54 protein-coding genes (2 of these 54 only partly in view) are annotated in these 56038 nt (G+C 74.4%); 33 read left to right on the forward strand and 21 right to left on the reverse strand.

Annotated elements, in window-relative coordinates; all coding sequences use genetic code 11:
- From IEY96_RS09515 to IEY96_RS09525, 3 genes are all read left to right on the forward strand, one after another.
- Positions 1-1190 carry the 3' portion of a thiamine pyrophosphate-binding protein gene (locus IEY96_RS09515; RefSeq protein ID WP_189194441.1) on the forward strand. Its footprint begins 571 nt before the window's first position, so the window shows 1190 of its 1761 coding nt (coding positions 572-1761); its start codon lies off the left edge, out of view; the stop codon is at positions 1188-1190.
- A gap of 313 nt (positions 1191-1503) precedes the next feature.
- Complete coding sequence (locus IEY96_RS09520; protein ID WP_229791490.1) at positions 1504-2913, forward strand: hypothetical protein; 1410 nt, start codon at positions 1504-1506, stop codon at positions 2911-2913.
- A 242-nt stretch (positions 2914-3155) separates the two neighbouring features.
- Entirely contained in the window at positions 3156-4289 is a 1134-nt protein-coding gene (locus IEY96_RS09525) for a SigB/SigF/SigG family RNA polymerase sigma factor (protein ID WP_091308995.1), read from the forward strand.
- A 192-nt stretch (positions 4290-4481) separates the two neighbouring features.
- Here the strand turns inward: IEY96_RS09525 and ctaD are convergent, their stop codons facing one another.
- From ctaD to IEY96_RS09550, 5 genes are all read right to left on the reverse strand, one after another.
- The gene (ctaD, locus tag IEY96_RS09530) at positions 4482-6476 is read right to left on the reverse strand and encodes an aa3-type cytochrome oxidase subunit I (protein WP_189194442.1); all 1995 of its coding nucleotides are present in this window, start codon (positions 6474-6476) and stop codon (positions 4482-4484) included.
- Positions 6477-6563: 87 nt separating this feature from the next.
- The gene (locus tag IEY96_RS09535) at positions 6564-7295 is read right to left on the reverse strand and encodes an ATP-binding protein (protein ID WP_189194443.1); all 732 of its coding nucleotides are present in this window, start codon (positions 7293-7295) and stop codon (positions 6564-6566) included.
- Positions 7296-7387: 92 nt separating this feature from the next.
- Positions 7388-7852, reverse strand: coding sequence for a DUF4383 domain-containing protein (locus tag IEY96_RS09540; RefSeq protein WP_189194444.1), 465 nt, complete (start codon positions 7850-7852; stop codon positions 7388-7390).
- Between the two features lie 109 nt (positions 7853-7961).
- Positions 7962-9116 (reverse strand): glycosyltransferase, encoded by a 1155-nt coding sequence (locus tag IEY96_RS09545; protein ID WP_189194445.1) that lies wholly within the window; start codon positions 9114-9116, stop codon positions 7962-7964.
- Positions 9117-9179: 63 nt separating this feature from the next.
- Positions 9180-10160, reverse strand: a complete 981-nt coding sequence (locus IEY96_RS09550; RefSeq protein ID WP_229791531.1) for a glucosyl-3-phosphoglycerate synthase — start codon at positions 10158-10160, stop codon at positions 9180-9182.
- Positions 10161-10409: 249 nt separating this feature from the next.
- Between IEY96_RS09550 and IEY96_RS09555 the strand changes: the two genes are divergently transcribed.
- The 7 genes from IEY96_RS09555 to IEY96_RS09585 all read left to right on the forward strand — a co-directional run bounded on the left by IEY96_RS09555 (position 10410) and on the right by IEY96_RS09585 (position 19024).
- Positions 10410-11450 carry a Gfo/Idh/MocA family protein gene (locus IEY96_RS09555; RefSeq protein ID WP_189194447.1) on the forward strand — a complete coding sequence of 347 codons (1041 nt, stop codon included), beginning with the start codon at positions 10410-10412 and terminating at the stop codon, positions 11448-11450.
- Positions 11443-12531 (forward strand): zinc-binding dehydrogenase, encoded by a 1089-nt coding sequence (locus tag IEY96_RS09560; protein ID WP_189194448.1) that lies wholly within the window; start codon positions 11443-11445, stop codon positions 12529-12531. The genes IEY96_RS09555 and IEY96_RS09560 overlap by 8 nt, the downstream gene beginning before the upstream one ends.
- A 29-nt stretch (positions 12532-12560) precedes the next feature.
- A complete protein-coding gene (locus tag IEY96_RS09565; RefSeq protein WP_189194449.1) occupies positions 12561-14309 on the forward strand; it encodes an ABC transporter ATP-binding protein in 1749 nt (582 codons plus the stop codon).
- Positions 14310-14417: 108 nt separating this feature from the next.
- Positions 14418-16712 (forward strand): accessory Sec system translocase SecA2, encoded by a 2295-nt coding sequence (gene secA2, locus IEY96_RS09570; protein WP_189194450.1) that lies wholly within the window; start codon positions 14418-14420, stop codon positions 16710-16712.
- A gap of 213 nt (positions 16713-16925) precedes the next feature.
- Positions 16926-17642, forward strand: coding sequence for a GAF and ANTAR domain-containing protein (locus IEY96_RS09575; protein WP_189194451.1), 717 nt, complete (start codon positions 16926-16928; stop codon positions 17640-17642).
- A 76-nt stretch (positions 17643-17718) separates the two neighbouring features.
- Positions 17719-18222, forward strand: coding sequence for a DUF2231 domain-containing protein (locus tag IEY96_RS09580; protein ID WP_189194452.1), 504 nt, complete (start codon positions 17719-17721; stop codon positions 18220-18222).
- A 52-nt stretch (positions 18223-18274) separates the two neighbouring features.
- Entirely contained in the window at positions 18275-19024 is a 750-nt protein-coding gene (locus IEY96_RS09585) for a class I SAM-dependent methyltransferase (protein WP_229791532.1), read from the forward strand.
- An 11-nt stretch (positions 19025-19035) separates the two neighbouring features.
- Here the strand turns inward: IEY96_RS09585 and IEY96_RS09590 are convergent, their stop codons facing one another.
- Entirely contained in the window at positions 19036-19983 is a 948-nt protein-coding gene (locus IEY96_RS09590) for a DUF3500 domain-containing protein (RefSeq protein ID WP_189194454.1), read from the reverse strand.
- A gap of 122 nt (positions 19984-20105) precedes the next feature.
- On the opposite strand from IEY96_RS09590, the gene IEY96_RS09595 reads away from it, so the two are divergent.
- From IEY96_RS09595 to IEY96_RS09635, 9 genes are all read left to right on the forward strand, one after another.
- Positions 20106-20483 carry a cupin domain-containing protein gene (locus tag IEY96_RS09595; RefSeq protein ID WP_189194455.1) on the forward strand — a complete coding sequence of 126 codons (378 nt, stop codon included), beginning with the start codon at positions 20106-20108 and terminating at the stop codon, positions 20481-20483.
- Positions 20484-20597: 114 nt separating this feature from the next.
- Entirely contained in the window at positions 20598-21050 is a 453-nt protein-coding gene (locus tag IEY96_RS09600; protein WP_189194456.1) for a cysteine dioxygenase, read from the forward strand.
- 50 nt (positions 21051-21100) lie between these two features.
- On the forward strand, positions 21101-21592 hold the full coding sequence (locus tag IEY96_RS09605) for a rhodanese-like domain-containing protein (RefSeq protein ID WP_189194457.1): 492 nt from the start codon (positions 21101-21103) through the stop codon (positions 21590-21592).
- 52 nt (positions 21593-21644) lie between these two features.
- A complete protein-coding gene (locus IEY96_RS09610) occupies positions 21645-22235 on the forward strand; it encodes a winged helix-turn-helix domain-containing protein (protein WP_189194458.1) in 591 nt (196 codons plus the stop codon).
- Positions 22236-22536: 301 nt separating this feature from the next.
- A complete protein-coding gene (locus IEY96_RS09615) occupies positions 22537-23145 on the forward strand; it encodes a winged helix-turn-helix domain-containing protein (protein ID WP_189194459.1) in 609 nt (202 codons plus the stop codon).
- Positions 23146-23306: 161 nt separating this feature from the next.
- Positions 23307-23936 carry a nucleoside/nucleotide kinase family protein gene (locus tag IEY96_RS09620; protein WP_189194460.1) on the forward strand — a complete coding sequence of 210 codons (630 nt, stop codon included), beginning with the start codon at positions 23307-23309 and terminating at the stop codon, positions 23934-23936.
- A gap of 244 nt (positions 23937-24180) precedes the next feature.
- The gene (locus IEY96_RS09625; RefSeq protein ID WP_189194461.1) at positions 24181-24579 is read left to right on the forward strand and encodes a TraR/DksA family transcriptional regulator; all 399 of its coding nucleotides are present in this window, start codon (positions 24181-24183) and stop codon (positions 24577-24579) included.
- A 44-nt stretch (positions 24580-24623) separates the two neighbouring features.
- Positions 24624-25496, forward strand: a complete 873-nt coding sequence (locus IEY96_RS09630; protein ID WP_189194462.1) for a DUF72 domain-containing protein — start codon at positions 24624-24626, stop codon at positions 25494-25496.
- A gap of 295 nt (positions 25497-25791) precedes the next feature.
- Positions 25792-26220, forward strand: a complete 429-nt coding sequence (locus IEY96_RS09635) for a DUF2267 domain-containing protein (RefSeq protein WP_189194463.1) — start codon at positions 25792-25794, stop codon at positions 26218-26220.
- Here IEY96_RS09635 and IEY96_RS09640 read toward each other — a convergent pair.
- Both IEY96_RS09640 and IEY96_RS09645 read right to left on the reverse strand, forming a co-directional pair.
- Complete coding sequence (locus IEY96_RS09640; protein ID WP_189194464.1) at positions 26177-27013, reverse strand: DUF72 domain-containing protein; 837 nt, start codon at positions 27011-27013, stop codon at positions 26177-26179. The two genes, IEY96_RS09635 and IEY96_RS09640, sit on opposite strands and share 44 nt — an antisense overlap.
- Positions 27014-27022: 9 nt before the next feature.
- Complete coding sequence (locus tag IEY96_RS09645) at positions 27023-27766, reverse strand: PIG-L deacetylase family protein (protein ID WP_189194465.1); 744 nt, start codon at positions 27764-27766, stop codon at positions 27023-27025.
- Positions 27767-28050: 284 nt separating this feature from the next.
- On the opposite strand from IEY96_RS09645, the gene IEY96_RS09650 reads away from it, so the two are divergent.
- Together IEY96_RS09650 and IEY96_RS09655 are read left to right on the forward strand one after the other, a co-directional pair.
- Positions 28051-28341, forward strand: a complete 291-nt coding sequence (locus IEY96_RS09650; protein ID WP_091308928.1) for a hypothetical protein — start codon at positions 28051-28053, stop codon at positions 28339-28341.
- Positions 28342-28349: 8 nt separating this feature from the next.
- Positions 28350-29621 carry a cupin domain-containing protein gene (locus IEY96_RS09655; protein WP_189194466.1) on the forward strand — a complete coding sequence of 424 codons (1272 nt, stop codon included), beginning with the start codon at positions 28350-28352 and terminating at the stop codon, positions 29619-29621.
- 169 nt (positions 29622-29790) lie between these two features.
- Here the strand turns inward: IEY96_RS09655 and IEY96_RS09660 are convergent, their stop codons facing one another.
- The 5 genes from IEY96_RS09660 to IEY96_RS09680 all read right to left on the reverse strand — a co-directional run bounded on the left by IEY96_RS09660 (position 29791) and on the right by IEY96_RS09680 (position 34848).
- Positions 29791-30462, reverse strand: a complete 672-nt coding sequence (locus IEY96_RS09660; protein ID WP_189194467.1) for a hypothetical protein — start codon at positions 30460-30462, stop codon at positions 29791-29793.
- Positions 30459-33131, reverse strand: a complete 2673-nt coding sequence (locus IEY96_RS09665) for an FtsK/SpoIIIE domain-containing protein (RefSeq protein WP_189194468.1) — start codon at positions 33129-33131, stop codon at positions 30459-30461. Before IEY96_RS09665 ends, IEY96_RS09660 begins: the two co-directional genes overlap by 4 nt.
- Positions 33124-34005, reverse strand: coding sequence for a hypothetical protein (locus tag IEY96_RS09670; protein WP_189194469.1), 882 nt, complete (start codon positions 34003-34005; stop codon positions 33124-33126). Before IEY96_RS09670 ends, IEY96_RS09665 begins: the two co-directional genes overlap by 8 nt.
- A 9-nt stretch (positions 34006-34014) precedes the next feature.
- Entirely contained in the window at positions 34015-34275 is a 261-nt protein-coding gene (locus IEY96_RS09675; protein ID WP_030504016.1) for a hypothetical protein, read from the reverse strand.
- 195 nt (positions 34276-34470) lie between these two features.
- Positions 34471-34848, reverse strand: coding sequence for a hypothetical protein (locus IEY96_RS09680; protein WP_189194470.1), 378 nt, complete (start codon positions 34846-34848; stop codon positions 34471-34473).
- A gap of 117 nt (positions 34849-34965) precedes the next feature.
- Between IEY96_RS09680 and IEY96_RS09685 the strand changes: the two genes are divergently transcribed.
- From IEY96_RS09685 to IEY96_RS09695, 3 genes are read left to right on the forward strand one after another with little or no spacing between them, the layout of a single operon-like run.
- The gene (locus IEY96_RS09685) at positions 34966-37515 is read left to right on the forward strand and encodes an ATP-dependent Clp protease ATP-binding subunit (protein ID WP_189194471.1); all 2550 of its coding nucleotides are present in this window, start codon (positions 34966-34968) and stop codon (positions 37513-37515) included.
- A gap of 38 nt (positions 37516-37553) precedes the next feature.
- Positions 37554-37727, forward strand: a complete 174-nt coding sequence (locus IEY96_RS09690; RefSeq protein WP_189194472.1) for a hypothetical protein — start codon at positions 37554-37556, stop codon at positions 37725-37727.
- Entirely contained in the window at positions 37727-38077 is a 351-nt protein-coding gene (locus tag IEY96_RS09695) for a DUF3140 domain-containing protein (RefSeq protein ID WP_107074537.1), read from the forward strand. Before IEY96_RS09690 ends, IEY96_RS09695 begins: the two co-directional genes overlap by 1 nt.
- A gap of 51 nt (positions 38078-38128) precedes the next feature.
- Here the strand turns inward: IEY96_RS09695 and IEY96_RS09700 are convergent, their stop codons facing one another.
- The 3 genes from IEY96_RS09700 to IEY96_RS09710 all read right to left on the reverse strand — a co-directional run bounded on the left by IEY96_RS09700 (position 38129) and on the right by IEY96_RS09710 (position 40063).
- On the reverse strand, positions 38129-38365 hold the full coding sequence (locus IEY96_RS09700) for a hypothetical protein (RefSeq protein ID WP_189194473.1): 237 nt from the start codon (positions 38363-38365) through the stop codon (positions 38129-38131).
- A 19-nt stretch (positions 38366-38384) separates the two neighbouring features.
- Positions 38385-39371: a LysR family transcriptional regulator gene (locus IEY96_RS09705; protein WP_189194474.1), complete on the reverse strand. Its 987-nt coding sequence runs from the start codon at positions 39369-39371 to the stop codon at positions 38385-38387.
- A gap of 74 nt (positions 39372-39445) precedes the next feature.
- The gene (locus tag IEY96_RS09710; protein ID WP_189194475.1) at positions 39446-40063 is read right to left on the reverse strand and encodes a hemerythrin domain-containing protein; all 618 of its coding nucleotides are present in this window, start codon (positions 40061-40063) and stop codon (positions 39446-39448) included.
- Positions 40064-40179: 116 nt separating this feature from the next.
- Between IEY96_RS09710 and IEY96_RS09715 the strand changes: the two genes are divergently transcribed.
- Complete coding sequence (locus tag IEY96_RS09715) at positions 40180-41508, forward strand: M20/M25/M40 family metallo-hydrolase (protein ID WP_189194476.1); 1329 nt, start codon at positions 40180-40182, stop codon at positions 41506-41508.
- A gap of 61 nt (positions 41509-41569) precedes the next feature.
- A complete protein-coding gene (locus IEY96_RS09720; RefSeq protein ID WP_189194477.1) occupies positions 41570-42229 on the forward strand; it encodes a hypothetical protein in 660 nt (219 codons plus the stop codon).
- A 66-nt stretch (positions 42230-42295) separates the two neighbouring features.
- On the opposite strand, the gene IEY96_RS09725 is transcribed toward IEY96_RS09720, so the two are convergent.
- Positions 42296-42487 (reverse strand): DUF5703 family protein, encoded by a 192-nt coding sequence (locus IEY96_RS09725; RefSeq protein WP_091265978.1) that lies wholly within the window; start codon positions 42485-42487, stop codon positions 42296-42298.
- A gap of 94 nt (positions 42488-42581) precedes the next feature.
- Positions 42582-43553 carry an aldo/keto reductase gene (locus IEY96_RS09730; RefSeq protein WP_189194478.1) on the reverse strand — a complete coding sequence of 324 codons (972 nt, stop codon included), beginning with the start codon at positions 43551-43553 and terminating at the stop codon, positions 42582-42584.
- Between the two features lie 165 nt (positions 43554-43718).
- Here IEY96_RS09730 and IEY96_RS09735 point away from each other — a divergent pair, with 165 nt between their 5' ends.
- Together IEY96_RS09735 and IEY96_RS09740 are read left to right on the forward strand one after the other, a co-directional pair.
- Positions 43719-44771: an LLM class F420-dependent oxidoreductase gene (locus IEY96_RS09735; protein ID WP_091265972.1), complete on the forward strand. Its 1053-nt coding sequence runs from the start codon at positions 43719-43721 to the stop codon at positions 44769-44771.
- A complete protein-coding gene (locus IEY96_RS09740; RefSeq protein WP_189194479.1) occupies positions 44768-45604 on the forward strand; it encodes an undecaprenyl-diphosphate phosphatase in 837 nt (278 codons plus the stop codon). The genes IEY96_RS09735 and IEY96_RS09740 overlap by 4 nt, the downstream gene beginning before the upstream one ends.
- Positions 45605-45672: 68 nt before the next feature.
- On the opposite strand, the gene IEY96_RS09745 is transcribed toward IEY96_RS09740, so the two are convergent.
- Positions 45673-46248, reverse strand: coding sequence for a hypothetical protein (locus tag IEY96_RS09745; RefSeq protein ID WP_189194480.1), 576 nt, complete (start codon positions 46246-46248; stop codon positions 45673-45675).
- 1154 nt (positions 46249-47402) lie between these two features.
- Between IEY96_RS09745 and IEY96_RS09750 the strand changes: the two genes are divergently transcribed.
- From IEY96_RS09750 to mshC, 4 genes are all read left to right on the forward strand, one after another.
- Positions 47403-48116 (forward strand): histidine phosphatase family protein, encoded by a 714-nt coding sequence (locus IEY96_RS09750; protein ID WP_189194481.1) that lies wholly within the window; start codon positions 47403-47405, stop codon positions 48114-48116.
- Between the two features lie 148 nt (positions 48117-48264).
- Positions 48265-48843, forward strand: a complete 579-nt coding sequence (locus IEY96_RS09755) for a DUF3090 domain-containing protein (protein ID WP_189194482.1) — start codon at positions 48265-48267, stop codon at positions 48841-48843.
- Positions 48840-49658 carry an SCO1664 family protein gene (locus IEY96_RS09760; protein WP_189194483.1) on the forward strand — a complete coding sequence of 273 codons (819 nt, stop codon included), beginning with the start codon at positions 48840-48842 and terminating at the stop codon, positions 49656-49658. Before IEY96_RS09755 ends, IEY96_RS09760 begins: the two co-directional genes overlap by 4 nt.
- A 67-nt stretch (positions 49659-49725) precedes the next feature.
- Positions 49726-50964, forward strand: a complete 1239-nt coding sequence (mshC, locus tag IEY96_RS09765; RefSeq protein WP_189194484.1) for a cysteine--1-D-myo-inosityl 2-amino-2-deoxy-alpha-D-glucopyranoside ligase — start codon at positions 49726-49728, stop codon at positions 50962-50964.
- 197 nt (positions 50965-51161) lie between these two features.
- Here mshC and IEY96_RS09770 read toward each other — a convergent pair whose 3' ends face one another.
- Both IEY96_RS09770 and IEY96_RS09775 read right to left on the reverse strand, forming a co-directional pair.
- Positions 51162-51953 (reverse strand): GntR family transcriptional regulator, encoded by a 792-nt coding sequence (locus IEY96_RS09770; protein WP_189194485.1) that lies wholly within the window; start codon positions 51951-51953, stop codon positions 51162-51164.
- 114 nt (positions 51954-52067) lie between these two features.
- Positions 52068-52937, reverse strand: coding sequence for a PAC2 family protein (locus IEY96_RS09775; RefSeq protein WP_030504102.1), 870 nt, complete (start codon positions 52935-52937; stop codon positions 52068-52070).
- Positions 52938-53249: 312 nt separating this feature from the next.
- Here IEY96_RS09775 and metH point away from each other — a divergent pair, with 312 nt between their 5' ends.
- On the forward strand, positions 53250-56038 hold the 5' portion of the coding sequence (metH, locus tag IEY96_RS09780; protein WP_189194486.1) for a methionine synthase. 727 nt of this gene lie beyond the right edge of the window; the window shows 2789 of its 3516 coding nt (coding positions 1-2789); its start codon is at positions 53250-53252; its stop codon lies off the right edge, out of view.

Consider the following 56038-nt stretch of genomic DNA (forward strand, 5'->3'; position numbering starts at 1 on the left):
GGGTGCTGCCGCACGACGTCGACCTGGACGCCGCCGCCTCGCTGCTCGGCGCCGGCCAGCGGGTGGCCATCCTGATCGGCCAGGGCGCGCACGGCGCGGCCGAGGAGATCGTGGCCCTCGCCGACCGGCTCGGCGCGGGCGTGGCCACGTCGCTGCTGGGCAAGCCGGTGCTGGACGAGCGCCTGCCCTTCCACACCGGCGTGCTCGGTGAGGTCGGCACCACGGCCGCCGCGCAGCTCATGGGTGGCTGCGACACGCTGCTCATGGTGGGCACCAACGACCCGTGGACCGACTGGTTCCCGATGCCGGGCCAGGTCCGCACGGTCCAGATCGACATCGACGGTCGACGCATCGGCACCCGTTACCCGGTGGACGTGCCGCTCGTCGGTGACGCCGCGGAGACGTTGCGCGCGCTGCTGGCCCGGGTGCCGGACCGCCCCAACGCCCAGTGGCGGGGCGTCGTGGAGAGCTCGGTCGACCGGTGGCGGGAGGCTGCCGCCGAGCGGGCCGCCGCCCCCGCCGAGCCGATCAACCCGCAGCTCGTGCTGCAGGAACTCTCCACGCGGGTGCCGCGCCGCGGCTCGATCGCGGTGGACGTCGGCTCGGTCATCTACTGGTACGCCCGGCACCTGGAACTGCCGCCGGGCGTCCGGGCACAGCTCTGCGGCACGCTCGGCTCGATGGGCTGCGGCCTGCCGTACGCGGTGGCCGCGAAGCTGGCCCGGCCGGACGAGCCGGTGATCGCGCTGCTCGGCGACGGGGCCATGCAGCTCAACGGGCTGGCCGAGCTGATCACCGTGGCGCACCACTGGCAGGAGTGGCGGGATCCCCGGCTGGTGGTGCTGGTGCTGAACAACCGCGACCAGTCCGGGATGGGCGGCGGCCGACCGCCCGGCGCGTTCGCCGCCCGGCGGCCCGACGTGCCGTACGCCGGCTGGGCCCGGCTGCTCGGCCTGCACGGGGTGCGGGTGGACCGCCCCGACCTGGTCGGTCCCGCCTGGGACGAGGTGCTCGCCGCGGACCGGCCCAGCGTGCTGGAGGCCGTGGTCGACCCGGCGGTCCCGCTGGATCCGCCCGAGCCGGCCCTGGCCGACCTCCGCGGGCTGTTCGCCGACGGGGACGCCGCCCGGCGGGTACGGGAGCGGGTGCTGGATACGGGGACAGCCGTCGAGGCGGGGGACCTCGTCTAGAGCCACCTCCACACCCTGCTCCGGCAAGGCCCGCGTTGATCATGAAGTTGGCGCCCCTGGAACCGCTTTCCGGGGGCGCCAACTTCATGATCGACGCGTCTGCCCGCTGCTGGCCGGTCGCGGGCGGGAATCGGCTCGGCGCCCTCGTTCCGCCCCCGACGGCAGGGGGCGGCGGAACGGATCCGGTGCGTGCCGCGCGCGGTGCCGCCGCCCGCCCGGCGATTGGCCCGACCCGTGGGGGGATGCCCCGTTTAGACCCCAGAGGGACGGGAAGCCGGGCCGCGTGGTGAGCGAACGAGGCAAGGTGGGGTCGGTGCGCAAGGTGCCCGTGGGGTCGACGGCCGACGGCGGGTTGGGCGGCGACCGGGTGGTGGCGCTGGGCAGCGCCGCCCGCCTCCTGGTCGCCGTGACGGCCCGGGCGCTTCGCGGCGACGACTGCGGCGACCTCGGTCAGTCAGGCCCCCTGTCCCGCTTCACCGGAGCCCCGGAGCCGGTCCGCCGCGCCGCCGCGGCGCGGGCCGCCGGCCGGTCCGCGCTCACCCCCGCCCAGGTCGCCGAGGTGGACCTCGAACGGGTTGCCGCCTGGTTCGTCGGCCAGTACCCGGCCCGCCGCTGGCCCGGAGCGGTGTTCGGCTCGCCGCACGGCGCGGCGGCCCACCTGGCGGTGGCGCTCGGGGTGCCCTGGCTGCCCGCCGGGTTCGAGATGGCCGCGCACTGGACCCGGGGGGCGGTGGACCGCCCGGACGCCGCGCTCGACCACGGGGCGGCGCTCGCCGGCCGGCTCCTCGCCGGCAACGCCCGCGTGCACGTCCGGCAGGTGCACTGCCCGGCCAGCCGGGGCGCGTCGGCGGGCGCCACGGTGACCCTCGCGCTGCGCTGGCGCGCGCTGCCCGCGGCGTACGCCCGGTTCCTGGCCGAGGGTCTGGAGCCCGGGGCGCCGGTGCTGCTGCTGCACGACGCGCGCACCTGGCCGGTACGGGACGACGGGAGCGGGCACAGCTTCCAGGTCGGGTCCCCGGCCAGCGGGCTGGACCCGGTCGACTTCCACCCGGACGCGCACGCGCTGCGCCAGGTGCTCCGCTCGGCCGGCGGTGACGGGGCGCGCTGGATGCCGCCGGACGTCACCTCCCCGGCGTCCTTCGCCGAGAACGGCGTGGAGTCCGCTTTCGAGCACGACGCCCGGGAGTGGGGCGGCCGGCACGGGCACCCGCTGCACCGGATCGTCGTCCCGCAGCCGGACGCGCTGAGCGCGGCGACCGCCGACCTGTACCGGCGCTGGCTGCGGCGGGCCGGCAAGACCGGTGACCGCCTGGTCGTCGAGTGCGGCCGGCTGCTCGACCCGTGGCAGGTGCTCCGGGCCGGGCTGGTGCCCTACTGGTGCGAGAACGCGACCCGCCGGCGGGTGCAGGGGGTGGAGTGGTGGCTCGCCGGCAGCGAGCCGTTCAGCTCGGTGGACGTGCTGCCCGAGCCGCCCGGGGTCCGCTCGCCGGCGGTCGCGGGGCTGCCCCAGTGGCTCGCGGTGGCCGGGTTCGGGCGCCGCCGCCGGGCCCTGGACCGTGGCTCGGCGCGCGGCTACCCGGTCGCCGCCGTACCCACCCGGCGTGCCACGGAGGTGTTGCGCAACCAGCCCTACGACCTGCCCGTGCCGCCGCCCCTGGGGATGGCCGAAGCCCTCGCCGCGCTGCGCGACGCGGGCGCCCACCAGGGGTTGCTGGTCTCCTGACGCGGGTGGCCGGCGGGTCGCCGGCCAACCTGGCGAAACATCCTCGCGATCCTGCGGTCCGTGATTGAGTACCTACGGAGCGGGAACACCGCTCGCCGCGGAACGGCCCACGACGCCGTGCGGCGGGCGGCCGCCGCTTCCGGCGTTCCGTCACGTAACCCAACTTCCGGCCCGGTGCGTGGCCCGACCACGCGCACGACCGGTTCCGATCCGGGCGGGGGACCTTCCTGAGGGAGGCGCGGATGTTCGGACAGACCACCACAACCACACCACCACCCACCGAGCGGGGCCTGGAGGACCTCGACGCGGCGGCGTTGGCGTACGCGGCACGGATCGCCGGCCTGCCACCGGAGCGGCGGCAGGAGGCGCGGGACGATCTGGTCCGCTTCGCGCTGCCCTTCGCCGGCCGGCTGGCCCGCCGTTACCGGGGCCGCGGGGAACCGCTGGAGGATCTGGAGCAGGTGGCCCGCCTCGGCCTGGTCAACGCCGTCGACCGGTACGACCCGGAGCGGGGTTCGTTCACCGCGTACGCGGCCATCACCATCGTCGGCGAGATCAAACGGCACTTCCGGGACCGCACCTGGGGCGTGCACGTGCCGCGCCGGCTGCGCGACCTGATCCTGGAGGTCGGGCAGGCGACCGCGGCGCTGACCAGCGAGCTGTCCCGGGCGCCCACGGTCGCCGAGCTGGCCGAGCGGCTGGAGACGCCGGAGGAGGAGATCCTCGCCGCGCTGGAGTCGGCCGCGGGCTACAGCCCGGCCTCGCTCAACGCGCCGGTCGGCGGGGAGAGCTCCGCCGAGTTCGGCGACCTGGTCGGCGAGTCGGACAACGCCCTGGAGTCGGTCGACGACCGGGTCACGGTCAGCGGCCTGCTGCACCGGCTGCCCTGGCGCGAGCGGCGGATCCTCGCCATGCGCTTCTACGGCAACCAGACCCAGGCGGAGATCGCGGCCCGGTTCGGCATCTCGCAGATGCACGTCTCCCGGCTGCTCTCCCGGGCGCTGACGTGGCTGCGCCAGGCGATGCTCGCCGACGCCCCGCCACCCTGGCAGAACGGCGCGGCCGAGTCCGAGCCGGCCAAGGCGAGGATCTCGGTGCGGCAGAACGGCGACCGGGTGGTCGTCGAGGTCGGGGGAGAGGTCGACCGGGACGGCGCGGACCAGCTCCGCAAGGCCATGCTGGAGGCGGTCACCGGGCAGCCCCGCGAGGTGGTGGTCGACCTCGTGGGCGCGGGCGGCTTCGACGCCGGCGGGATCGCCGCGCTGATGGCCGGTCGGGACGCCGCCGCGCGTACCGGGGTGCCGCTGCGGCTGACCCGGGTGCAGCCCGCGGTACGCCGCTCGCTCGCCGCGGCCGGCCTGCCCGCCGCCGACTGACCGATCCGGACCGCGCCGGCTCCCGTTCACCGGGGGCCGGCGCGGCGCTGTCCGAAGGGGTCCGGCTGCGGCGCACGCGTGATCCGATGCCGGGAGAGCCGGCGCGACGCGGTGTTCGAAGGATCGCTGCCGCGTACCCGATGCGGAAGGGCCGGCGCCCGACGGCGCCGGCCCTTCCGCGGTGTGGTCCGGTCAGTCCTCGTCCTGGTGCCCGCGGGGGTGTTCCCAGCGGGGGTTCGACGGCGTGCTGCGCTGCGGACCCAACTGGGTCTCGTCCGGCTCGACGGTCTCCTCGAAGCTGGGCCGGCGCACCTCCTCCGGCTCCGGCACCTCGACCGGCCGCGCGCCCGACTGCGGCGCGGGCTGGAACTCGACGGCCTCGCGGGCGCCGTGCGCGCCCTCGGCGGCCGGCGACTCGGGGACGTGCCGCTCGCGGTGCAACTCCTCCATGAAGTGCTGCGGTGGCTTGGTGGTGCGCTGCGGCAGGTCCCGGCCCAGGTCGGAGACGAGCGGGCCGTACTTCAGGTCGAAGGCCGGCCGCTCGGAGCGGATCCGCGGCATCCGGTCGAAGTTGCGCAGCGGTGGCGGGCAGGTGGTGGCCCACTCCAGCGAGTTGCCGAAGCCCCACGGGTCGTCGACCGTGACCTTGGCGCCGTACCGCCAGGACCGCCAGGCGTTGTAGATGAAGAACAGGGTGGACGCGCCGAGGATGAACGAGCCGATGGTGGAGATCTCGTTCAGACCGGTGAAGCCGTCACCGGGCAGGTAGTCGGCGTACCGCCGGGGCATGCCCTCGGCGCCCAGCCAGTGCTGCACCAGGAACGTCATGTGGAAGCCGATGAACATGGTCCAGAAGTGCATCTTGCCCAGCCGCTCGTCGAGCAGCCGCCCGGTCATCTTCGGGAACCAGAAGTAGACCCCGCCGAACGCGGCGAACACGATGGTGCCGAAGAGCACGTAGTGGAAGTGCGCGACCACGAAGTACGTGTCGGAGACCTGGAAGTCGGCCGGCGGGCTGGCCAGCAGCACGCCGGTCAGGCCTCCGAACAGGAAGGTGACCAGGAATCCGACCGCGAAGAGCATCGGCGTCTCGAAGGTGATCTGCCCCTTCCACATGGTGCCGATCCAGTTGAAGAACTTCACGCCGGTGGGCACCGCGATGAGGTAGCTGAGGATGCTGAAGAACGGCAGCAGCACCTGCCCGGTGACGAACATGTGGTGCGCCCAGACGGTCATCGAGAGCACGGTGATCGCGATGGTGGCGAGCACCAGACCGGTGTAACCGAAGATCGGCTTGCGGGAGAAGACCGGGATGATCTCGGTGATGATGCCGAAGAACGGCAGCGCCACGATGTAGACCTCGGGATGGCCGAAGAACCAGAACAGGTGCTGCCAGAGCATCGGACCCGCGGTGGTCGGGTCGTAGACGTGCGAGTGCAGGAGCCGGTCTGCGCCCAGCGCGAGGAGAGCGGCGGCGAGCAGGGGGAACACGAAAATCACCAGGACGCTGGTGAGCAGCAGGTTCCAGGTGAAGATCGGCATCCGGAACATCGTCATGCCCGGCGCGCGCAGCGTGATGATCGTCGTGATCATGTTGACCGCGCCGAGGATGGTGCCGAGGCCGGAGACGACCAGCCCCACCACCCACAGGTTCCCGCCGACCCCCGGGCTGTGCTGCGCCGTGCTGAGCGGTGTGTACGCGAACCAGCCGAAGTCGGCGGCGCCGCCCGGGGCGGCGAAGCCGCCCAGCACCATCGTCCCGCCGAACAGGTACAGCCAGTACGCGAAGGCGTTCAGCCGCGGGAACGAGACGTCGGGTGCGCCGATCTGGAGCGGGACGATGTAGTTGCCGAAGGCGAAGACCAGTGGCGTGGCGAACAGCAGCAGCATGATCGTGCCGTGCATGGTGAACAGTTGGTTGTACTGCTCGGGGGAGACGATCTGCATTCCCGGCCGGCCCAACTCGGCCCGGAGCAGCAGCGCCAGCACGCCGCCGATCAGGAAGAACGCGAACGAGGTGATCAGGTACATCAGGCCGATCAGCTTCGCGTCGGTGGTGCGCAGCAGCCGCCACAGCGTGTTGCCCTTGACCGCCTCCCGGACCGGGCCGGGATAGCCGCCGAACTGGGCCGGGGCGAGGATGGCCGGCCCCCGGTCTCGTGGCTCCGTGACTACCCGTTCAGGCATGGCTTCTCACCCCGTGTGACGACAGACAGGACGGGCACGCGTACCCGACCCTCTGCCCATCAAACCAGGCGAGAGCGGAGAATTCGGTCAGTTCGCCGGCAGCATGGCCCAGACCACCTTGCCCGCGCCCGCCGGGCTGCTGCCCCAGCGCTGGGCCAGCTCGCGGACCAGCATCAGCCCGCGCCCGCCCTCGGCGCGCAGGTCCCGGTCGGTCACCGCCCGCGGGTCGGCCGGGCTGCCGTCCATCACCGCCACCCGCAGGTACGGGCGGCGCAGGGTCAGCGTCACCTGCATGGGGGTGCCGGCGTGCCGGACGACGTTGCCGACCAGTTCGCTGAGGACCAGCGAGGCCGGGCCGGCCAGTTCCGGGATGTTCCACCGGCCGCACGCGTCGGTGACCAGCTCGCGGGCCCGACGGCAGGCCCCGGCCACCGGCTCCAGGCGGGCCCGCAACCGGGGGTCCGCCACCGAGCCGGCCAGCGCGGTCGCCTCCGCGCAGTCGGGGCGCACCGGCACCACCCGGCAAGCGGTGGTCTCGGCGAGCCAGGCCGCCGTCTCCGGCGGCGGGGCGCACAGCACGACCGGCACGGCCGGCCAGTCCGCGGCCCGGCGGGCCGCGGCGGCGAAGACGGACAGGGCGAGCGGGTCCGTGACGTCGAGCTTCTCCAGGTCGACCACGAGGGCGTCCGGCTGCGCCGCCAGGCAGTGCTCCAGCACCGTGTGCACCGAGCGCATCGTGGCCAGGTCGAGCGCGCCCGCCAGCCGTACGACGGTGACCTGCGACTCGTCGCGGACCTCGCACCTGATCCGGGTGGACATGCAGGCCCTCGTTTCCGTCTCGTCGGGAGAACCTGGGAAGTACCCGGGCCCGGGGCGGGTGAAACCGGACATCCGCCCCGGGGCGGGCCCGCTCAGCGACGATTCCGGTCCCGCGTGGTGAGCAGCCCGAGGGCGATCATGCCCACCCCGAGCAGGAAGTGCAGCCAGTTGTCCGCGCCGTTGAGCGGGATGAAGTTCGCGCCGCTGTCGTGGTCGACCACCACGCCGTAGAGCCAGAGCACGAGGTAGATCGCGCCGCCGCCGATCAGGAACGTCCGGGCCCCGGAGACGGTCCGGGCCAGCAGCAGGCCGGCGACGCCGAACAGCAGGTGCACGATGTTGTGCAGCACCGAGACCTGGAACAGCCCGAGCAGCTTCGCGTCGGAGTCGTGTCCGGCGAACTTCAGGTCGCCGAAGTGGGTGGTGATGCCCGGGATGAAGCCCAGCACGCCGATCACCAGGAAGAGCACGCCGACGGTCGCCGCGGCCCGGCGTACCGGCGCCCGGCCGTCGGCCGGGTTGCGACGCCCACGGGAGTGCGCCATCGAGTTCGTCATGCCGGCCTCCTAGCTGACAGGGACCGCGCGGCTTTCCCCGGGCCGCCGGGGGCAAACGCACACCCGGCCCGGACCGTCCGGGGACGGTCCGGGCCGGGCACGGTACGGCTCAGGCCAGCTGCAACGGCCGCGTGGCGAGCTGGCGGACCCGCTGGTACAGGTCCACGTACCGCTGGGCCATCAGCTCCGGGGTGAAGCGGGTGGCCGCCTCGCGCCGGCACTCGCCCTCCTCGAGCAGCCCGGCGGCCAGCACCAGCTCGCCCAGCTCCTCCTCGTCGGTGGTGAGCAGCCCGGTCCGGCCGTGCTCGATCAGTTCCGGCAGGCAGCCCCGGGCGGTGGCCACCACCGGCGTGCCCAGCGCGAGCGACTCGACCACGGCGGTGCCGCCGGGCTCCTCCCAGCGCAGCGGGAACAGCGAGGCCCGCGCCCCGGCCACCAGGTCGTCGCGCTCCTGCCCGGCGACGGTGCCGACCCAGCGCACCAGGTCGCCGTCGACGTGGGGGGCCACCTGCTCGTAGAAGAACCGCACGTCCGGGTTCTGCCGGGCCTCGTCGCCCGCCGCGGCCAGGTCCTCGGGCCGGTGGTACGGGCCGACCGGGCCGGCCAGCACCAGCGGGAAGCCGACCTGCCGGGCCAGCCGGGCGCCCAGGTCCTGCCCCTTGCCCGGGTTGATCCGGCCCAGGATGACCACGTGCTCGCCCTTCTCCACCGCCGGGCGGCGGTCCGCGCCGACGGCGAGCGGGGTGGAGAGGTGCACGTGGCCGACCGAGTGCTCCTGGAGGGCCCGCGGCGCCCGGGCGAGCTGCGAGGCGGACACCCCGTTGACCCGGACCCGGTCGCCGCCGTCCAGGTTGCCGTACAGCTCCGGGTGCTTGGCCAGGTCCCAGTGCAGGGTGTGCAGCGCCGGCGGGGCGTCCGGGCCCATGGCGGCCAGCGTGGCCAGCCCGACCGCCTCCACGTGGTCGTGCACCAGGTCGATGTCGTCGCGGCTGTGCAGCGCGCGGACCACCCCGTTCAGGTGCGCCTGGGACACCCCGCAGACCTGGTTGTAGGGCCGTTGCAGGGCGTGGAACTGCCCGTCCGGGAAGACCGAGATCTTCTCGTCGACCGGCAGGGTGCTGCTCTCCACCGAGGCGAGCACCACCCGTACGCCGAGCTTGCGCAGCTCCGGCACCAGGGTGGCGACCACGTTCTCGATCCCGCCGTAGCCGGGCGGCGGCACGGACAACCAGGGACCCGCGTTCATCAGGACGGTGAGAGTCATCGTGCGTTGTCCCTTTCCTCGGCGGCGCTCAGGTGGTTCACGGCGTCGTCCCGGTTCCCGCGCTCACGCCGCGACCCGTCGCCGCGGCACCCGATGGCGCAGCTGCGCCAGCGGCGGCCGTTCCTCGATCGAGACGTCGCTCACCACGATCTCGCGGTCCAGGTTGGGCAGCGCCTCTGAACCGCCCCGCCGGAACTGGGTCAGCAGGGCGGTCGGCTCCAGGCCCGGCACCGCCCAGCCGCGCCGCTGCAACCGGGACCAGGCGGTCAGCATGATCTGCGCCGACATCCGGCCCAACGCCGCGGTGTCCTGGTGGCGGTGCTTGCGCTCACCCAGGTCCACCTGGGCCAGCGCGTCCAGCCCGACCAGCTCGAGCAGGTCGATGAGCATGGCGGTCTCGACGCCGTAGCCGGAGACGAAGGGCACCCGCTCCAGCACGTCGCGGCGGCCCGCGTACTCGCCGGCGAGCGGCTGCACGAAGCCGGCCAGCTCCGGCCAGAACAGGTTGAGCAGTGGCCGGGCCATGAGCTCCGTCACCCGGCCCCCGCCGTCGGCCTCCACCCCGGTGGCCCCGACCAGCGGCCGGTGGTAGAAGCCCTTCACGAAGTCGACCGACGGGTCGGTGAGCAGCGGCCCGAGCAGCCCGGTGACGAAGTGCGGCCGGAACTCCCGCAGGTCGGCGTCGATGAACGCGACCACGTCGCCCTCGGCGGCGGCCAGCCCGGCCCAGAGCGCGTCACCCTTGCCGGTGAGCCGGGGCAGCCCGCGCGTCATCGCGTCCTGGCTGACCACCTCGGCGCCGGCCGCCCGGGCCACCTGCGCGGTCCGGTCGGTGGACCGGGAGTCCACCACGATCAGCTCGTCCACGAGCGACACCCGGTCCATGAGGTGCTCCCGGATGGTCGACACGATCGCCCCGACGGTCGCCTCCTCGTTGCGCGCCGGCAGCACCACGCTGACCCGGCTCGCGCCCTTCGCCCGCAGCAGGCGCCGGGTCGGCCAGTTTTCGGCGGACGTGGTGCGGTAGGTGGCCCAGGCCTCCACCACAGGTGAGACGATCGAATCTGTATCCCGCACAGGCACACCCCCAGGTTGTGGCGGAACCACGGGCTTCTGGTTTTCCCAGTTCGGCGCCCGCGCTAACCGGATCATGCCTAACAGCTTGATCACGCCCTGGGTACCGGCCGGTTCCCGCCCGGTGAACGTTTGATTGCGCGCCCGTCCGCGTTTGACCACGGGGCCGCCCGGGGAGTGCTCTCGGCAGTCTGTCGTAGCGGTGAGAGGGACGAGAATATGCGCGCGTGCCGGGTGGGACTGGTCGGAGCCGGCGGGGTGGCGCAACGCCACGCCCGGGTGTTGACGGGCTTCGACGACGTGGAACTGATCGGGGTCACCGACGTCGCCCCGGACGCCGCGGAGGCGCTCGCCGGCGCGCACGGCGCCCGGACCTTCCGCGACGTGGACGAACTGCTCGCCGCCGGCCCGGACGCGGTCTACGTCTGCGTGCCGCCGTTCGCGCACGGCCCGGTCGAGGAGGCGGTGATCGACGCCGGGGTGCCCATGTTCGTGGAGAAGCCGGTGGCGGTGGACCTGGAGACCGCCGAGCGGGTCGCCGCGCTGGTCGAGCGGCGCGGCCTGCTCACCGGGGTCGGCCACCACTGGCGCTACCTGCACGTGGTGGAGGAGGCCCGGCAACTGCTCGCCGACCGTCCGGTGCGGATGGTCAACGGAGCCTGGTTGGACAAGGTGCCGCCGGTCGCCTGGTGGGCGCGGCAGGACCGGTCCGGCGGCCCGGTCGTCGAGCAGGCCGCGCACGTGCTGGACCTGGTCCGGCTCCTCGTCGGCGAGGCGACCGAGGTGACCGCGTACGGCGACGGCGCCCCGCCGCCGGTGGAGGGCGCGGACATCGACTCGGTCACCGCGGCCACCCTGCGCTTCGCCTCCGGCGCGGTCGGCACCCTCGCCGCGGCCTGCGTGCTCGGCTGGAAGCACCGGGCCGGGCTGGAGATCCTCGCCGACGGGCTGGCCCTGTCGCTGGCCGAGGACGGCCTGACCATCTGCGACGCCGACGGCGAGCGGCACCTGCCCGCCGACCCGGACGGCGCCCGGATCGCCGTCGACCGGGCCTTCGTCGACGCCGTCCGGGGGATCGGTGACGACGTCCGGGTTCCGTACGCCGAGGCGCTGCGCACCCAGCGGCTGGCCCTCGCGGTGGCCGAGTCGGCGCGTACCGGGCGGGCGGTGGCGCTGCCCACCGGGCCGGCCGCGCGTCTCACCGCCGCCGTCGCCGACGCGACGCCGGCCGAGCCGACGGGGGTGACGATCGATGCGTGACCGGGTGGTGGTGGTCAGCGGGCCGGGCCGGGTCGAGCTGGTCGAGCAGGACGCGGCCGAGCTGCGGGAGGGCACCTTCCGGGTGGAGACCCTCTACAGCGGGGTGTCCGCGGGCACCGAGCTGAGCTACGTCAAGGGCACCAACCCCTACCTCCACGTCACGTGGAACGCCGACCTCGGGCTCTTCCAACCCGGTGAGGCCAGCACGCCGTACCCGGTCACCCGGCTCGGCTACATGCAGGTCGGCCGGGTGGTGGAGAGCCGCACCCCGGCCGTCGCCGTGGGCACGGTCGGCGCCATGACGTACGGCCACCGCAGCGGGTACGTGGCCGACCCGGTCGCCGAGCGGTTCGTGCCGCTGCCCGACGACCTCGACCCGGTGCTCGGCGTCTACGTCGCGCACATGGGCCCGATCTGCGCCAACGGCCTGCTGCACGCCGCCGCCGACCTGTGCGGCACCGACGTCCGCTCGCTCGGCGACGGGGTGCGCGGCCGGCGGGTGGCGGTGGTCGGCAGCGGGGTGGTCGCGCTGCTCACCGCGCTGTTCGCGCGGCGGCACGGTGCCGCCTCCGTGGTGGTCCTCGACCCCACCCCGGCCCGGCGCGAGGTGGCGGAGGCGCTCGGCCTGGAGACCCTCGACCCGGACGCCGACGACCCGGCCGTGGTGCTGAAGACCCGCTGGAACCACGCCGCCGGCGACCGGGGCGCGGACGTGGTCTTCCAGTGCCGGGGCCAGGACTGGGCGCTCCACCTCGCGCTGCGCCTGCTGCGCCCCCAGGGCACCGTGATCGACCTGGCGTTCTACCAGGCCGGCGCGGACGCGGTCCGGCTCGGCGAGGAGTTCCACCACAACGGGCTGTCGCTGCGCTGCGCCCAGATCGGCCGGGTGCCACGCGGGCTGGCCCCGACCTGGGACCGGGAGCGGCTCTCCGCGGAGACCATCGAGCTGCTGCGCCAGTACGGCGACCTGATCCGCAAGCACCTCGTCTCCGCGGTGGTGCCGCTGGAGGAGGCGCCGGCGCTGCTCACCGACCTGGCCGAGCGGCGCCGCTCCGAGCTGCAGGTGGTGCTCACCGGCTGAGCCTGGGCGCGCCCGGTTACCGTGCTGCCATGACCACCGAAGCCGGGAGCCCGCCCGGGCTCGCCGCCCTGCTGCCGTACCTGCGCGCCCACCGCGGCACCCTCGTCGCGGTGGGCGCGTTGTCGTTCACCGGCGCCGGGGCGGCGCTGGCCCAGCCCCTGCTCACCCGGGGCGTGCTGGACCGGATCACCGCCGGCCGACCGGCCGCCGGGCTGGTCGTCGCCCTGGTGGCGCTCGTGGTGGTCGGCGCGCTGCTCGGCGGGCTCCGCGACTACCTGCTCCAGCGCACCGCCGAGGGCCTCGTGCTGGGCACCCGGCGGCGGCTCGCCGGCCACGTGCTGCGGCTGCCCATCGCCGAGTACGACCGGCGCCGCACCGGCGACCTGCTGTCCCGGGTCGGCGCCGACACCACGCTGCTGCGGGCGGTGGTCACCTCCGGCCTCTTCGAGACCGTCACCGGGGCGGTCATGGTGCTCGGCGCCGGCACCGCCATGCTGTTGCTGGACCCGCTGCTGTTCGGGGTGACCCTGGCCGCCGTCGCGGTCGGCGTCGGCTTCGCCCTCACCGTCGCCCGGCGGGTGCGCGGGCTGGCCCGCCAGGCCCAGGAACGGGTCGGCGAGATGACCTCCGCCGTCGAGCGGGCCATCTCGGCGGCCCGGACCATCCGGGCCAGCCGCGCCGAGCGGCGGGAGACGGACACCGTGACGCGGAGCGCGACCGAGGCGTACGCGGCCGGGCTGCGGGTGGCCCGGGCCCAGGCGGTGGTCGGTCCGGCCAGCACGGTCACCGTCCAGGGTGCGTTCCTGCTGGTGCTGGCCGTGGGCGGGGCCCGGGTAGCGGCCGGGGCGATCAGCGTGGGCGACCTGGTGGCCTTCGTGATGTTCCTGTTCTTCCTGGTGCTGCCGCTGGGGCAGGCGGTGCACGCGTACACCCAGTTGCAGAGCGGGCTCGGCGCGCTGGCCCGGATCGAGGAGATCCTCGCCGTGCCGGGGGAGGGGGCGGACGACCCGCCGGGCCCGGTGACCGCCCGGCCCGCCGCGACCGGGCCGGCGGCGGTGGAGTTCGACCGGGTCGGCTTCGGCTACCCGGGCGGGCCCCCGGTGCTGCACGAGGTGAGCTTCACGGTGCCGGCCGGCACCCGCACCGCCCTGGTCGGCCCGTCGGGCGCCGGCAAGTCCACCCTGCTCGCCCTGGTCGAGCGCTTCTACGAGGTGACCGGGGGCGCGCTGCGCCTGGACGGGGTGGACGTGCGGGACCTGCCCCGGGACGCGCTGCGGGCCCGGCTCGGCTACGTTGAGCAGGAGGCGCCGGTGCTCGCCGGCACGCTCCGGGACAACCTGCTGATCACCGCGCCCGAGGCCACCGACGACCGGCTGCTCGCCGTGCTCGACGAGGTCAACCTCGGGCACCTGGCCGAACGGACGGCCGACGGGCTGGACGTGCAGGTCGGGGAGGGCGGCGTGCTGCTCTCCGGCGGGGAGCGGCAGCGGCTGGCCATCGCTCGGGCGCTGCTGGCCGGGCCGCCGGTGCTGCTGCTCGACGAGCCGACCAGCAACCTCGACGCCCGCAACGAGGCCGCGCTGCGCCGGGCCATCGACGCCGTCGCGGTGCGCCGCACCCTGTTGATCGTGGCCCACCGCCTCTCCACCGTGGTGGACGCCGACCAGATCGTGGTGCTGGACGGCGGCCGGGTGGTCGCCGTCGGCACCCACGACGAGCTGACCTCGACCAGCCCGCTCTATCGCGAGCTGGCCACCCACCAGCTCCTCGTCGGATGATCGCCAAAAAGCCCTGACCTGCGGAAACAGGTCGCAATCCGGACACGGCCCGGCACCCGCGCCGGGCGGGGGTCACAATCGGCTCCGGTTCGCGTACCGTTGCCGCTCATGGGTGTGTCGCAACGTCTGAAGAGCAGGTTCCGGCGGTTCCTCGAGCGCCCGGGGACGACGGTCGACCTGGCCCCGCTGGAGAAGCTGCTGCCGGCGATCGAGGCCCGCGAGGCGGAGCTGGAGAAGCTCTCCGACGCGGAGCTGACCGAGGCGGCCGGGCAGGCCGCGGGCTACGAGGAGATCTGTGCGATCGGCCGCGAGGCGGCCCGCCGCGGCCTCGACCAGCGGCCGTACGACGTCCAGCTGCTCGGCGCCATGGCGCTGCTCTCCGGCAAGGTCGCCGAGATGGCCACCGGCGAGGGCAAGACGCTCACCGCGACCATCGCCGCGTACGGGCACGTCCGGATGGGCAACGGCCCGGTGCACGTGCTCACCGTCAACGACTACCTGGCCCGCCGCGACGCGGAGTGGATGGGCCCCGTCTACACCCTGCTCGGGCTCACCGTCGGCTGGGTCAACGAGGCGTCCACCCCCGAGGAGCGGCACGCCGCCTACGCCTGCGACGTCACCTACGTGTCGGTCAGCGAGGCCGGCTTCGACTTCCTCCGCGACCAGCTCGTCACCGACCTGGCCGACCGGGTCCAGCCGGCGCTGAAGACCGCGATCGTCGACGAGGCCGACTCCATCCTCATCGACGAGGCCCGGGTGCCGATGGTCCTGGCCGGCGCGGTCCCCGGCGAGCAGGACCCGGTGCACGCCGCCGCCGCGCTGGTCCGGGGCCTGCGCAAGGGCCGGCACTACACGATCGCCGAGGACGGCCGCAGCGTCGCCTTCACCTCGGCGGGCCTGGCCACCGTCGAGGCGAAGCTCGGGGGCATCGACCTCTACGACGAGGAGCACGTCGCGCAGCTCTCCGCGGTCAACGTGGCGCTGCACGCGCACGCCCTGCTGCACCGCGACGTCGACTACATCGTCCGGGAGAAGTCGGTCGAGCTGATCGACGAGATGCGCGGCCGGGTGGCCCAGCGTCGCCGCTGGCCGGACGGGCTCCAGGCGGCGGTCGAGGCCAAGGAGGGCCTGGACGCGACCGCCGAGGGTGAGGTGCTCGGCACCATCACCGTGCAGGCGTTCATCGCGCTCTACCCCATGGTCTGCGGGATGACCGCGACCGCGGTCCTCGTCGGCGACCAGCTGCGCGAGTTCTTCGGCCTCGAGGTGGCGGTGATCCCGCCGAACACCCCGTGCATCCGCGAGGACGAGCCGGACCGGATCTACGCCACCCGGGCCGAGAAGGAGGAGGCGCTGATCGACGAGATCAGGCGCTGCCACGAGGCCGGCCGCCCGGTGCTGGTCGGCACCCTCGACGTCAAGGAGTCCGAGGGCCTCGCGGCCGGCCTGCACGCCGCCGGGGTGCCCTGCGTCGTCCTCAACGCCAAGAACGACGACGAGGAGGCGGGGATCATCGCCGAGGCCGGCGCGTACGGCGCGGTGACCGTCTCCACCCAGATGGCCGGCCGGGGCGTGGACATCCGGCTCGGCGGCAGCGACCAGGCCGACCGGGAGCGGGTCGCCGAGCTGGGCGGCCTCTACGTGATCGGCAGCGGCCGGCACGACAGCCGCCGGGTCGACGACCAGCTCCGTGGCCGGGCCGGCCGGCAGGGCGACCCGGGTGGTTCGGTCTTCCTCGTCAGCCTGGAGGACGACCTGGTCGTCCGGCACGCCGGCGACACCGTCCCGCCGTCGCCCCGGATGAACGCCGACGGGCTGGTCACCGACCCGCAGGTCGACTACGCGGTGGAGCACGCCCAGCGGGTCGCCGAGGGCGTCAACCACGAGATCCACCGCAACACCTGGCGCTACAGCGTGGTGATCGAGCAGCAGCGCAAGGCGCTCGCCGAGCGCCGCGAGCGGCTGCTGACCAGCGACATCGCCGCGCTGATGCTGCTGGAGCGGGTGCCGGAGAAGGCCGGCGAGATGGACGAGGACCTGCTGGCCGAGGTGGCCCGGTCGATCGCCCTCTACCACCTGGACCGGCTCTGGGCCGAGCACCTGGCCGAGCTGTCGGAGGTGCGCGAGGGCGTGCACCTGCGGGCGCTGGGTCGCCTCGACCCGCTGGACGAGTTCCACCGCAGCGCGGTGCCGGCGTTCAACGCGCTGATCCCCGAGATCGAGGCGCGCACGATCGCCACCTTCGAGGAGACCGAGTTCGAGGACGGGTGGGAGCCGGACGCCGCCAAGCTGGTGCGGCCGACCGCCACCTGGACCTACCTGGTGCACGACAACCCGTTCGGCTCCGAGCTGGACCGGCTGATCGCCTCGGTGGGGCGGCGGCTCATCTCCGGCTCCCGCTGACCGTCCGCGAGGGGTCCCTTCCGGTGCGTACCGCGCCGGAAGGGACCCCTTTGCGCGGTTTCGATCCCGGTTTGCGAGGGTAGTAGGCCGGGGCTTCGAGTCAGGGAGAGAGTGAATCATGGGACAGGCAACGGCGCCGGACGGGCACACCGCGTGGACGGGCGCGGCGGTGGCGGAGGCCGTGGCCCGGTGAACCTCGACACGCGGGAGCTCATGATCGATACGCTCGGGGTGCTGGAGACCGCCGCGCTGCTGCGGGAGCTGACCGCCGGCCTCATCGCGGTCGCCGGCTTCGACGAGGCGCTGGACCGGCTGGTCCGGATCGCCCGGGACGCCGTACCGGGGGTGGACTGCTGCGGCTTCACGGCGCTGCGGGCCGGTGAGCCCGCCGGGGTTGCCGCCTCGGACCCGGCTCGGGCGGAGCTGGACGACCTGCGGCACGGCCCGGACACGCCGGCCATGACCGCGATCCGTCGGCGCGAGATGATCACCGCCGCCGACCTGGCCGCGACGTCACGGTGGCCGGCCTGGACGGAGCGGGCCCGCGGGCTCGGCGTGCACGGGGTGATCTCCGCGCCCGTGGACGTGGACGAGCAGGTCATCGGCGCCATCAACCTCTACGCCGAGTCGGCCGGCGCGCTCACCCCCCGGCACCAGCTCACCGCCATGCTGCTCGCCGAGCACGCCGGGCTGCTGCTGGCCGCCGCCCGGGACCGGGAGCGGCAGGCCGCCCGGGCCGGCCAGCTCGACACCGCGCTGCTGGCGAAGGGGGTCGTCGGGCAGGCCGTCGGCGTGATCATGACGCAGCGCGGCTGTCCCGCCCCGGAGGCGCTGGACGTGCTCCGCAGCGCCGCGTCCTCGTTGGACATACCGCTGCGCGAGGTGGCCGAGCGGCTCGTGCTCACCGTCTCCCGGCCCCGGGACAACTGAGCGACATTCGTTTCGCCCCGGTGGGCCTCGGGTAGCACCCTGGACTGGTGAGCTGATCCGACCTGGGGAGGAACCGATGGAGAGCCGGCTGCGCGTGCAGGGCCATCCGATCCAACCGATGCTGGTGACGTTCCCGTTCGGACTCTTCGTCAGCGCCGCGGTCTTCGACCTGGCCGACGTGGCCGGCGGCCCGGCCTTCCTCGGCGAGGTGGGCTACTGGACGGCGGTCGCCGCGCTGGTCGCCGCCGCGCTCACGGCGGTCGCCGGGATGGTCGACCTGTGGGACGTGCGGGCCGACCGGACCCGCCGGACCGCGATCACGTTCAACCTGGTCAACGCCGCGATGGCGGGGCTGTTCCTGGTCACCTGCCTGATCCGGGCGCGGGCGCCGCAGCGCGGCGCGACCGGCGGCGAGGTGGCCACCGAACTGCTCGCGCTGGCCGTGGGCTCGGTGGGCGTGTGGCTGGGCGCCCGGCTGATGCGCCAGTTCGACCGGGGCCGGGCCGCCGAGCGGGCCGGCTTCGAGGCGCTCCGCGACATTCCCGGCGCCACCGTGGAGATCATCCGCCCGAAGGCCTGAAAACGCCTTGCCGCCGGCCGCCCCCGGCCGCCAGGCTCTGCCGGTGAGCACGGTGCGGAACGCCGACGAGTTGATCGCCGAGGGCGCGGCGGCGCCGGTCGAGGGCTGGGACTTCGCCTGGCTGGCCGGGCGGGCCACCGAGGAGCGCCCACCCTGGGGCTACGCCCGCCTCGTGGGCGCCCGGATGGCCGGCGTCCACGCCGCCCTGGACATCGACACCGGCGGGGGCGAGGTGCTGGCCGAGGTCCCCGCCCCGCCGCCGCTGCTGGTCGCCACCGAGGCGTGGCCGCCGAACGTGCCGGTCGCCCGGCGGACGCTCGGCCGGATCGGGGCCGCCGTGGTCCAGGTGGCCGACCGGCCGCCGCTGCCGTTCCGCGACGCCTCGTTCGACCTGGTGGTCAGCCGGCATCCGGTGCAGACCTGGTGGGACGAGATCGCCCGGGTGCTGCGCCCCGGCGGCGGCTACCTGTCCCAGCAGATCGGCGCCGGCACCGTCCGCGAGCTGAGCGAGGCCATCCTCGGGCCGCTGCCGCCGCCGTCCAGTCGCCACCCGGAGCAGGCGGTCGCCGCCGCCGAGGCCGCCGGGCTGACCGTGGTCGACCTGCGCACGGCCACCCTGCGGACCGTCTTCCACGACGTCGGCGCGGTGGTCTGGTTCCTGCGCAAGGTGGTCTGGACCGTGCCCGCCTTCACCGTCGACCGCTACCGGGCCGAGCTGCGCCGCCTGCACGAGCGGATCCGCGTCGAGGGGCCGTTCGTGGCGCACGCCCGGCGCTTCCTCATCGAGGCCCGGCGCCCCTGAACCGCCCGGCGTCAGTGCGCGGCGCCGTGGTGGGCGGCCAGCACGTCGGCGCCGAAGTCGCTGGCCGGGCGGCGCAGCACGGTGTGCGCGTGGTTGCCGTCCTCGGTGGTGTTGTCGTACTCGATCAGCAGGTCGTCGCCCTGGATCCGGTAGTAGTGCCGCTGCCCCGGCCCGACCGGGCCGGCCCAGGCGAAGTGCAGCTCGCCGCCCGCCAGCCGGCCCGCCTCCCGGGCGGCCAGCTCCGGCGGGAGCCGGTCCAGGTAGAGCGCCACGAGCCGGTCGAGCAGCGCCCGGCCGGTCGGGGTGAGCCGGTCCCGGGGCACGCCGAGCGGGTCGAGCCGCCCGGGTGCGCCGGGCCGGGTGGCGCTGATGATGTCGGCCGGCGCCTCGTCGGCCACGACCGCGGCGGCCCGGCCCGCCGGACCGAGCGCGTCGAGCAGCTCCCGGGCCAGGTCCTCCTCCGGCCCGAGCGGCCGGGAGACCGGCCGGCCGGCGTGCCGGACGGTGGCCGGGTTGGCACCGAGGAAGATCGGGGCGGGGGAGACCTGGTCGTCGACCACCGTCATGCTCACCGACAGGTGGTGACCCTCGAACCGCCACGCCCACCGGTCGTCGCGCGCCGGGTCGCCGAAGACGGCCACCCAGTAGTCGCCGCTGTGCCGGCCGCGCCGCCAGCCCTCCGCCCGGTCGAGCACCTCCTCCAGCGCCACCACGGCCATGGCCTGGGCGTACGCGGCGGGGCTGAGCGCGGTGGCGAGCAGCCGGTGGGCGGCCTTGCGGGCGGTGACGTCCAGGTCGGCGAGGCTGGCGCCGGGCCGGGGCCGGGGCCGGTACTCCAGCCACCGGCGGGCCGGCTCGTCGTCGAAGTCGTGCCGGGCCCGCTGCCGGGCCGGCTCGTCGAGCGCGGCCAGCAGCGCGCCGGCCGCCGCGCGCATCTGCTCGGGTAGGGGATCCTCCACCGCACCTGTATACCGCCCCGCCGCCCGCCGCGTAGGGCGCGCCGGCACCTCGGTGCCGATGGGCCCTGGCCGGAAGGGCGTCCCCCGCCTGGTAGCTTGCCGAGCCGGCACGGGAGGCGTGGATGGACGATCGGGTGTACGTCGGCAACGCGGCGGTGGACGGGGCGACCGACGCGGGCTGGCTGCTGGGCCACTTCAAGCCGCTCGGCGACGTCCGGCACAGCACCGAGGTCGAGGTGAAGTGGGGTGTGCACCCGGCGGGGGAGACCCGCTCGCAGTGGGCCACCGGCGAGCGGCGTACCGCCCTGCTGGTGCTGATCAGCGGCGCCTTCCGGATCGAGCTGCCGGACCGCACCGTGGTGCTGCGCGCCCCCGGCGACTACGTGGTCTGGGGCCGGGGCGTGGACCACTCCTGGTACGCCGAGCGCGAGTCGGTGGTGCTCACCGTGCGCTGGCCGTCGGTTCCCGGCTACCGGGTGGATCCGCCCGTCCTGCGTTGACCCTTCGGAGCGTACCGGGCCGTCCCAGCATGCGGAATTACCTACTAAACCTATAGGGTTTAAAGCCTATAGTGAGGGGGCACGCGCCGCCCGTACCGTGAGGACGCCCCGCCGATGACCAGCTCCGACCCGTCCGACCTGCTCGCCGTCGCCGCCCGCTGGGCCGACCCGACCCGCTGGCCCGTGCCGCTGCGCTTCGACCGCGCCGAGCGGTGGTACGCGCGGCTCGCCGCCGACGACGAGCACGAGGTGTGGGCCCTGAGCTGGCTCCCCGGGCAGGGCACCGACCTGCACGACCACGGCGGCTCCTCGGGCGCCTTCCTGGTCGTCGCCGGCACCCTCGTCGAGGAGACGGTCGGCGGCGGCCGGTTGCGCCCGCACCGGCTCACCGCCGGCGCCGGCCGGCGCTTCGGCCCCCGCCACGTCCACGTGGTCACCAACCGGGGTGACCAGCCGGCGGTCAGCGTGCACGTCTACCGGCCCGCGCTGCGCCGGATGACCCGCTACCGCCTCGTCGCCGGGCAGATCCTGGTCGCCGAGGTGGCCGAGGCCGGCCTCGCCTGGTGAACCGGCCCCCACACCCGTCCCCGACACCCGCCGCACGGAAGGACGCCACGATGGCGCAGCCCCCCACCCGCACCGAGAGCTGTCCGGTCCCGCCGCCCGGCTCGCGGAGCATCGACGAGATCCTCGCCGCCGCCCGCGCCCGGCTGCGCCGGCTCGACCCCGAGCAGGCCCACCTGGCGGTCCGGGGCGGGGCGCTGCTGGTGGACATCCGGCCGGCCGGCCAGCGCGCCGCGCACGGCACCGTGCCGGGCGCGCTCGCCGTCGAGCGCAACGTCCTGGAGTGGCGCTTCGACCCGCGCTGCGCCGCCCGGCTGCCGCAGGCCGTCGACTACGACGTGCCGGTGATCGTCCTCTGCCAGGAGGGCTACACGTCCTCGCTGGCCGCCGCCGCACTCCAGGACCTCGGCCTGCACCGGGCCACCGACGTGGCGGGCGGCTTCGCCGCCTGGCGCATCGCCGGCCTGCCCACGCTCGGCCCCACCCCGCCGCTCCGACCCTCGTCCGCCGCGCCCCCGGTCACCGCCGGCCGGGCGCCCCGCTGACCGCCCCGCCGCACCCGGTGGGGCGGGGCGATCGCCCGCACAGGAGGCTCCCATGTCCGTCGTCGCCATCACCTCCCGTCCCGCCCGGCCGGGCCGCCCCGACTGGGCGGCCCCGCCCCGGCCGCGTACCGCACCGACCCTGACCATCACCCTCGACCTGGGCGCCGGCGCCCTGACGCCCGGCCTGGCCCGGCTGGTCGACCTGCTGGACGAACTCGCCGCCTCCGGCGAGGGGCTGCTCCGGCCCGAGGAGCACCGGGCCGCCCGCGCGGTGCTCGACCCGCGCCGCGTCGCCGCGCCGCCGGAGCCACCCGCGCCGCCCGCCGCGGCCGAGGAGCCCGGCACGGTACGCATCCTGACCGGCACCCGCCGGGTCCGTCACGACGGCGTCGAGGTGCCCCTCACCCGGATCGAGTACGACCTGCTGCTCTTCCTCGCCGAACATCCCCGGCGGGTGTTCACCCGGCGGCAACTTCTCGCCAACGTCTGGGGCTACGAGCACGCCGTGGCCCGCACCGTGGACGTCCACGTGCGCCGGCTGCGGGCCAAGCTCGGGGTCGACACGCCGCTGGTGACCACCGTGTACGGCGTCGGCTACCGGCTCGCCGACGAGGCCCGGATCGTGGTGGACGGCGAGCGCTGAGGCCGCCTCGGCCGGCGCGCGGCGCACCCGGATCCCGGGTGCGCCGCGTTCACGTTCGCGCGCGGACGGGCTAGCACCGGCCATTGTGAACCGGGCGGGGACCCCCCGTACCGGGTCAACCCGGCGCTCTGCTGTAATCAACGGGCCTCGTACGCAGAGCGAGCACGCGGCTGCGATGTGTTCGCCAATTGTCACATTCATGCAACGCAGCCGCCCCTTGACCCTCGCACAGGCGCCGGGAAGCATCGATGAAGCGGCGTCCCGGGCCGTGGGGAGATACCCGGACCAGCCAAGGAGGACCATGTCGGTCAGCCCCGCCTCGTCGCGCGCCGGATGGCATACGTCCCAACCCGCGGTTCCGGGTCGTCCCCCCGGCGGCCAGCGTCGCCCGGCCAGCACCCCGGCGCCCGTGCTCACGGTGACCCTGAACATCCCGCTGGCCTGCGAGGAGTCGCTCACCCCGGCCGCCCGCCGGCTCCTGGACGCGGCGCGTGAGCTGCTCGAACGCGGCGACGCCGTGATCAGCACCGGTGCCGTCCCGACGGAGCGCCGCCCCGACCCGGCGCCGCCCGGCCGCTCCCCGGGGCGCCCGCTCGCGCCGACGATCCCCACCCTGCACATCCTGGCCGCGTCCCGGTCCGTGCTCCGCGACGGCGAGCCGCTGCCGCTGACCCGGCTGGAGTTCGACCTGCTGCTGCACCTCGTCGCCCATCCCCGCCGGGTGTTCACCCGCCTGCAACTTCTCAATGCTGTCTGGGGCTACGAGCACGCCGGCGTCCGCACCGTCGACGTGCACGTGCGCCGGCTGCGCGGCAAGGTCGGGGTGGACGTCCCGCTCGTCACCACGGTCTACGGCGTCGGCTACCGGCTCGCCGACGACGCCCGGGTCACCATCGACCGCACGGGCTGACGCCCGGGTCCGGCCGCCACGAGCCGATCCTCCACCGGACGGAGCCCCGACCGCCCGGCGGATCGCGTGGTGAGCCGTCCCGCCCGCGACCTCGCGCCGCTGCGTCCCCGACGAGCCGGACCGGCCCCGCCACGTCGACCGGGGCCGGGCAGGATGGTCGGATGCGCGTCCGCCCCATCACGCCCGAGCTGCTCGTCACCGAGCTGGCCGACCGGCTCGCCGGCATCTCCGTGCCCGGCCGGCTGCGGGTGGCCGTGGACGGGCCGCCGGCCGCCGAGCCGGACGCCCTCGCCGCCGCCCTGGTCGACCCGCTGCGCGCCGCCGGCCGCCCGGTGCTGCACGTCCGGACCGCCGACTTCCTCCGGCCGGCCTCGATCCGCCTCGAGCACGGCCGGACCAACCCCGACGCGTACTACGAGGGCTGGGTCGACGAGGCCGGCCTGCGGCGGGAGGTGCTCGACCCGGCCGGCCCGGACGGCTCGGGACGGCTGCTCCCGTCGCTCTGGGACGCCGCCGCCGACCGGGCCAGCCGCGCCCCGTACGTCGACCTGCCGCCCGGCGGGGTGGTCCTGGTCAGCGGCGCGCTGCTGCTCGGCGGCGGCCTGCCGTTCGACGTCGCCGTCCACCTGGTGCTCTCCCCGGCGGCCCTGGACCGCCGGACCGACCCGGAGCTGCGCTGGACCCTGCCGGCCTTCGCCCGGTACGCCGACGAGGTCGCCCCGGCCTCCTTCGCCGACGTGGTGGTCCGGGCCGACGACCCCCGGCACCCCGCCCTGGTCGAGGGCGGCTGACCGGACGTATCACCCTCATCCGGACGACCAATGCCGGACCGGCAGGGACGGGCACGGTCCGAGCGGCACAACCGCGCACGAACGGCCACGAAGAACACGGAAATCCCCGGTTTGATCCGCGGAGCGGGCGGGTAATCGCCCGGCTCACAAGGCACGGGTGATCTCGCCCGGGCATCCATCGGACCACGTTCCGGGGCGCTCGCCGCCCCGGAACGGTATGAGGCCCCAGGAAAGGCAGGCAGCGATGCTCGTCCACGACACGACAGCCACGGGCCGCTCCCAGGCGGAGGTCGACCAGATCCGGCAGTCCCTGAAGTCGCGGTACGACGAGCTGACCGCGGAGTACGAGCAGGCCGTGCTGCAGAGCCAGGTGCTCCGGCTGGTCGAGGTCGGCGACACCGCCGGTGACGACCAGGCCGACAGCGGCACGAAGACCGCCGAGCGGGACACCGCGCAGTCCCTGCTGCGCACCATCCTGGACCGGCGCGCCCAGTTCGAGCACGCCCTCACCCGGCTGGAGGAGGGCACCTACGGCTTCTGCGAGGGCTGCTCCGCGCCGATCCCCGTGGAGCGGCTGGAGATCTTCCCGTCCGCCACCTCCTGCGTGACCTGCAAGCAGACCCGGGAGCGGCGGGCGGCCTGAGCGCCCGGGTTGCCGGTCGGTCCCGGTAGCGGTGGACTCGCCAGATGGGTGACATCAAGGTGGGCACCGCCTCCTGGACCGACCCGACCCTGCTCGACTCCGGCTGGTACCCGGCGAGCGCCGACACCCCGGAGAAGCGGCTGTCCTGGTACGCCCGGCAGTTCCCGCTCGTCGAGGTGGACGCCACCTACTACTCGCCGCCCGCCGAGCGGACCGCGCGGCTCTGGGTGGAGCGCACCCCGCCCGGCTTCACCTTCAACATCAAGGCGTTCAGCCTGCTGACCGGGCACCCGACCCGGGTGTCCGCGCTCTACAAGGACCTGCGCCCGGAGACGGAGAAGAAGAACCTCTACCCGGACGACCTGCCGGCGCAGGCGTACGAGGAGGTCTGGACCCGGTTCCTGTCCGCCCTCGACCCGCTGGTCGAGGCCGGCAAGCTGGGCGCCATCCTGTTCCAGTTCCCGCCCTGGTTCACCATCCGGCGGGACAACAAGCAGTACCTGCTCGAGGTGGCACGGCGGTGCGACCCGCTGCGCCCGGTCTTCGAGTTCCGGCACGCCTCCTGGTTCGACGGCGACAACGCCGAGGAGACGCTGGGGTTCCTGCGCCAGCACGAACTGCCGTTCGTCTGCGTGGACATGCCGCAGGGGCACAAGTCCTCCGTACCCCCGGTGCTGGCAGCCACCGCGGACCTCGCGATGGTCCGCTTCCACGGCCACAGCGACAAGTGGACCAGCAAGGACATCCACGAGAAGTTCGGCTACGACTACTCGAAACGGGAGCTGCGCGACTGGGCGCCCAAGCTGCGCGAGCTGGCCGGCGAGGCCGAGCGGACCCACGTGCTCATGAACAACTGCTACCGCGACTACGCCCAGCGCAACGCCACCACCCTGGCGGGCCTGCTCGACGCCGGCTGAGGGTTCACCCGGCCCGGGTGAGGCCGCCTCACCCGATGCGCCAGCAGCATGGACGGTGTGCGCGGTCCGTCGACCGACACGACCGCGCGGCCGAGGAGGAGGTGGGTCATGACGGTGCGGGTCGTAGCGGATCGTCGCCGCGGCGGGGTGCTGCACGTGGTCGGTAGGTCCGACCTGCCCCGGCGGGGCGGGCGGCCCGGTCGGTTCAGCCCGACCCGGCTCTGGCGGGGGCCCAGTGGGCCGCCGGGACGCACCGACGACCGACGCTGGGAAACCGACGCACGGGGGTGGGCAGATGGCTGAGCAGATGATTTCCGCGTTCGAGTCCTCGCTGGACAAGACGAATGTGATGCTCAAGGAGATCGAGTCGGCGTACGGCTGGCCGAAGGAGTGCCGCAACCAGTCCTACGCGGCGATGCGTACGGTGCTGCACCTGCTGCGGGACCGGATGCCGGTGGGGCAGAGTGTCGAGTTCGCCCAACAGTTGCCGGTGCTGCTGCGGGGCGTCTACTTCGACGGCTGGCAGCCGGAGAACGTGCCGATCAAGTTGAACCGCGAAGACTTCCTCTACGAGGCCCGCCAGGGCTTCCCGTACGACGTGGAGGGCGGTACCGAGCGGGTGGTGCAGGTGGTGCTGGACACCCTGCGCAAGCACGTGACGCAGGGCGAATGGGAAGACGTCAAGTCGTCGATGCCGAAGGACCTGGGTCGGATGATCCCGTGACCACACCGCTCCCGGCCCGTTCCGCCGACGTGGCGGGGCGGGCCGGCGGCGTCCGGGTGACCGGCAGGCCGGCTCGCCGGGCCAGCCCGGCGAAGGCCACGGCGTCGACGATGGCCGCGCCGCCGGGGTCGTTGTTGAAGTAGACGTACGCCGGCTCGCCGGCCGGGAAGGCGGTGGCCAGCCGGCGTACCCAGGTGGCCAGCGCGGCCCGACCGTAGCGTGGCCGGGGCCGGGCCCGACCCTCGTGCAGCCGCAGGTAGCCGAAGTCGGTGGTGCGCCACAGCGGGGTGACCGGGCGGCTCAGCCGGTCCGCCCAGACCAGCGCCGCCCGGTGGCGCTCCAGGACGCGCCGGGTGTCGTCGGTCCACCAGGACGGGTGCCGGGGCTCGACCGCCACCCGCACCTCGGCGGGGAACAGCCGCAGCGTCGCGTCCAGGGCCGCCGGGTCGGCCCGCATGGTGGGCGGGAGTTGCACCAGCACCGGGCCCAGCCGGTCGCCCAGGCCGGTGGCCCGGTCCAGGAAGCGGGCGACCGGCTCGGCCGGCTCCCGCAGCCGCTTCACGTGCGTGAGGTAGCGGCTCATCTTCACCGCCACGCAGAAGTCGTCGGGCGTGCGGTCCCGCCAGGCCACGAAGGTGTCCCGCTCGGGCAGCCGGTAGAAGGCGTTGTTCACCTCGACGGTGGCGAACCGGGCGGCGAAGTGCTCCAGCCAGAGCCGCTGCGGCAGCTTCGCCGGGTAGAAGCGCTCGCGCCAGTCCCGGTACTGCCAGCCCGACGTGCCGACCAGGATCATCGCGGCCGCCTAGGCGAGGTCGATCCGGAAGACCTCGAAGGCGGCGCCGTATCGGACGCCCAGCCGGCTGCCGGCCGGCCGGGCCAGTCCCTCGAGAAACTCCTCGGCGTCGAAACCGCCGTCGCCGAGCCCGCTCAGGTAGGCCCCGTGCGCCCGCAGCGACGCCACCCCGCGGTCGAAGCTGGCGGTCACGTCCACCCCGTGCCGGGCCTGCGGGGAGCCGGCCGCCCACACCTCGCGGACCCGGGACCACGGCTGCACCCCGTCGGTGAGCTGCTCCGGGAAGATCCACCGGTTGCCGGCGTCGCGGACCGCGTCCAGCGTGGCCCGGCCGCAGGCGATGTGGTCGGCCTGGTTGAGCGCGTACGCCCCGTCCCAGGTGTCCCGGAAGTTGTTGGTGAGCACGATGTCCGGCCGGTGCCGGCGCACCACCGCGGCGATCTCGCGGCGCAGCGCCACGCCGTACTCCAGAAGCCCGTCGGGGAGGCCGAGGAACTCCACGGTGTCCACCCCGACCACGGCGGCGGAGGCCCGCTGCTCCTCCTCCCGCAGCACCCGGCTGCGCTCCGGCGGCATCCCGTCGATGCCCGCCTCGCCGCTGGTGAGCAGGCAGTAGACGACCTGCTTGCCCTGCCCGGTCCAGCGGGCCACCGCGGCGGCCGCGCCGAACTCCAGGTCGTCCGGGTGGGCCACTACGGCGAGCGCCCGCTGCCAGTCCTCGGCCAGCGGCGTCAACGGCTCCGGCTGCCCCACGGCCACCCCCTTCCGTGCTCCCTCTCCGCCATCCTGGCACCGGACGCGGCCGCCCGCCGCCCGGCGACCCCCGCGGACCGCGGCTCCCGCGGCGCCCACCGCCGCCAGCGGCGTGCGCTGTCCACGGCGTGACCTGCCGCGACGGGTGACCCGCGCCGGTGGCCGGCGAACCGTCCGTGCGGTCCGGCCTGGGCGTCTACGGTGTGGTTAGAGGAGATCGGGCGTGGGGTACCACCCGCTGCACACGGACCCCGACGACGGGGCGGCACACCGAGGGAGCACCCATGGCACTCAACGACGACGACATGCAGACCACCAGCGGCGGCGGTGCCGAGGGCCCGGCCGACGGTGGCGCGACCCCGGGCCAGCAGGACGGTGGCGCCGACGGCGGTGCCGACCGGGGCGCGGAGCGTGGCGCCGACCAGGGCGCCGACCAGGGTGCGGAGGGTCCGGCCGACGGTGGCGCGACCCCGGGCCAGCAGGACGGTGGCGCGGACGGCGGCGCGGAGGGCCCGGCCGACGGCGGTGCGACCCCCGGCCAGCGCGACGGCGGCGCCGACGGCAGCGCCTCCTGACGATCGCCATGACGCACATCGACCCGCCGGGTGGCCACGGCCGCCCGGCGGTTCCGTCTTCCGCGACCGAGGCCCTGGCGCGCTGCGTGGCCGTCGAGCCGGCCAAGTTCGCCGCCGACCACTGGGGGCGCAGCCCGCTGCTGTCCCGGGCCGCCGAGCTGCCCAACCCGGCCGGCTTCACCGACCTGCTCAGCCCCGCCGACGCCGACGAGCTGCTCAGCCGGCGCGGCCTGCGTACCCCGTTCCTGCGGGTCGCCAAGGACGGCCAGCTGGTGCCGGCGGCGCGGTACACCGGCGGCGGCGGCGCGGGCGCCGAGATCGACGACCAGGTCCTCGACGAGAAGATCCTGGCCCTGTACGCCGACGGCGCCACCCTGGTCCTCCAGGGCCTGCACCGGACCTGGCCGGCGCTTGTCGACTTCGCCCGCGACCTGGGCGCCGCGCTGGCCCAGCCGTTGCAGGTGAACGCCTACCTGACCCCGGCCGGCAGCCAGGGCTTCGCCACCCACTACGACACCCACGACGTGTTCGTGCTCCAGGTCGACGGGCGCAAGCACTGGCGGATCCACCCTCCGGTGCTGCCCGACCCGCTGGAGAAGCAGCCCTGGGGCGGCCGGGCCGACGAGGTCTCGGCCACCGCCGAGGGCCGGCCCGCGCTGGACGTGGTGCTCGAACCCGGCGACGCGCTCTACCTGCCGCGCGGCTGGCTGCACAGCGCCCAGGCGCAGGAGTCCAGCTCGCTGCACCTGACCGTCGGCATCCGGGCGCTGACCCGGTACGCCCTGGTCGAGGAGCTGCTGGCGCTCGCCGCCGAGGACGCCCGGCTGCGCGCCGGGCTGCCGTTCGGCGTCGACGTGGCCGACCCGGACGCCATCGAGCCGGAGCTGACCGAGACGGTCGAGGCGCTGCGCGACTGGCTGCTGCGGGCCGACCCTGCCGCGGTGGCCGCGCGGCTGCGCGCCCGGGCCTGGCCGGCCGCCCGCCCGGCGCCGATCCGCCCCCTCGCCCAGGCCGCCGCCCTGGCCACGCTCGACGCGGACAGCCGGGTCGCGCCCCGCGCCGGCCTGCGCTGGCAGCTCACCCCGGCCGGGGACGGCAAGGTGGCGCTGCGCCTGTTCGACCGCACCGTCACCCTGCCCGGCACCTGCGAGCCGGCACTTCGCGCGCTGCTCGCCGGCGAGGTAACCCGGATCGGCGACCTACCGGGCCTCGACGACGACGCCGACCGCCTGGTCCTGGCCCGCCGCCTCCTGAAGGAAGCCGTCCTCACCCCTGCCTGACCGCCTCCCCGCCTCCCCGCCTCCCCGCCTGGCCCCTGGCCACCTGTCCCCGACGATCATGAAGTTGGCGGTGCCGCCGACGGCGTGTCGCGCGGCCAACTTCATGATCACCGGGGCAAGGACTGCCCGGCCCGGCCCGGCCCCGCCCGGGTGGGGTCGGGGTGGGTGGTCAGCGGGTGAAGGTGAGGGCCAGGAGGAGGGCGGTGGTCGCCAGGCCGGCGGCCGCGACCAGGAGGATCGGGCGGGGGGTCAGCAGGGCGTGGCGGCGGTCGGCGAGCAGGCGGGCCGGCGCCAGCCCGACCAGCGGGCCGAGCAGCGTCACCACCAGCGCCAGCACCGGCATGCCGACGGCCAGGTCCCCGCCGGAGCCGGCGCCCAGCGCCCGTGCCCCCTCACCCAGCGCGTACGCCACCAGCGCGCCGCCGATCCCGCAGCCGACCAGCAGCGGGTTCGCCGAGCTGGGCAGCTCGCCCGGCTGGCGGGTGCGCTCCAGCAGCTCGCGTACCCCGCGCAGCAGCGGCACCGGGTCGCCGGTGGCGTCGCGGGCCGGCCCGGGCGGGTCGCCCAGCCGCCGGCCGCCCGCGCCGATCCGGGCCCGGAGCTGCCCCCACAGGTGGGTGGCCTCGGCGTCCACCCGCTCCACCATCCGCTGCGCCTCGGCCACCTCCGCCTCGGCCCGCCGCACCTGCTCGGTGGCGTCGGCCACCGCCCGGTCGGCGGCGGCGACCTGCTGGGCGTACCAGCTGTGCGCCTCGTCGCGCTGGGCGGCCACCCGGGCGGTCAGGTCGGCGAGGCGGCGGATGTGGGCGGCGTACGTCTCACTGGAGACCGGTGCGTTCATCGGGACGGACCATAAGGGATGATCACCTGTCCGGTGCGGTGCACCGCCCGGTCGAAGTAGAGGCCCCGCCACGGGCGGGGGTACCAGTCCGGCCCGCCGGTGCCCGGGTAGAGCGAGGAGCCCAGCTCCGCGCCTTGCACGTCGAGCGCCACCCAGGCGCCGATCTGGTCGGTGCGCGCCGCCGGCCCGCCCAGGTCGACCCGCATCCGGGCCACCCCGCGCCACCAGGCCAGCACGTGGGTACGCCGTTCCGGCCCGTCGTGCAGGATCCGGCGCAGCTGCTCCAGCCCGGTCCGCCGGCCAGCCTTCCCGGCGAGCTGCCCGGCCGCCGCGTCGACCGCGTAGAGCAGCAGGAAGTGCGGGGTCTGCGGGGTGCCCGGGGCGCCGAGCGCGTCGCCCACCTCGGCCATCAGCTCGGGCACCGTCTCCTCGTCGTACCAGGCGGCGTCGTCGGCCAGGTCCTCGTAGAGGGCGCGGGCGGCCGGGTCGGCGTCCGGGTCGAGGCAGGCGATGGAGAACCGGGCGGTGCCGGGGCGGTACTGCCGGGCGAGGGAGCGGGCGGCGGCGTCGAGCACCGCGCACGCCTCGTCGACCCGGGTGCCGAGCACGGCCAGGTTCCGCCCGGGGGCGCGGTGCAGCCGCAGCGCCGCCGAGCGGGCCTGCACGTCGATGATCTCGCCGAGCAGCGCGACGGGGCTGCGCGGCACGCCCTGTTCGGGGGCGGTCAGCGCGCGGATGTCGGGCGCCTCGGCCAGCCTCGGGATCGCGTCGCCGTCGAAGAGCCGGGCCGGGGCGGCGTCCTGCGGGCGCATCCGCCACAGCCGGTGCTGGAGTTCGCTCCACGTCTCCCAGTCGCCCGCGAGGGGGATGCGGGCCACCTCGTTCCCCTCGGCCAGGCCGGACTCGGCGTTGACCACGGCGTGGTGCCGGGGCAGCGACTGCGCGGCGTCGTTGCGCTCGGCCAGGATCCGCAGCGCCTTGGGCAGCGCGATACGCAGGGTGAACTGGGCGACCAGGGCGGGCCGTCCCCACAGCGCCTCGATGCCGCGTACGTCCTGCGAGGCGAGCACGAGGTGGATGCCCTGCGACCGGCCCCGCCGGGCCAGGTCCTCCAGCAGGTCGGCGGCCTCCCGGGCGACGACGTCCCGGCCGGCGAGCAGCGCCTGGAACTCGTCGACCACCGCCACGATCCGCGGCCAGTGCCCGGTCGGGTCCACCGCGCGCAGCTCGGCCAGCTTGGTGACCTCGTGCTTCTTCGCCGCGTCGGCCCGGCGGCGCAGCTCCTCGGCGAGGAAGCGCAGCAGCGCGAGCCCGAACTCCCGGTCGGTGTTCACGTTGATCCCGACCAGCCGCATGTGCGGCAGCCAGCTCGGGTCCCGCCGGCCCTGGGCGAACCGGGCGAAGGACACCCCCTCCTTGAAGTCGAGCAGATAGAACTCCAGCTCGGCGGGGGAGTAGCGGGCGGCGAGCGCGCCGATCCAGGCGAAGATCAGGTTGGTCTTGCCGGTGCCGGACGGGCCGCCGATGAGTGCGTGCGGCGGGTAGTCGCCGAGGGTGAGCAGCACCGGCCGCCCGTGCGGGCCCTCGCCGATCGGCGCGCTGAGCCCGTGCGCCGAGTCCTCCCGCCAGTACTCGCCGGGCGGGGGGAGCAGGTCGGTGAAGGGCGCCGGCGGCGGGCCGGCGTTGACCCGGGAGGCCACCTCCCGGCAGGTCTCGGTGACCAGCCCGGCCGGCGGCGGGGCGTCGAGCACCACCGGCAGGCCGCCGATCCGGGCGTCGTCGGGGTCGACCACCACCCGGGTGACGGTCGGGCCGTCCGGCAGGTCGATGCCGCGGACCACCAGGTGCACCCCGCAGGCCGCCCCGGTGCGCACCACCCGGTCCAGCTGGCCGCGCTCGTGCCGGGACAGCTCGTCGCCGCCGAGCAGCACCGCCACCCGCCACGGCTCCGGCCGGCGGCCCGTCGCGGCGGCCAGCTCGCGCAGGGACGCGTACTCGCCGGCCAGCACGGTCTCGTTGATCCGACGGATCTGCTCCACCAGGTCGTCCAGCAGCCGGCCCAGGCCACCCGGGCCGACGAAGGTGAGCAGCCCGGCGGTGCCGAGCGGCGCGAACCCGGCCAGCCCGCCGCCCAGGTGCTCCGGGTCGTACCCGAAGAGCCGGACGGCGCCGGGGTCGGCCCGGCCGACCGAGCGCAGCAGCAGCGCGGGCACCACGGCGGCGACGCCCTCCCGGTCACTGCCGGCGAGGTGCACGTGCCCGGCGTCGAGCAGCGGGACCAGCGCGGGCACCGGCTCGGCGCCGGGGATGCGTACCGTGCCGATCCGGACGGCGCCGGGTGGCTCGGCCCGGCCGGCGGGCGTGGCGCGCCAGCGGTCCCACGGCGCGGACGCCGCGCCCGGGGCCTCCCGAACGGCCGCGGCGGCGGCGCGACGGGCCAGCTCGGCGATCCGGGCGGCGTGCCGGGCGTCGATCTCGGCGAGCCGGCGGTCCCGTGCCGCGCCCACCCGCTCCGGTACGGCCGCGGCGGCGCGCCGCACCCGGGCCAGCCGGTCCCGGCCGGCGGCCAGCTCGTCCTCGGCGGCGGCGAGCCGGTTCCGGGTGGCGCCCAGGGCCTCGGAGAGCATCCCCCGGACCCGCGTCACCAGTTGCGCGCGGACGTCAGCCACGGGACGGCTCCCGGTCGTCGGTGTCCTTGGGCAGGTCCCGGCCGAGCCGGTCGAGCAGCACCCCGGTGACCACCCCGGCGGTGACCGCCGGGTCGGCGGCGTGCGGCTGCTCCTGGTCGTCGGCGCGGCGCGGCGGAGGCATCCGGCAGACCCGGGTGAGCAGGGTGTCCAGCACCGGCGGGGGCAGCCCGGGCAGCAGGTCGCGGACCCGCCCGTCCAGCTCCCGGCGCAGCCGGCCCAGATCGTCGGCGCGCGGCGGGTGACCGAGCAGCTCGCCGGCCAGGCCGCGCAGCATGGGCGGGGCGATCGCGGCCAGCCCCAGCCCGACGTCGGCGTGCGCCCGGCGCAGCTCGCGGTGCAGCCGGTCCCGGTCGCCGGAGCGGATCCCGGTCACCACCCGGCGCAGCAGCTCGCGGGAGTCCTCGACCCGCTCGTCCGGCTCGTCCGGGGCGCCCTCCCGGCCGCCGGTCAGCTCCGCCACCCGCACCGCCCACCAGCGCCGTACGGCCGGCTGCTCGTCCCGGTCGGGCGCGGCCCCCGGCGCCGGTGGCGCCACCTCGCCGCGGGCCGGGTCGTGCCTCGGCCGGCGGTCGGCGGCCGGCGGCGCGGGCGCCCCGTCGGCGGCCAGCCCGATCGCGGCCAGGTACGCCGACAGCTGCTCCTGCGCCACCCGCAGCGCGTACCCGGCCGTCTCGGCGTGCTCGGTCGCGGCGGAGAGCTCCGGCACCCCCATGGGGTTGGCCGACTCCTGGCGCACCCAGCGCAGCCGTTCGGTGGCCTGGCCGAACTTCTGCAGCGCGGCGGCGAGCTGCGCCAGCGGCAGCTCCTCGGCGGCCGCGCGGACCTGCGCGCCGATGTCCTCGACGATGGACACGACCGGCCCTCAGAGGGTGGCGACGTAGAGCTGTGCCTGCTCGACCGCCACCAGCGTGGCGGCGAGACACTCCTCCAGCTCCTGGCTGGCCTGGGTCAGCGAGGCCTGGGCCGCCTCGACGGTCTCGTGGCCGCTGCCCTCCAGGGCTCCGGCGAGGGTCTGCTGCGCCTCGGCCAGCTTCTCGCCGGCCGCCTGCACGGCTGTCTGCCCGTCTCCTATCTGCTGGAGAGCGACATCGATCGCTGCCTTCAGCTCGGCGACGCTCGCCACGGGGGACCTCCTGGGGGCGGGGGAGATCTCCATTACAACCCATCCCGGCGGGTGGGCGAACATCCGCCCTCGCGGCGTTCCTGCCCGGGTGTCCGATTACCGCCCTGACGTGCGTAAAGGCGCTTGACGGCGGCACCCGCGAGTCCCGCCGCCGGATCCTCCGGTCCTGTGCACGGGACGCGTGCCGGGGACCGGTCAGCGGGGCAGCCGGCGCGGGCCGTACACCTCGGCCCCGAGCGCGCCCACCCGGGCCCGCAGCTCCCGGTCGGCGGTGACCACCGCCCGGCGGCGCTCCGGCGCGGCCGCGACCAGTTCGACGATGGCGTCGTCGCCGGACCCGGGCGCGGACACCACGGCCACCCCGGGCACCGCCGGGACGTTCCGGGCCGCGCCCTCCACCACCAGCACCACCTCCACGGGCGGCGGCAGCTCCGGCGGTACGCCCGCCTCGGCGAGCGGCACCAGCGCGTCCCGCAGCCGGGCGGCCGCCCCGGCCCGGTCCCGCCACCAGCCGTCCGGCCGCGAACCGACCACGTTCGCGCCGTCGACGATCAGCAGCGGCGGGTTCTCCATGACCCCAGCGTGCCATCCTCGCCGCGTTTGTCGCGCCGACCGCCGGGTAGCCACCGCCGACCGTGCCGCGCCTTGTCGCGCCCCGGCGGCCGTGCCGACCGACTGCGGAGGACAGAGATGATGGGACCCGGTGACTTCGGCAACGACCCGTGGGACGAATTCCTGGCCCGGTACTTCGGGCGGGGCGAGGGGGGACGCCGGCCGGCGCACCGGGTCGACATCACCCGGCTGATGACCGCCGACGCGCGGGAGATGCTGGCCGACGCGGCCCGCCGCGCGGCCCAGAAGCACAGCAACGACCTGGACACCGACCACCTGTTGTGGGCGGCGTTGCAGCGCGAGCCGCTACGGGACCTGGTGCGCCGGGCCGGCGCCGACCCGGACGCGCTGGTCAACGCGCTGGGCGGGCGCGGCGAGGGGGCGCCCCGGGGCGAGGTGCCGCCGAACCTGTCGCTGACCCCGGCGGCCAAGCGGGCGCTGCTCGACGCGCACCAACTCTCCCGGGCCATGGGGGCCAACTACATCGGCCCCGAGCACATCCTGATGGCCCTGCCGCTCAACCCCGAGTCGCCGGCCGGCCGGATGCTCGCCGCCGGGCGGATCCAGCCCGAGTCGCTCCAGGCGGCCAGCGCCGAGCGCGGCCCGTCGACCGGCCCGAAGCCGGACCGGGGCACCCCCACCCTCGACCAGTACGGCCAGGACCTCACCGAGCTGGCCCAGATGGACCAGATCGACCCGGTGATCGGCCGGGCCGACGAGATCGAGCAGGCCGTGGAGATCCTGTCCCGGCGCACCAAGAACAACCCGGTGCTGATCGGCGAGGCCGGCGTCGGCAAGACCGCCATCGTGGAGGGGCTTGCCGAGCGGATCTGTGACGGCGACGTCCCGCAGACCCTGATCGGCAAGCGGGTCATCCAGCTCGACCTGGCCGGCCTGGTCGCCGGCACCCGCTACCGGGGCGACTTCGAGGAACGGCTCAAGAAGGTGATCGACGAGATCCGGGCCCACCGCGAGGAGCTGATCGTCTTCCTGGACGAGATCCACACCCTGGTCGGCGCCGGCGGCGCCGGCAGCGAGGGCGGCATGGACGCGTCCAACATGCTCAAGCCCGCCCTGGCCCGCGGCGAGCTGCGGGTGATCGGCGCGACCACGCTGGACGAGTACCGCAAGAGCATCGAGAAGGACGCCGCGTTGGCCCGACGGTTCCAGCCGGTGCTGGTCCCCGAGCCCACCGTCGAGGACACCGTGGCCATCCTGCGCGGCCTGCGCGACCGGTACGAGGCGCACCACCAGGTCCGCTTCACCGACGAGGCGCTGGTCGCCGCCGCCGAGCTCTCCGACCGGTACGTCACCGACCGGTACCTGCCGGACAAGGCGATCGACCTCATCGACCAGGCCGGCGCCCGGGTGCGGCTGCGCACCCGCACCCCGGCCGCCGACGTGCGCGAGCTGGAGCAGCAGCTCGACGAGGTACGCCGGGACAAGGAGCAGGCCGTCTCCGACGAGCAGTACGAGCGGGCCACCCAGCTGCGTGACCGCACCGCCGAGCTGGAGGACCAGCTCCGGCGCGCCCGGGGCGACGAGGGCCCCAACCACGTGCCCGAGGTCGGGCCGAAGGAGATCGCCGAGGTGGTGTCGCGGGCCACCGGCATCCCGATCAACCAGCTCACCGAGGAGGAGCGGGACCGGCTGCTGCGCCTGGAGGGGCACCTGCACGAGAAGGTGGTCGGCCAGGACGAGGCGGTCAGCGCGGTGGCCGAGGCGGTGCGCCGCTCGCGTACCGGGCTGGCCGACCCGGACCGGCCGATGGGCAGCTTCCTCTTCCTCGGCCCCACGGGCGTCGGCAAGACCGAGCTGGCCCGGGCCCTCGCCGAGGCGCTTTTCGGCGAGGCCGACCGGATGGTCCGGGTGGACATGAGCGAGTTCCAGGAGCGGCACACGGTCAGCCGGCTGGTCGGCGCGCCTCCCGGCTACGTCGGTTACGAGGAGGCGGGCCAGCTCACCGAGGCGGTGCGCCGCCGCCCGTACGCGGTGGTGCTTCTCGACGAGATCGAGAAGGCCCACCCGGACGTGTTCAACATCCTGCTCCAGGTGCTCGACGACGGCCGGCTCACCGACAGCCAGGGGCGCACGGTGAACTTCAAGAACACCGTACTGATCATGACGAGCAACCTCGGCTCGGAGCTGATCACCGGCACCCAGCGCACCGTCGGCTTCGGCGCCGGCGAGCCCGGCGAGCAGCAGACCAGCGAACTGCGCGAGCGGCTGATGCGCCGGCTCCAGGAGAACTTCCGGCCCGAGTTCATCAACCGGATCGACGAGGTGATCATCTTCCAGCGCCTGGAGGCCGAGCAGCTGCGCCAGATCACCGGACTGCTGCTGGAGGAGACCCGCCGCCGCCTGCACGCCCAGGACATCCAGGTCGAGTTCACCACCGCCGGCGTGGACTGGCTGGCCGAGCACGGCTACCAGCCCGAGTTCGGCGCCCGGCCGCTGCGCCGGGTGATCCAGCGCGAGGTCGACAACCGGCTCTCCCGGATGCTGCTGGAGAACGAGATCTCGCCCGGCCAGCACGTCACCGTCGACGCGCGGGACGGCCAGCTCGCCTTCGAGGTGCGCGCCACCGACCGCGGCTACACCGCCGCGTCGACGTCCCATCCGCGATGAGGGAAGACGCCCCAGCCCCGACGGATCGGAGGGCGGACATGACGGAACCCGAGGAGACCCGGGAGGACACCGAGCGAACCGAACCCATCGTCGCGCCCCCGACGGCCAACCCGGCCCGGGTCAAGGTGCCGCCGGAGGGCCTGAAGCAGCACACCGACAAGGGCGAGGGCGACCCGACGCCGTCCGGGTCGCCGTCGGAAGAGGAGGCGTGATGGTACGCGAGGCGCGACTCGACCCGGAGGTCGAGGTGATCTGGGACGACTTCCACGCCGAGGTGAACGTCCCCTCCGAGAAGCTGCGGCAGTGGCTGCTCACCCGCGGCTCGGGGGAGGAGGCGTTCGGCCCCGGCCCGGACCTCGACCTGCCCGAGCCCGGCCGGCGGATCCTCCAGGTGCTGACCAAGCGCAAGGTGGACCTCACCCCGGACGACATCGAGGTGATGCGGGACGCCATCGAGCGGATCCGGGCGCTGACCGCGGCGAAGCCGAGCCGGGGCAACGCCGACGACGAGTGGCGGCACTCGCTGCTCGACCTCGGCCACGACGTCCTCATCGAACGCTGACGTGCTATGCGCCGGCACCCGGGACGGTTCCCGGGTGCCGTCGCCGTCGGTCTACTCGGATTCCATGCTGGGCAGTTGCAGTCCGGCGGCGTCGGCCGCGTCCTGCCGGTCGCCGCGCGCCCGCTCCTCCCGGGTGAGCAGGTTGGCGTACTCGGTGATGTCGGCCGGCTCGGGCACCTCGGGCAACCGGCGCAGGAACGCCTCCAGGTCGGCGGAGGCGGCGGTGTGCGCGGCGGCCGCCTGGCGCAGCAGCTCCCGCTGGTCGGCGGCGGGGTACAGATCAGTCATGCCGCCCAGATACCCGCGCTCAGGCGGTTCGCACCCCGCCCGCGGTGGTCGGCTGCGCGCCGAAGTCCGGGTGGGCCAGCAGCCAGGCCAGGTAGTCCGGGTGGTTCGCCAGCGCGTCGGTGTACGACGCCAACGCCGTCTCCAGCACCGGCTCGGCGACCCGGGCCGCCGGGGCGTCCGGGTGCCAGCCGAGCAGCAGCCGCCAGCGCAGCGGCGTCCCCGCCAGCCGGCGGGTCACCAGCCCGGCCACCGGGCGGAAGGTGGCCTGGCACAGCGCCACCGCCTCGCCCGCGTCCACCAGGTCCAGGCAGCCCCGCACGTCCGCCTCGTAGACCTTGCGGGGGGTGAAGCCGGCCCGGGCGCAGGCGGCCGCGAAGCAGTCGCCGAAGCAGCCGTCCCCGGGCGCGGCCACCCACTGCTCGCGGCGCAGGTCGATGAGGCCCACCTCGTCGCGTCCGGCCATCGGGTGGGTCTGCGGCAGCAGCACGAAGACCGGGTCGACGGCCACCTCCCGCCAGCTCAGCCCGAACTCCGCCGACGGGGTGGCGTCCCCGCACACCCCGGTGAGCGCGAAGTCGAGCCGCCCGCCGGCCACCAGTTGGGCCAGCTCGTCCACCGACCAGGACGCGTACGTGGTGATCTGCACCTCGGGGCGTTCGGCGGCGAGCCGGTGCACCAGCCGGCCCAGGATGGGGCTGTTCACCCCGCCGAACCGGTAGCGGCTCAGCGGGTCACCGGCCCCGGCCAGCCGGGCCGCCTCGTCCTGGAGGCCCTTCATGGCCGGCAGCAGCACCCGGGCCCGGTCCAGCACCAGCTCGCCCAGCGCGGTGGGCCGGGCGCCCCGGCGGTCCCGCTCGAACAGCGGCCCACCGAGGGCGCGCTCGATGCGCTGGAGCTGGGCGGTCAGCGCCGGCTGGGCCAGGCCGAGCGTGGAGGCCGCCTTGGTGACGCTCCCCGTCTCCGCGATCGCGCAGACCACCCGCAGGTGTCGCAGCTCCAGATTCATACGGTGACGGTAGGACCACCGAACGGGTGGGCGGAAGGGTCCGACGGCATCGGTATAGCTGTATGAACCAGGGTTCAGAGGTCGCGGGGGCGCTCCAGGTCCGCCAGGCGGGTGCGCCGGCCCGTGACCACGTCGCGCACCTTGTCCAGCACGCCCACCGCCGGCTCGACGATCTTGTTCCAGGGCGGGGTGGCCGGGGTCCCCGGGTGCGGCCGGGTGGGCGCCGCCTCCTCGGCGATCTCCCACCGGTTGCCGAGCCGGATCAGCTCCGCGTCGCTGGCCACCTCGCGCAGCGGCGCCAGCAGCGCGGCGACCCGGCTCACGTGCCGGCGTACCCGGTCGGCGACGTCGGTCACCGCGGGGTCGTCCGGCCCGGACAGTCCCTTGAGCGCGGTCAGCAGGGCCGCGTCGGCCTCGATCTCCCGGTCCACCATCTCGGCGCTCTCCGGCACCGCCGCCCGGGCGGCCGGGAAGAGGTACTGCTCCTCGGCGGAGAGGTGCCGGGACACCGCGGCGGTCAGCACGTCCAGCACCTCGCGGCGGCGCGCCCCGTCCAGGCCCGGATCGGTGACCTGCCCGGCCAGCCCGAGCAGCGCCCGGTGCTCCCGGTCCACGTGGTCGGCCAGGCTCCGCCCACCCGGCCGGTACGCGTCGTCGGCGGCGGGCGGCAGCGGCGGCAGGGGGACGGTCATGGTGTCCTCCGGGATCGACGGGTGTGGCGGTCCGGCGGTACCCGCCCGCGCGATCCGCGAAACCGCGCCCCGACCGGGGCCGACGGTCCGGCGGGGCCGGCTGGTATGAAGAAGCGATGACGAGCGACGCCCCCTCCACCCGACCGGACCCCACCGACGAGGTCGTGGACCTCTGCCGCGACCTGCTGCGCATCGACACCACCAACACCGGGGACAATGACACCAGCGTCGGGGAGCGCCGGGCCGCGGAGTACGTCGCCGAGAAGCTCGCCGAGGTCGGGGTCGACGCGGAACTGATCGAGTCCGCGCCGGGCCGGGCCAACCTGGTGGCTCGGATCCCCGGCACCGACCCGGGCCGGGACGCGTTGCTCGTGCACGGGCACCTCGACGTGGTGCCCGCCGACCCGGACGAGTGGTCGGTGCACCCGTTCTCCGGCGAGATCCGCGACGGCTACCTGTGGGGCCGGGGCGCGATCGACATGAAGGACTTCGACGCCATGGTGCTGGCCGTGGTCCGCGGCTGGCAGCGCGCCGGCGTCCGCCCGTCCCGCGACATCGTGCTCGCGTTCACCGCCGACGAGGAGGCCGGCAGCGACTACGGCGCGCACTTCCTCGCCCAGCGGCACCGGCACCTCTTCGACGGCTGCACCGAGGCGATCGGCGAGGTGGGCGGCTTCTCCTACTCCGTGGACGAGTCTCGGCGGCTCTACCTCATCGAGACCGCCGAGAAGGGCATCGACTGGCTGCGCCTGCACGCCAAGGGCCGCCCCGGCCACGGCTCGATGGTGCACGACGACAACGCGGTCACCGCGCTCGCCGAGGCGGTCGCCCGGATCGGCGGGCACCGCTTCCCGGTGGTGATGACCGACACCGTACGGGCGTTCCTGGCGGAGGTCTCCGACGTCCTCGGCATCGAGATCGACCCGGACGACCCGGAGACCGCGATCGCCAAGCTCGGCCCGATCGCCAACATCATCGGCGCGACCATCCGCAACACCGCCAACCCGACCCGGCTGGCGGCCGGCTACAAGGACAACGTCATCCCGGGCCGGGCCACCGCCACCATCGACTGCCGGAGCCTGCCCGGCCAGAGCGAGCTGCTGGAGCGGCAGCTGCGCGAGCTGGTCGGGCCGGACATCGCCGTCGAGTACATCCAGCGCCAGCCCGCCCTGGAGACCACCTTCGACGGCGACCTGGTCGAGGCCATGTCGGCCGCGCTGCGCGCCGAGGACCCGGGCGCCCGCCCCGTGCCGTACATGCTCTCCGGCGGCACCGACGCCAAGGCGTTCTCCCAGCTCGGCATCCGGTGCTTCGGCTTCGCGCCGCTGCGGCTGCCCGCCGACCTCAATTTCTCCGGCCTGTTCCATGGCATCGACGAGCGGGTTCCGCTGGACGGACTACAGTTCGGCGTGCGGGTTCTCGACCGCTTTCTCCGCAGCTGCTGAGCGTGCCCGTCGCGTCACTGCCGGCGCGGGAACCTCCCCCATCGCGAAGGGACTGCCTCACATGACCGACCAGCACGGTGAGCTGGACGCCGCCCTCGAGCGGGTGATCGACGCGGCCCGCGCCCACCTGGCCGCCGTCCGCGCCGCCCAGGGCCGGATCGACGACGACGCCGTCTGGCAGGCGTACGTCGCTTTGAACAACGCCTCGTTCGCGTACGACGAGCAGCTGCTCGACGCGTTCGGCGAAGTGACGCCCTGGGACGTCGAGTCGATCGACCCGGACGAGGCCGACGAGCGCTTCGGCGGCGGCGAGGGCGTCGAGGCGACCGACCCGCACCCGCGGGTGATCTCGGTGCGGCAGCGGCGGGACTACCGCGTCCCCAGCGTCGCCGCGCTGATCCGGGCGGCCGAGGCGGCCCGCCGCGAGGGCACCCCGGAGGAGGACGAGACGGCCCCGGTCGAAGGGGTCGGCGAGGCCGTGCTGGAGCTGCTGCAGAGCGGCGACGGCTCGCTGTCCGCCCTCGACGTGCCCGAGCTGGAGCCGCTCGACGGCGTCGTCATGGTCAGCGAGGTCGGCACCCCGGTCGACCTGGAGTCCTTCGACGACGACGACCCGGTCGGCCCGTTCCAGCCGGCCGCCGACGACCGGCTGGTCGGCCGGCTCGACGAGCACCCGTTCCTGGAGCTCGACGAGGAGCACGACCACGACCACGCCCACTAGGCCGTGACGCCCCCGGGGCCCACCGTGCGGTGCCGGCCCCGGGGACGCCGCGCCTCCGGCCCGTCGTCAGTAGGAGAGGCCCGGCTGCGGCTGGTTGACCCGGCGGCGCCGCAGCATGACCTGCCGCGTGCCGTCCCGGTACAGCCGCACCCGGGCCAACTCCCAACCGGAGAACTCCGCCTGGATCGCCAGCTGCGCCGCGGCGGTCAACCGATCAACGTTCGAAGGCAACCGGAGCGGCGCGTATTCGTAGTCCATGCCTTCTATGCTGGCCCAGCCCGGCGGCCTGTCGCCACCCCCTGACGGTGACCCGCGTCGCCCGTTTTGCACACCCGTGCCCGGGCGGCGGGGCTCAGCCGTCCCGTTCCGGGTAGCCGACCGGCACCGCCGAGACGTCGTCCAGGGCGGTGACGATCTCCTCCGGCAGGGTCATCCGCTCCACCTGGAGCGCGCCGAGCAGCTGCCCCACGGTCCGGGCGCCGAGGATCGGCGCGGTCACCCCGGGCCGGTCCCGGATCCAGGCCAGCGCCACCTCCAGCGGCGACACGCCCAGACCACCGGCCGCGATGGCCACCGCCTCCACGATGCTGGAGCAGCGCGGCTCCAGGTAGGTGGCGACGAAGCGCTCGAAGTGCGGCGACACCGCCCGCGAGTCCGCCGGGCGGCCGTTGCGGTACTTGCCGGTGAGCACCCCGCGGCCCAGCGGCGACCAGGGCAGCACGCCCAGCCCCATCGCCTCGCAGGCGGGCAGCACCTCGCGCTCCACGCCCCGCTCCAGCAGCGAGTACTCCACCTGGGCGGCGACCACCGGGGCCCGCCCCGGCCAGGCGGCCTGCCAGGCGGCGGCGCGGGCGGTCTGCCAGCCGGAGAAGTTCGACACCCCGACGTACCGGGCCTTGCCGCTGGACACCGCGTGGTCGAGCGCGGAGAGCGTCTCCTCCAGCGGGGTGTCCGGGTCGTACCCGTGCACCTGCCAGAGGTCGACGTGGTCGGTGCCGAGCCGGCGCAGCGAAGCCTCCAGGGTGCGCAGCAGGTGCCCGCGGGAGCCGTCCCGGCGGCGGCCGCTGCCCGGCCGCAGCCCCGCCTTGGTGGCGATGAGCAGTTCGTCGCGGGGCACCAGGCTGCCCAGCAGGGAGCCGATCACCGACTCCGCGTCGCCGTCGGCGTACACGTCGGCGGTGTCCACGAGGTTGCCGCCCGCGTCGAGGTAACTCTTCAGCTGGGCGGCCGCGTCGTCGGCATCGGTGTCCCGTCCCCAGGTCATGGTGCCGAGCGCGAGCCGCGAAACCGCCAGCCCGCTTCGGCCGAGCGGTCGCTGTTGCATGGGTGAACCTTATTTCGAACCCGGCGTCACGGATATCCTCGCCATAGTCAACTTCCCGCGCGACCCTTCCGCGGGTGTGACGAGTTCGAGGTGAGCCGGTGGTTCGCGCGGCCACTCCCATTGCGTAACCTGATGCGACCTGTGGTGCGGATGGTGGGAGGACCAGTGCGACTCGGGCTCAGCCTCGGATACCAGACGGCGTGGAGCACGCCCGCCGACCACCTGGCTCTGGCCCAGGAGGCGGATCGGCTCGGTTACTCGGTGGTGTGGGCCGCGGAGGCGTACGGCTCCGACTCGCCGAGCATGCTGGCCTGGATGGCCGGCCAGACCGAGCGGATCGACGTGGGCGCCGCGGTGATGCAGATCCCCGCCCGTACCCCGGCGATGACCGCGATGACCGCGGCGACCATCGACGCCCTCTCCGGCGGCCGGTTCCGGCTGGGCCTGGGCGTCTCCGGCCCGCAGGTCTCCGAGGGCTGGCACGGCGTCCGCTTCGCCAAGCCCCTGGCCCGCACCCGGGAGTACGTCGACATCGTGAAGCTCGCGGTGGCCCGCAAGGAGGTCGCGTACGACGGCGAGCACTACACGCTGCCGCTGCCGGACGGCCCGGGCAAGGCGCTGCGGCTGGGCTTCCACCCGCCGCGCGAGCACATCCCGATCTACCTGGCCGCGGTCGGCCCGAAGAACCTGGAGCTGGCCGGCGAGATCGCCGACGGCTGGCTCGCCGTCTTCTACGCCCCGGAGTTCGCCGAGGAGCAGCTCGCCTCGGTCCGCGCCGGCCGGGCCAAGGCCGGCAAGGAGCTGGCCGGCTTCGACGTCGTGCCGTCGGTGCCGGTGGTGGTCGGCGACGACATCGCCACCTGCGCCGAGCTGGTCCGCTGGTACGCCGCCCTCTACGTCGGCGGCATGGGCAGCCGGCAGCAGAACTTCTACAACCAGCTCGCCACCCGGATGGGCTACGGCGACGCCGCCCGCGAGGTGCAGGACCTCTACCTGGCCAAGCGGCAGCGCGACGCAGCCGCCGCCGTGCCGATGGAGTTCATCGACCGCACCTCGCTGCTCGGCCCGAAGGAGCGCATCGCCGAGCGGATGCGGGAGTACGCCGCCGCCGGCGTCACCACCCTGTCGGTGACCCTGTTCGTGGCGGACCGGGACAGCGGCGTGCAGACCCTCCGGACCGTCGCCGAGGCGCTGGACCTCTCCGGAGTCGGCGAGTGACCTGGGTCGAGGCCATCGTCCTGGGCATCGTCCAGGGGCTCACGGAATTCCTGCCCGTCTCGTCCTCCGGCCACCTGCGCATCACCTCGGCGATCTTCTTCGGCCGGGACGCCGGGGCGTCGTTCACCGCGGTGACCCAGCTGGGCACCGAGGCCGCGGTGCTCATCTACTTCTTCAAGGACATCTGGCGGATCGTCCGGACCTGGGTCCTCGGCCTGTTCGACCGCTCGGTGCGCTCCAGCCTCGACTACCGCATGGGCTGGTACGTCATCGTCGGCACCATCCCGATCGGCATCTTCGGGCTCCTCTTCAAGGACCAGATCCGCACCGCCGGCCGGAACCTGTACCTGATCTCCGGCACGCTGATCGTCGGCGCGATCGTGCTGGCCCTCGCGGAGTACTGGGGGCGCCAGACCCGCACGCTGGAGAACTTCCGGATGCGCGACGGCGTCATCATGGGCTTCGCCCAGGCCGCAGCGCTGATCCCCGGCGTCTCCCGCTCCGGCGGCACGCTCACCGCCGGCCTGCTGCTCAACCTCACCCGGGAGACGGCGGCCCGCTACTCGTTCCTGCTGGCCATCCCGGCCGTGGTGATCTCCGGCGTGTTCAGCATCCCGGACGTCTTCGAGCCGTCCGCGCCCGGCACGGCGGCGCCGAGCGTGGCGCAGATGGTCGTGGCCACGGTGATCGCCTTCGCCATCGGCTACGCGGCCATCGCCTGGCTGCTGCGCTACGTCGCGCACCACACCCTGTACCTGTTCGTCCTCTACCGGGTGGCGCTCGGCACTCTGGTCCTCTGCCTGCTCCTCACCGGCACGATCAACGCCACCTGAGCTGATCCTCAGACGCCGCTGGCCGGCACCCCGTGTTTTGGGGTGCCGGCCAGCGTTTGCTTCTTGGGTCAGCTGTTCCAGTGGTGGGCGACGATGTCGGCGGCCTGCTGCTCCCACTGCGCGTACGCATCCGGGTAGGCCGACACCTGCACGGTCTGGGCGGCCACGGTCAGCGGCATGTCCTGCCAACCGTCAACCTGCTTCAGACCCTTCTCGAAAGCCAGGGTGGAGTACTCGGGGTTGGTGATCTGCTCCGGCGTGCCCCAACCCGAGGACGGGCGCTGCTGGAACAGGCCCAGCGAGTCATGGTCATTCTTGTCGCCGAGGTGACCCAGGTTCTCCAGCTTCGACTCCTGCAGCGACGTGGCGATCGAGATGACCGCCGCCCGCTCCGGCAGACCCGCCTTCTTCGTCGCAGCGATGATCGCCTTCGCGTTGGCGGTCTGCTCGTCGTTCAGGTCGATCTTCGACTGGGCGCCCTGCACACCGTGCGGGATCAGCTTGTCACCCTGCACGGCCACGGCGACCGGCTTGCCCTCGACGGGGCCGGCATCGGCGTGAGCGGCGACCGGACCAGCGAAGACGCCACCGGTGAAGGCCAGACCAGCAATACCCAGCACGCTCTTACGCAGCATCGTGTTCATGGGAAAGCTCCATTCGGGGGTCGGCGCACACACAAGCCGACGGGGGTCGGCCGGGTGTGGTGGTGTGCGCAAGCACCGTCAGGCGCTCAAAAAGTCTTGGGGGGATCATCCGGTCGCGGGGCAAAGCCTCTTCGTCGCGCCGGGACCATGTACAACGACCGGCGGGCCACCATCATTCCGGGCCCGGCCACCCCGCCTGGCGGGGCGTCTTCCTCGGTCGTTCACGGGGATACAACGACGCGAACCCGCCCGGCATTCCGCCGCCAGAGTGCCGCCGACCACCCGCGAAACGGACACGCCGCCCAGCCGAGCCCGGTCGGTGGAACACCACTGGTGCATCCGGACTTCGGAGACAAAGACAACCATGGCGTTCCACCAGATGTCCCGCAACCCACCGTCGGTGGAACGTTATGGAGCTATCCCGGCCCTGGAGACATCCATAGCGTTCCACTAACGGCCCGGACTTCGGAACAAACCGGACATTAGCTCCAGGCCCCGAGTTGGGCCTGGACCGCCAACCAGTACCGGACCACCTGCTCGGCCCCTTTGCTCTGCAGCCACGGAAGCATCACTCCCGGACCTCCGGCGTTGCGTGAAGGGCTGCAGAGCAAAGGCGGTGTTGAGCACCGGCCCCCCTCGCTGGGGCGATTGGACCTGATCCGCCCCGACCTGATGGCGCGGCGGGTAGGGCCGAACCCAGCGGATCCGCGGCAGCCGCCGTCCGGGACGCGAGGGACCGGGCGGAAACAACAGCGCCGCCCGGCCCCGGGGGGACGGGCGGCGCTGTTGGTGTCGGTGTGCAGGTCGCCTCTCGGCGAGTGGCACGACGCGGCTCCAGCCGGACGGTATTCCGCGAAGGCAATTTAGGTGAGGCCCGGGGACACTGGACACACCGACGCTCTGCACAACGGCCCGACCCACCCGGGTGTTCCGGGCGCGGACGTGTCGGCCGTCACGCCAGCCCGTGCTCGCATGGCTGACTCCGTCGCACGGCGCAGCGCGGCGCGGGAGGCCCGGCGTCCGACCGGGACAGGGCCTTGGTCTCGGCCCGACCGGCACGCCGGACGCCAGGTCGGCGAGGTGGCGGTGTCGGATGGCCGGTGATACCGCCACATCGCGTGGTGGAGTCGATCAAGGGGGTGGGAGCGCCTAGGGTGGTCAACGTGGCGACCCTTCTGCTTCTGCGACACGGCCGGACCACCGCGAACGCCGACGGGGGCCTGGCCGGACGGCAACCGGTCGAGCTGGACGAGACCGGGCGCGGCCAGGCCACGGCGGTCGGCGAGCGGCTCAAGGGACTGCCCCTCGCGGCCGTGGTGACCAGCCCGCTGATCCGTTGCCGGCAGACCCTGGAGCTGGCCCTGCCCGGCGCGGAGCCGGTGGTCGAGGAGGGGCTGATCGAGTGCGGCTACGGCGCCTGGGAGGGGCAGCCGCTGAAGAAGCTGGCGAAGGAGCCCCTCTGGCCGGTGGTGCAGCAGCACCCGAGTGCCGCCGTCTTTCCCGAGGGGGAGTCGATGGCGGCGATGTCGGCGCGGGCGGTCGCCGCGGTGCGCGCCTGGGACGCCCGGATCAGCGCCGAGCACGGGCCCGAGGCGGTCTGGCTGGCGTGCAGCCACGGCGACGTGATCAAGGCGATCGTGGCCGACGCGCTCGGCGTACACCTGGATCTTTTCCAGCGGATCGTGGCCGACCCGGCGTCGGTGACCGCGATCCGCTACACCTCGTTGCGGCCCTTCCTGGTGCGGCTGAACGACACCGGCGGAGACCTGGCCGGGCTGGTCCCGCCGGCGCGCAAGCGGCGCCGGCGGGCGACCCGGGCGACCGACTCGGACGCGGCCGTGGGCGGCGGTGCGGGGGCGGTGCGGTGAGCCGCCTCACCAGGCCCAGCGACGGTGGCCCGGTGAGCGGCCGCGCCACGCCCGGCGACGGCCATGGTGGGCCATGGCGTTTCGCCCTGGGCGGATTCGGCGTCGGTGCGCTGCGCGACGGTTCCGCGCGCCGGATAGGGTCGTGGGTATGACCCACCAGGTGCACGCCTTCGAGCCGCCGGAGCGGTTCGTCGCCGGAACCGTCGGCCCGCCGGGGGAGCGCACGTTCTTCCTCCAGGCGCGCGGCGGTGGCCGGCTGGTCAGCGTCGCGCTGGAGAAGGTCCAGGTGTCCCTGCTCGCCGAGAAGCTGGAGGAGCTGCTCTCCGAGGCGCAGCGCCGGTTCGGCGTCGACCTGCCGGAGACGGCCCCGGTGACCGGTGACAACGACCCGCTCGACACCCCGGTCGACGAGGAGTTCCGGGTGGGCACCCTGGGCCTGGCCTTCGACGTGGACACCGCCACCGTGGTGATCGAGGCGATCGCCGCCGGTGAGGCGGAGGCCGAGGTCGAGCTGGGCGACGCGGACGACGACACCGACGAGGACCCCGACGAGCCGGACGACGACCTCGACCGGCTCCGGGTCCGGTTGACCCCCGAGGCGACCCGCGCGTTCATCGAACGGGCCCGCCGGGTGGTCAACGCCGGTCGCCCGCCCTGCCCGCTCTGCGGCCAGCCGCTCGACCCGGCCGGTCACCTCTGCCCCCGGCACAACGGTTATCACCGGTGACGTCGTCGGAACTTCAGCCCCGACAGGGCGCCGCCGCCTCGCTGCGACTGCTCAGCGACGGTGAGCTGACCCTGGAGGGGCGGCTGGTCGACGCCTCCAACGCCACCCTGCGCGGCATCGTCACCCTCGACGGGGCGACGGCGCACTGCGTCTACAAGCCGGTCCGTGGCGAGCGGCCGCTCTGGGACTTCCCGGACGGGACGCTCGCCGGCCGGGAGGTCTCGGCCTACCTGGTCTCCCAGGCCACCGGCTGGGACCTGGTGCCGCCGACCGTCCTGCGCGACGGCCCGTTCGGTCCCGGCTCCTGCCAGCTCTGGATCGACGAGCCGGAGGACGCCGAGCCGCTGGTCGGTTTCGTGCCGGCCGAGACGGTGCCGCCGCGCTGGTTCCCGATCGCCGCGGCGCGCGACGACGACGGGGCCGCGTACGCGCTGGCGCACGCCGACGACCCACGGCTGGCCCGGCTGGCCGTCCTCGACGCCGTGATCAACAATGCCGACCGCAAGGGCGGCCACGTGCTCGTCGGTCCCGATGACCGGATCTACGGGGTGGACCACGGGGTCTGCTTCCACGTCGAGGACAAGCTGCGCACGGTGCTCTGGGGCTGGTCCGGCCGGCGGCTCCCGCCGGACGCGGTGGAGATGCTCGACGGGCTGGCCGGCCAGCTCACCGGGGCGCTCGGCGACGAGCTGGCCGAGCACCTCACCATCAGCGAGGTCGCCGAGGTGGCGGCCCGGGTGGACCGGCTGCGGGAGACCGGGCGGTTCCCGCTGCCGCCGGAGGAGTGGCCGGCCATGCCGTGGCCGCCCATGTGAGCCGCTGTCGCGTTGATCACCCGAGGCGTGCCACCCGAGCGCCTGACGGATCGTTAGGCTGGCAATCATGGAGTCTTGGGCGGGACACGAGGTGCCACGGCTGCCGGGTGAGGGCACGCCACTGAGCTTGTACGACTCGGCGCGGCAAGGCCTCCACCAAAGTCAGCCCGACGGCGCGGCCACCATGTACGTCTGCGGCATCACCCCGTACGACGCCACCCACCTGGGGCACGCCGCCACCATGATCACCTTCGACCTGGTGCAGCGGATGTGGCGGGACGCCGGCCTGACGGTGCGGTACGTGCAGAACGTCACCGACATCGACGATCCGCTGCTGGAGCGGGCCGAGCGCGACGGCGAGGACTGGAAGGTCCTGGCCATGCGGGAGACCGCCCTGTTCCGCGAGGACATGGAGGCGCTGCGGATCATCCCGCCGGCGCACTACGTGGGCGCGGTGGAGTCGATCCCGGACATCGCCGAGAAGGTCCTCGTGCTGCTCAAGGACGGCGCGGCGTACCGGCTCGACGACGGCACCGGTGACGTCTACTTCGACGTGGCCGCCGCCCCCGCGTTCGGCTACGAGTCCAACCTGTCCCGCGAGCAGATGCTGGAGATCTTCCCGGAGCGCGGTGGCGACCCGGGCCGGGCCGGCAAGCGGGACCCGCTCGACCCGCTGCTGTGGCGCGGCGCCCGCGAGGGCGAGCCGTCCTGGCCGGGTGGCGAGCTGGGCGCCGGCCGTCCCGGCTGGCACATCGAGTGTGCGGTCATCGCGCTGAACCTGCTCGGCGACCGGATCGCCGTCCAGGGCGGCGGCAACGACCTGCTCTTCCCGCACCACGAGTGCTCGGCGGCGCACGCCGAGCGGCTGACCGGCCAGGCCCCGTTCGCCGACCACTACGTGCACGCCGGCATGATCGGCCTGGACGGCGAGAAGATGTCGAAGTCCAAGGGCAACCTGGTCTTCGTCTCCCGGCTGCGGGCCGACCAGGTCGACCCGATGGCGGTCCGGCTGGCCCTGCTCAGCGGGCACTACCGCAGCGACCGCTCGTGGACCGACGAGCTGCTCGTCGCGGCGCAGGAGCGGCTGGCCCGCTGGCGCCGGGCCGCCGCCGCGCCGGCCGGCCCGTCCGGCGCGGAGCTTCTGGCCGGGGTACGCGCCCGCCTCGCCGACGACCTCGACACCCCCGGCGCCCTGGCCGTGGCCGACGCCTGGGCCGACCAGGCCCTCGCTGGTGTGGCCGACGACGCCGAGGCTCCGAAGCTGTTCGCCGACACGGTCGACGCCCTCCTCGGCATCCGCCTCTGACTCACGCTCTCCACGCCGTCCCGCGCCCGGTCCTCGGACGGTAGCGACGCGGGCCGGGGCACCGCCGATCGGGCGCGGGGCACCACCGGTCGGGCCGGGGCACCGCCGGCCCGACCGGGAAAGCGTCGACCCGGCCGGAGGCGCGATGCCCCCGTCGGCCCGCCTCGCCGGTCGTGGGGGGAGCGGACTGCGCGGGGTCAGCCCAGGACGAGGCCCGGATCGGGGTCGGGCTCGGCCGTCGGGGCGGGGATTCGGTACTCCTCCGTGAGGGTGGTCATCGGGCCGGGCCAGGTGGCGTGGGCGACCTCGATGGGCTTGCGCTGGGCGTCGTAGGCGACGTGCAGCAGGTGCAGCACCGGGGTGTCCGGCCGGATCTGGAGGATCTCGGCCTCCTCCCGGCTGGGCTGGCGGGCGCTGATCGTGTCGGTCGCGGTGGCGTACCGGCGGCCGGTGGCCTCCTCGGCCTCCTGGTAGAGCGGGCGGCCGAACGCCTCGGCCCGTTCGAGCGAGGTGCCGGCGGTGTCGGCGGGCAGGAACCAGGAGGCGCCCACCTCGACGGGTGAGTCGTCGGTGCGGACGAGGTGCCGCCGGCAGAGCAGTTCGGTGCCGTCGGCCACGCCGAACGCGTCGGCCACCTCGGGTGGGGCGGGGGCGCGGCCCACCGAAACGAGCTGCTGCCGGTACCGGGCGGCCAGGTCGGTGTGGTAGCCGCGGAAGCCGCCGTACCGGCCCCGGGAGAGCCGGTTGAGCCGGCGCCGGGTGCCCCGGACGTACGTACCGGAGCCGGGTTTGGTGATGAGGATGCCCTCGACCCGCAACTGGTCGACGGCGCGTTGCACGGTCTGCTTGGCCACGCCGAACATCTCGGCGATGGCCGGGATGGACGGCAGCCGCTCGCCCGGCCCCCAGTCGCCGCGGCGCACCTGGGCCTTGAGCTGCGCGGCGATCTGCCGGTGCGGGAACTCCGCCGCGCCGGGATTGATCTGCATGCCCGCCTCCTCATGACAGCTAGGTTCCTAGGATGCCGTGGAGGGAGTGACCTCGCCACCCCGGACACGAAGAAACCGGGCCCTCGGCAGGACCCGGCCTTCGTGGGAGAGGTGTTACCAGGAGCCGGCGGTGGGGCCGGCGGAGCCGCCCCGGCGGCGCAGGTACTTCTCGAACTCCTGGGCGATCTCGTCACCGGTCAGCGGGGTGATGCCGGCGTCGCCGACCCGCTCCTCCAGCTCGCGGACGTACTCGCCCAGCTCGGCGTCCTGCTCGGCGGCGCTGCGCACCCGCTGCTCCCACTCGGCGGCCTCCTCGGCCAGGTCGGCCATCGGCACCGGCAGGTCGAGCACCTCCTCGACCCGGTGCAGGAGGGCCAGGGTCGCCTTGGGGCAGGGCGGGTTGTTGGCGTAGTGCGGCACGTGCACCCAGAACGACACGGCGTCCACCTCGGCCCGGGTGCAGGCGTCGTGCAGCACCCCGACGATGCCGGTCGGCCCGTCGTAGCGGGTGGGGGTGAGCTGGTAGCGCTTGGCGGCGTCGGCGTCCGAGGCGCTGCCGCTGATCGGCAGGGGCCGGGTGTACGGCACGTCGGCCAGCAGCGCGCCGAGCAGCACCACCCGCTCGACCTCCAGGCTGTGGCAGATCTCCAGCACCTGCTCGCAGAAGGTGCGCCAGCGCATGCTGGGCTCGATGCCGCGGATCAGCACCACGTCCCGCTCGGTGCCCTCCGGGCTGGCCACCATGAAGCGGGTGGTCGGCCACTCGACCCGGCGGGTCTCCCCGTCGGCCATCGTGATGGTCGGCCGGCTCACCTGGAAGTCGTAGAAGTCCTCCGGGTCCAGCTCGGTCACCTGCCGGGCCTGCCAGACCTGCTCCAGGTGTTCCACGGCCGCGGTGGACGCGTCCGCGGCGTCGTTCCACCCCTCGAAGGCCGCGATGGCGACCGGGGACCGCAGCACCGGCAGTCCGTCGAACTCGGTCACGCCGTCACCCCACCCTGCTCGTCGGGAGCGGCGCCCGGGCGTCGCCCGGCCGTTCGCCCGCCTACGACTTTTCCGGCTCGGCGCGTCTGACGCCGCGCCGCGACCTGGAACCGTCGCACGGTCGCGTCGCTGATGTCCTTCACGTCCGTCAGCCTACGTGCCGCCGCGGGACGCGGCCCGTCGGCCGCGCCGGTCGGCCGGCCCGACCACTCGGGCGAACCGGATGAAACGTACGCGGTGATCCCGCTGACAGTATGTGGGAAGCCCAGGTTGCGGTGACCCGTCGAGGCCGCGCCGCACTAACCTGGCCGTGTGCGGACTTCGTTGCTCGATGTGCTGGCGGACCGGATCCTCATCGCCGACGGGGCGATGGGGACGATGCTGCAGGCGGCCGACCTGACCCTGGACGACTTCGACGGCCTTGAGGGCTGCAACGAGATCCTCAACGTCACCCGGCCGGACGTGGTCCGGAGCGTGCACGAGGCCTACCTGGCCGCCGGGGCGGACTGCGTGGAGACCAACACCTTCGGCGCCAACCTGCCCAACCTCGCCGAGTACGGCATCGCGGAGCGGATCCGCGAGCTGTCCGAGGCCGGGGCGCGGCTCGCCCGGGAGGCCGCCGACGCGTACGCGACGCCGGAGCAGCCGCGGTTCGTGCTCGGCTCGATGGGCCCCGGCACCAAGCTGCCCACCCTCGGCCACGCGGCCTACGCCACCCTGCGGGACGCGTACCAGGAGAACGCCGCCGGCCTGATCGCCGGCGGGGCGGACGCGCTGATCATCGAGACCTGCCAGGACCTGCTCCAGGTCAAGGCCGCGGTGGTCGGGTCGAAGCGGGCCCGGGCCGAGCTGGGGCGGGACGTCCCGATCATCTGCCAGGTGGCCGTGGAGACCACCGGCACCATGCTGCTGGGCAGCGAGATCGGCGCGGCGCTGACCGCCATCGAGCCGCTGGGCGTCGACCTGATCGGGCTCAACTGCTCGACCGGCCCGGCGGAGATGGGCGAGCACCTGCGCTACCTGTCCCAGCACGCGCGCATCCCCGTCTCGGTGATGCCGAACGCCGGCCTGCCCGTGCTGACCGCCGACGGGGCGTACTTCCCGCTGAGCCCGGTGGAGCTGGCCGACGCCCTGGAGCAGTTCGTCACCGACTACGGCGTCGGCCTCGTCGGCGGCTGCTGCGGCACCACCCCGGAGCACATCCGGGTGCTGGTCGAGCGGCTGCGCGGGCGGCGGCCGGAGGCCCGGGAGCCGCGCCCCGAGGCGGGCGTCGCCTCGATCTACCACCACGTGCCGTTCGCCCAGGACGCCAGCATCCTGATGGTGGGGGAGCGGACCAACGCCAACGGCTCCAAGGCGTTCCGTGAGGCCATGCTCGCCGCCGACTGGCAGGCCTGTGTGGAGATCGCCCGCAGCCAGGCCCGGGACGGCTCCCACCTGCTGGACCTCTGCGTCGACTACGTCGGCCGGGACGGCACGCAGGACATGCGGGAGCTGGCCGGCCGGTTCGCCACCGCCTCCACCCTGCCGATCATGCTGGACTCCACCGAGCCGGCGGTGGTCGAGGCGGGGCTGGAGATGCTCGGCGGCCGCTGCGTGGTCAACTCGGTGAACTTCGAGGACGGCGACGGCCCGGAGTCCCGCTACGCCCGGGTCATGCCGGTGGTCCGGGAGCACGGCGCCGCTGTGGTGGCGCTGCTCATCGACGAGGAGGGCCAGGCCCGCACCCGGGACTGGAAGGTACGCGTCGCGTGCCGGCTGATCGACGACCTGACCGGCCGGTGGGGGCTGCGCCGGGCGGACATCCTCATCGACGCGCTGACCTTCCCGATCGCCACCGGCCAGGAGGAGACCCGCCGCGACGGCATCGAGACGATCGAGGCGATCCGGGAGATCTCCGCCCGCTACCCGGGAGTCAACTTCACCCTCGGCATCTCGAACGTCTCCTTCGGCCTGAACCCGGCGGCCCGGCAGGTGCTCAACTCGGTGTTCCTGCACGAGTGCGCGCAGGCCGGCCTCACCTCGGCGATCGTGCACGCCAGCAAGATCCTGCCGATGTCGAAGATCCCCGACGAGCAGCGGGAGATCGCGCTCGACCTGGTCTACGACCGGCGGCGCGAGGGGTACGACCCGGTGCAGCGGTTCATCGAGGTCTTCGAGGGGGTCGACGCCGCTTCGGCGCGGGCCACCCGGGCCGAGGAACTGGCGGCGCTGCCACTGGACGAGCGGCTCAAGCGGCGGATCATCGACGGCGAGCGCAACGGCCTGGAGGCCGACCTGGACACCGCGATGGCGCAGGGGCGCACGCCGCTGTCCATCATCAACGACCTGCTGCTGGACGGCATGAAGGTGGTCGGTGAGCTGTTCGGCTCCGGCCAGATGCAGCTGCCGTTCGTGCTCCAGTCCGCCGAGGTGATGAAGACCGCGGTGGCCTACCTGGAGCCGCACATGGAGAAGACCGACGACGACGGCAAGGGGCGGATCGTCCTCGCCACCGTCAAGGGCGACGTGCACGACATCGGCAAGAACCTGGTGGACATCATCCTGTCCAACAACGGCTACGACGTCGTGAACATCGGCATCAAGCAGCCGATCAACGCGATCCTCGACGCCGCGGAGGAGCACCGGGCCGACGCGATCGGCATGTCCGGCCTGCTGGTCAAGAGCACGGTCATCATGAAGGAGAACCTGGCCGAGATGGCCTCGCGCGGGGTGGCCGAGCGTTGGCCGGTGCTGCTCGGCGGCGCGGCCCTCACCCGGGCCTACGTGGAGGACGACCTGCGTTCGGTGTTCCCCGGGCAGGTGCACTACGCCCGAGACGCGTTCGAGGGACTGTCCCTCATGGACCGGGTGATGGCCGCGAAGCGGGGCGGCGCGCCGGTGGTCGACCCGGAACGGGAGGCCGCCCTGGCGGCCCGCCGGGAGCGGCGCGAGCGGCAGCGGGCCCTGGTCCGCGAGGCGCTGCCGGAGCTGGACGACTCCTCGGTCCGCTCCGACGTGGCCGTCGACGTGGAGGTGCCCACCCCGCCGTTCTTCGGCACCCGGGTGGTCAAGGGCGTGCCGCTGGCCGACTACGCGGCGCTGCTCGACGAGCGGGCCAC

Source organism: Micromonospora fulviviridis (assembly GCF_014648395.1).
GTDB classification, from domain to species: Bacteria; Actinomycetota; Actinomycetes; order Mycobacteriales; family Micromonosporaceae; genus Micromonospora; species Micromonospora fulviviridis.

Coding starts and splice junctions, on each gene's coding strand:
- IEY96_RS09630 (WP_189194462.1), top strand. CDS start 24,624: ATGGGTGACATCAAGGTGGGCACCGCCTCCTGGACCGACCCGACCCTG.
- IEY96_RS09720 (WP_189194477.1), top strand. CDS start 41,570: ATGACCGACCAGCACGGTGAGCTGGACGCCGCCCTCGAGCGGGTGATC.
- IEY96_RS09635 (WP_189194463.1), top strand. CDS start 25,792: ATGGCTGAGCAGATGATTTCCGCGTTCGAGTCCTCGCTGGACAAGACG.
- mshC (WP_189194484.1), top strand. CDS start 49,726: ATGGAGTCTTGGGCGGGACACGAGGTGCCACGGCTGCCGGGTGAGGGC.
- IEY96_RS09605 (WP_189194457.1), top strand. CDS start 21,101: ATGGCGCAGCCCCCCACCCGCACCGAGAGCTGTCCGGTCCCGCCGCCC.
- secA2 (WP_189194450.1), top strand. CDS start 14,418: ATGGGTGTGTCGCAACGTCTGAAGAGCAGGTTCCGGCGGTTCCTCGAG.
- IEY96_RS09600 (WP_189194456.1), top strand. CDS start 20,598: ATGACCAGCTCCGACCCGTCCGACCTGCTCGCCGTCGCCGCCCGCTGG.
- IEY96_RS09705 (WP_189194474.1), bottom strand. CDS start 39,371: ATGAATCTGGAGCTGCGACACCTGCGGGTGGTCTGCGCGATCGCGGAG.
- IEY96_RS09685 (WP_189194471.1), top strand. CDS start 34,966: ATGATGGGACCCGGTGACTTCGGCAACGACCCGTGGGACGAATTCCTG.
- IEY96_RS09640 (WP_189194464.1), bottom strand. CDS start 27,013: ATGATCCTGGTCGGCACGTCGGGCTGGCAGTACCGGGACTGGCGCGAG.
- IEY96_RS09540 (WP_189194444.1), bottom strand. CDS start 7,852: ATGACGAACTCGATGGCGCACTCCCGTGGGCGTCGCAACCCGGCCGAC.
- IEY96_RS09660 (WP_189194467.1), bottom strand. CDS start 30,462: ATGAACGCACCGGTCTCCAGTGAGACGTACGCCGCCCACATCCGCCGC.
- IEY96_RS09700 (WP_189194473.1), bottom strand. CDS start 38,365: ATGACTGATCTGTACCCCGCCGCCGACCAGCGGGAGCTGCTGCGCCAG.
- IEY96_RS09715 (WP_189194476.1), top strand. CDS start 40,180: ATGACGAGCGACGCCCCCTCCACCCGACCGGACCCCACCGACGAGGTC.
- IEY96_RS09615 (WP_189194459.1), top strand. CDS start 22,537: ATGTCGGTCAGCCCCGCCTCGTCGCGCGCCGGATGGCATACGTCCCAA.
- IEY96_RS09725 (WP_091265978.1), bottom strand. CDS start 42,487: ATGGACTACGAATACGCGCCGCTCCGGTTGCCTTCGAACGTTGATCGG.
- IEY96_RS09650 (WP_091308928.1), top strand. CDS start 28,051: ATGGCACTCAACGACGACGACATGCAGACCACCAGCGGCGGCGGTGCC.
- ctaD (WP_189194442.1), bottom strand. CDS start 6,476: ATGCCTGAACGGGTAGTCACGGAGCCACGAGACCGGGGGCCGGCCATC.
- IEY96_RS09525 (WP_091308995.1), top strand. CDS start 3,156: ATGTTCGGACAGACCACCACAACCACACCACCACCCACCGAGCGGGGC.
- IEY96_RS09710 (WP_189194475.1), bottom strand. CDS start 40,063: ATGACCGTCCCCCTGCCGCCGCTGCCGCCCGCCGCCGACGACGCGTAC.
- IEY96_RS09565 (WP_189194449.1), top strand. CDS start 12,561: ATGACCACCGAAGCCGGGAGCCCGCCCGGGCTCGCCGCCCTGCTGCCG.
- IEY96_RS09580 (WP_189194452.1), top strand. CDS start 17,719: ATGGAGAGCCGGCTGCGCGTGCAGGGCCATCCGATCCAACCGATGCTG.
- IEY96_RS09625 (WP_189194461.1), top strand. CDS start 24,181: ATGCTCGTCCACGACACGACAGCCACGGGCCGCTCCCAGGCGGAGGTC.
- IEY96_RS09595 (WP_189194455.1), top strand. CDS start 20,106: ATGGACGATCGGGTGTACGTCGGCAACGCGGCGGTGGACGGGGCGACC.
- IEY96_RS09620 (WP_189194460.1), top strand. CDS start 23,307: ATGCGCGTCCGCCCCATCACGCCCGAGCTGCTCGTCACCGAGCTGGCC.
- IEY96_RS09745 (WP_189194480.1), bottom strand. CDS start 46,248: ATGAACACGATGCTGCGTAAGAGCGTGCTGGGTATTGCTGGTCTGGCC.
- IEY96_RS09545 (WP_189194445.1), bottom strand. CDS start 9,116: ATGACTCTCACCGTCCTGATGAACGCGGGTCCCTGGTTGTCCGTGCCG.
- IEY96_RS09575 (WP_189194451.1), top strand. CDS start 16,926: ATGATCGATACGCTCGGGGTGCTGGAGACCGCCGCGCTGCTGCGGGAG.
- IEY96_RS09610 (WP_189194458.1), top strand. CDS start 21,645: ATGTCCGTCGTCGCCATCACCTCCCGTCCCGCCCGGCCGGGCCGCCCC.
- IEY96_RS09755 (WP_189194482.1), top strand. CDS start 48,265: ATGACCCACCAGGTGCACGCCTTCGAGCCGCCGGAGCGGTTCGTCGCC.
- IEY96_RS09730 (WP_189194478.1), bottom strand. CDS start 43,553: ATGCAACAGCGACCGCTCGGCCGAAGCGGGCTGGCGGTTTCGCGGCTC.
- IEY96_RS09560 (WP_189194448.1), top strand. CDS start 11,443: ATGCGTGACCGGGTGGTGGTGGTCAGCGGGCCGGGCCGGGTCGAGCTG.
- IEY96_RS09655 (WP_189194466.1), top strand. CDS start 28,350: ATGACGCACATCGACCCGCCGGGTGGCCACGGCCGCCCGGCGGTTCCG.
- IEY96_RS09555 (WP_189194447.1), top strand. CDS start 10,410: ATGCGCGCGTGCCGGGTGGGACTGGTCGGAGCCGGCGGGGTGGCGCAA.
- IEY96_RS09770 (WP_189194485.1), bottom strand. CDS start 51,953: ATGCAGATCAATCCCGGCGCGGCGGAGTTCCCGCACCGGCAGATCGCC.
- IEY96_RS09680 (WP_189194470.1), bottom strand. CDS start 34,848: ATGGAGAACCCGCCGCTGCTGATCGTCGACGGCGCGAACGTGGTCGGT.
- IEY96_RS09695 (WP_107074537.1), top strand. CDS start 37,727: ATGGTACGCGAGGCGCGACTCGACCCGGAGGTCGAGGTGATCTGGGAC.
- IEY96_RS09535 (WP_189194443.1), bottom strand. CDS start 7,295: ATGTCCACCCGGATCAGGTGCGAGGTCCGCGACGAGTCGCAGGTCACC.
- IEY96_RS09690 (WP_189194472.1), top strand. CDS start 37,554: ATGACGGAACCCGAGGAGACCCGGGAGGACACCGAGCGAACCGAACCC.